This is a genomic window from Paludibaculum fermentans (assembly GCF_051172195.1).
GTDB classification, from domain to species: Bacteria; Acidobacteriota; Terriglobia; order Bryobacterales; family Bryobacteraceae; genus Paludibaculum; species Paludibaculum fermentans_A.
The window spans coordinates 1036742-1093555 of the sequence record NZ_JBPJAQ010000002.1 but is presented as its reverse complement, the minus strand read 5'-3'; the positions used below and the strand labels follow the sequence as shown (position 1 = coordinate 1093555).

Annotated in this window: 52 protein-coding genes and 2 pseudogenes (2 of these 54 only partly in view); 20 read left to right on the top strand and 34 right to left on the bottom strand. The window is 62.5% G+C overall.

All coding sequences use genetic code 11. From position 1 onward, the window contains the following. The 5 genes in view from hisB to ACR9Y2_RS31065 are tightly spaced (at most 2 nt apart) and all read left to right on the top strand, a layout consistent with a single transcriptional unit that may run on beyond the window. Positions 1–177, top strand: the 3' end of a protein-coding gene (gene hisB, locus ACR9Y2_RS31085; protein ID WP_435045770.1) for an imidazoleglycerol-phosphate dehydratase HisB. The gene continues 414 nt to the left of window position 1, outside the view; the window shows 177 of its 591 coding nt (coding positions 415–591); the start codon falls outside the window, past its left edge; its stop codon occupies positions 175–177. Then, complete coding sequence (hisH, locus tag ACR9Y2_RS31080) at positions 174–767, top strand: imidazole glycerol phosphate synthase subunit HisH (protein ID WP_435045769.1); 594 nt, start codon at positions 174–176, stop codon at positions 765–767. The genes hisB and hisH overlap by 4 nt, the downstream gene beginning before the upstream one ends. A gap of 2 nt (positions 768–769) precedes the next feature. Then, positions 770–1534, top strand: coding sequence for an imidazole glycerol phosphate synthase subunit HisF (gene hisF / locus ACR9Y2_RS31075; RefSeq protein WP_435045768.1), 765 nt, complete (start codon positions 770–772; stop codon positions 1532–1534). Then, positions 1531–2232 carry a HisA/HisF-related TIM barrel protein gene (locus tag ACR9Y2_RS31070; protein WP_435045767.1) on the top strand — a complete coding sequence of 234 codons (702 nt, stop codon included), beginning with the start codon at positions 1531–1533 and terminating at the stop codon, positions 2230–2232. The genes hisF and ACR9Y2_RS31070 overlap by 4 nt, the downstream gene beginning before the upstream one ends. After that, complete coding sequence (locus tag ACR9Y2_RS31065; RefSeq protein ID WP_435045766.1) at positions 2229–2774, top strand: exonuclease domain-containing protein; 546 nt, start codon at positions 2229–2231, stop codon at positions 2772–2774. Before ACR9Y2_RS31070 ends, ACR9Y2_RS31065 begins: the two co-directional genes overlap by 4 nt. A gap of 438 nt (positions 2775–3212) precedes the next feature. Here ACR9Y2_RS31065 and ACR9Y2_RS31060 read toward each other — a convergent pair. The 8 genes and pseudogenes from ACR9Y2_RS31060 to ACR9Y2_RS31025 form a co-directional block, all read right to left on the bottom strand. Then, positions 3213–5780 (bottom strand): annotated as a pseudogene (locus ACR9Y2_RS31060) (lamin tail domain-containing protein); the annotation flags it as partial. 96 nt (positions 5781–5876) lie between these two features. Next, complete coding sequence (locus ACR9Y2_RS31055; protein ID WP_435045765.1) at positions 5877–6752, bottom strand: sugar phosphate isomerase/epimerase family protein; 876 nt, start codon at positions 6750–6752, stop codon at positions 5877–5879. 18 nt (positions 6753–6770) lie between these two features. Then, a complete protein-coding gene (locus ACR9Y2_RS31050; RefSeq protein ID WP_435045764.1) occupies positions 6771–7403 on the bottom strand; it encodes an HAD family hydrolase in 633 nt (210 codons plus the stop codon). Continuing rightward, on the bottom strand, positions 7400–9298 hold the full coding sequence (gene ftsH / locus ACR9Y2_RS31045) for an ATP-dependent zinc metalloprotease FtsH (RefSeq protein WP_435045763.1): 1899 nt from the start codon (positions 9296–9298) through the stop codon (positions 7400–7402). Before ftsH ends, ACR9Y2_RS31050 begins: the two co-directional genes overlap by 4 nt. Before the next feature lie 115 nt (positions 9299–9413). Next, on the bottom strand, positions 9414–10826 hold the full coding sequence (gene tilS / locus ACR9Y2_RS31040) for a tRNA lysidine(34) synthetase TilS (RefSeq protein WP_435045762.1): 1413 nt from the start codon (positions 10824–10826) through the stop codon (positions 9414–9416). 10 nt (positions 10827–10836) lie between these two features. Then, entirely contained in the window at positions 10837–11751 is a 915-nt protein-coding gene (locus tag ACR9Y2_RS31035; RefSeq protein ID WP_435045761.1) for an MBL fold metallo-hydrolase, read from the bottom strand. A gap of 73 nt (positions 11752–11824) precedes the next feature. Next, positions 11825–12595, bottom strand: coding sequence for an SRPBCC family protein (locus tag ACR9Y2_RS31030; protein ID WP_435045760.1), 771 nt, complete (start codon positions 12593–12595; stop codon positions 11825–11827). Between the two features lie 11 nt (positions 12596–12606). Further along, positions 12607–13254: a helix-turn-helix domain-containing protein gene (locus ACR9Y2_RS31025; protein ID WP_435045759.1), complete on the bottom strand. Its 648-nt coding sequence runs from the start codon at positions 13252–13254 to the stop codon at positions 12607–12609. A gap of 838 nt (positions 13255–14092) precedes the next feature. Between ACR9Y2_RS31025 and ACR9Y2_RS31020 the strand changes: the two genes are divergently transcribed. Further along, entirely contained in the window at positions 14093–14395 is a 303-nt protein-coding gene (locus tag ACR9Y2_RS31020) for a hypothetical protein (protein WP_435045758.1), read from the top strand. Positions 14396–14570: 175 nt separating this feature from the next. Here the strand turns inward: ACR9Y2_RS31020 and ACR9Y2_RS31015 are convergent, their stop codons facing one another. The 3 genes from ACR9Y2_RS31015 to ACR9Y2_RS31005 all read right to left on the bottom strand — a co-directional run bounded on the left by ACR9Y2_RS31015 (position 14571) and on the right by ACR9Y2_RS31005 (position 17230). Then, entirely contained in the window at positions 14571–15062 is a 492-nt protein-coding gene (locus ACR9Y2_RS31015) for a hypothetical protein (RefSeq protein ID WP_435045757.1), read from the bottom strand. 519 nt (positions 15063–15581) lie between these two features. After that, on the bottom strand, positions 15582–15938 hold the full coding sequence (locus ACR9Y2_RS31010) for a hypothetical protein (protein WP_435045756.1): 357 nt from the start codon (positions 15936–15938) through the stop codon (positions 15582–15584). 11 nt (positions 15939–15949) lie between these two features. Further along, entirely contained in the window at positions 15950–17230 is a 1281-nt protein-coding gene (locus tag ACR9Y2_RS31005) for an RHS repeat-associated core domain-containing protein (protein WP_435045755.1), read from the bottom strand. Positions 17231–18040: 810 nt separating this feature from the next. On the opposite strand from ACR9Y2_RS31005, the gene ACR9Y2_RS31000 reads away from it, so the two are divergent. Further along, positions 18041–19183, top strand: coding sequence for a PP2C family protein-serine/threonine phosphatase (locus ACR9Y2_RS31000; RefSeq protein WP_435045754.1), 1143 nt, complete (start codon positions 18041–18043; stop codon positions 19181–19183). A gap of 356 nt (positions 19184–19539) precedes the next feature. Here ACR9Y2_RS31000 and ACR9Y2_RS30995 read toward each other — a convergent pair whose 3' ends face one another. Both ACR9Y2_RS30995 and ACR9Y2_RS30990 read right to left on the bottom strand, forming a co-directional pair. After that, on the bottom strand, positions 19540–19854 hold the full coding sequence (locus ACR9Y2_RS30995) for a helix-turn-helix domain-containing protein (RefSeq protein ID WP_435045753.1): 315 nt from the start codon (positions 19852–19854) through the stop codon (positions 19540–19542). After that, positions 19851–19970 carry a hypothetical protein gene (locus ACR9Y2_RS30990; protein WP_435045752.1) on the bottom strand — a complete coding sequence of 40 codons (120 nt, stop codon included), beginning with the start codon at positions 19968–19970 and terminating at the stop codon, positions 19851–19853. The genes ACR9Y2_RS30995 and ACR9Y2_RS30990 overlap by 4 nt, the downstream gene beginning before the upstream one ends. 974 nt (positions 19971–20944) lie before the next feature. Here ACR9Y2_RS30990 and ACR9Y2_RS30985 point away from each other — a divergent pair. The 8 genes from ACR9Y2_RS30985 (at position 20945) to ACR9Y2_RS30950 (ending at position 29447) form a co-directional block, all read left to right on the top strand. After that, positions 20945–21847, top strand: a complete 903-nt coding sequence (locus tag ACR9Y2_RS30985) for a PmoA family protein (protein ID WP_435045751.1) — start codon at positions 20945–20947, stop codon at positions 21845–21847. A gap of 17 nt (positions 21848–21864) precedes the next feature. Next, positions 21865–24579: a TonB-dependent receptor gene (locus ACR9Y2_RS30980; RefSeq protein ID WP_435045750.1), complete on the top strand. Its 2715-nt coding sequence runs from the start codon at positions 21865–21867 to the stop codon at positions 24577–24579. Between the two features lie 936 nt (positions 24580–25515). After that, positions 25516–25848, top strand: coding sequence for a DUF3175 domain-containing protein (locus ACR9Y2_RS30975; RefSeq protein WP_435045749.1), 333 nt, complete (start codon positions 25516–25518; stop codon positions 25846–25848). Then, complete coding sequence (locus ACR9Y2_RS30970) at positions 25845–25994, top strand: hypothetical protein (protein WP_435045748.1); 150 nt, start codon at positions 25845–25847, stop codon at positions 25992–25994. Before ACR9Y2_RS30975 ends, ACR9Y2_RS30970 begins: the two co-directional genes overlap by 4 nt. 131 nt (positions 25995–26125) lie before the next feature. Further along, complete coding sequence (locus ACR9Y2_RS30965; RefSeq protein WP_435045747.1) at positions 26126–26953, top strand: phytanoyl-CoA dioxygenase; 828 nt, start codon at positions 26126–26128, stop codon at positions 26951–26953. A gap of 162 nt (positions 26954–27115) precedes the next feature. Beyond that, on the top strand, positions 27116–28039 hold the full coding sequence (locus ACR9Y2_RS30960) for a LysR family transcriptional regulator (protein WP_435045746.1): 924 nt from the start codon (positions 27116–27118) through the stop codon (positions 28037–28039). A 168-nt stretch (positions 28040–28207) separates the two neighbouring features. Continuing rightward, positions 28208–29074: an SDR family oxidoreductase gene (locus ACR9Y2_RS30955; RefSeq protein WP_435045745.1), complete on the top strand. Its 867-nt coding sequence runs from the start codon at positions 28208–28210 to the stop codon at positions 29072–29074. A 118-nt stretch (positions 29075–29192) separates the two neighbouring features. Next, the gene (locus tag ACR9Y2_RS30950; RefSeq protein ID WP_435045744.1) at positions 29193–29447 is read left to right on the top strand and encodes a hypothetical protein; all 255 of its coding nucleotides are present in this window, start codon (positions 29193–29195) and stop codon (positions 29445–29447) included. Positions 29448–29513: 66 nt separating this feature from the next. On the opposite strand, the gene ACR9Y2_RS30945 is transcribed toward ACR9Y2_RS30950, so the two are convergent. The 4 genes from ACR9Y2_RS30945 to gndA form a co-directional block, all read right to left on the bottom strand. Then, the gene (locus ACR9Y2_RS30945) at positions 29514–31325 is read right to left on the bottom strand and encodes a S8 family peptidase (RefSeq protein WP_435045743.1); all 1812 of its coding nucleotides are present in this window, start codon (positions 31323–31325) and stop codon (positions 29514–29516) included. Positions 31326–31626: 301 nt separating this feature from the next. After that, on the bottom strand, positions 31627–34077 hold the full coding sequence (locus tag ACR9Y2_RS30940) for a bifunctional diguanylate cyclase/phosphohydrolase (RefSeq protein ID WP_435045742.1): 2451 nt from the start codon (positions 34075–34077) through the stop codon (positions 31627–31629). Between the two features lie 188 nt (positions 34078–34265). After that, a complete protein-coding gene (locus ACR9Y2_RS30935; RefSeq protein ID WP_435045741.1) occupies positions 34266–36011 on the bottom strand; it encodes a S8 family peptidase in 1746 nt (581 codons plus the stop codon). A 436-nt stretch (positions 36012–36447) separates the two neighbouring features. Then, complete coding sequence (gene gndA, locus ACR9Y2_RS30930; RefSeq protein ID WP_435045740.1) at positions 36448–37881, bottom strand: NADP-dependent phosphogluconate dehydrogenase; 1434 nt, start codon at positions 37879–37881, stop codon at positions 36448–36450. A gap of 706 nt (positions 37882–38587) precedes the next feature. Between gndA and ACR9Y2_RS30925 the strand changes: the two genes are divergently transcribed. After that, complete coding sequence (locus ACR9Y2_RS30925) at positions 38588–39205, top strand: hypothetical protein (protein WP_435045739.1); 618 nt, start codon at positions 38588–38590, stop codon at positions 39203–39205. Between the two features lie 70 nt (positions 39206–39275). Here the strand turns inward: ACR9Y2_RS30925 and ACR9Y2_RS30920 are convergent, their stop codons facing one another. After that, positions 39276–40019, bottom strand: coding sequence for a hypothetical protein (locus ACR9Y2_RS30920; protein ID WP_435045738.1), 744 nt, complete (start codon positions 40017–40019; stop codon positions 39276–39278). A 328-nt stretch (positions 40020–40347) separates the two neighbouring features. Between ACR9Y2_RS30920 and ACR9Y2_RS30915 the strand changes: the two genes are divergently transcribed. Together ACR9Y2_RS30915 and ACR9Y2_RS30910 are read left to right on the top strand one after the other, a co-directional pair. Continuing rightward, complete coding sequence (locus ACR9Y2_RS30915) at positions 40348–40749, top strand: BlaI/MecI/CopY family transcriptional regulator (RefSeq protein ID WP_435045737.1); 402 nt, start codon at positions 40348–40350, stop codon at positions 40747–40749. Then, positions 40746–42533 carry a M56 family metallopeptidase gene (locus tag ACR9Y2_RS30910; RefSeq protein WP_435045736.1) on the top strand — a complete coding sequence of 596 codons (1788 nt, stop codon included), beginning with the start codon at positions 40746–40748 and terminating at the stop codon, positions 42531–42533. Before ACR9Y2_RS30915 ends, ACR9Y2_RS30910 begins: the two co-directional genes overlap by 4 nt. Before the next feature lie 192 nt (positions 42534–42725). Here the strand turns inward: ACR9Y2_RS30910 and ACR9Y2_RS30905 are convergent, their stop codons facing one another. Both ACR9Y2_RS30905 and ACR9Y2_RS30900 read right to left on the bottom strand, forming a co-directional pair. After that, entirely contained in the window at positions 42726–43031 is a 306-nt protein-coding gene (locus tag ACR9Y2_RS30905; protein WP_435045735.1) for a hypothetical protein, read from the bottom strand. Positions 43032–43109: 78 nt separating this feature from the next. After that, positions 43110–43472, bottom strand: coding sequence for a DUF2934 domain-containing protein (locus ACR9Y2_RS30900; protein WP_435045734.1), 363 nt, complete (start codon positions 43470–43472; stop codon positions 43110–43112). A gap of 518 nt (positions 43473–43990) precedes the next feature. Here ACR9Y2_RS30900 and ACR9Y2_RS30895 point away from each other — a divergent pair. Beyond that, positions 43991–44131: pseudogene (locus ACR9Y2_RS30895) on the top strand (oleate hydratase); the annotation flags it as partial. A 161-nt stretch (positions 44132–44292) separates the two neighbouring features. Here ACR9Y2_RS30895 and ACR9Y2_RS30890 read toward each other — a convergent pair. The 8 genes from ACR9Y2_RS30890 to ACR9Y2_RS30855 all read right to left on the bottom strand — a co-directional run bounded on the left by ACR9Y2_RS30890 (position 44293) and on the right by ACR9Y2_RS30855 (position 50669). After that, complete coding sequence (locus ACR9Y2_RS30890) at positions 44293–45558, bottom strand: hypothetical protein (RefSeq protein ID WP_435045733.1); 1266 nt, start codon at positions 45556–45558, stop codon at positions 44293–44295. A 66-nt stretch (positions 45559–45624) separates the two neighbouring features. Next, complete coding sequence (locus ACR9Y2_RS30885; protein WP_435045732.1) at positions 45625–46122, bottom strand: nitrous oxide reductase accessory protein NosL; 498 nt, start codon at positions 46120–46122, stop codon at positions 45625–45627. Further along, positions 46122–46730, bottom strand: a complete 609-nt coding sequence (locus tag ACR9Y2_RS30880; protein ID WP_435045731.1) for a nitrous oxide reductase accessory protein NosL — start codon at positions 46728–46730, stop codon at positions 46122–46124. Before ACR9Y2_RS30880 ends, ACR9Y2_RS30885 begins: the two co-directional genes overlap by 1 nt. Then, positions 46727–47797, bottom strand: a complete 1071-nt coding sequence (locus tag ACR9Y2_RS30875; protein ID WP_435045730.1) for a hypothetical protein — start codon at positions 47795–47797, stop codon at positions 46727–46729. Before ACR9Y2_RS30875 ends, ACR9Y2_RS30880 begins: the two co-directional genes overlap by 4 nt. Then, entirely contained in the window at positions 47798–48475 is a 678-nt protein-coding gene (locus ACR9Y2_RS30870) for an ABC transporter ATP-binding protein (RefSeq protein ID WP_435045729.1), read from the bottom strand. Positions 48476–48477: 2 nt separating this feature from the next. Then, complete coding sequence (locus tag ACR9Y2_RS30865) at positions 48478–49623, bottom strand: ABC transporter permease (protein ID WP_435045728.1); 1146 nt, start codon at positions 49621–49623, stop codon at positions 48478–48480. Then, the gene (locus ACR9Y2_RS30860; protein WP_435045727.1) at positions 49607–49936 is read right to left on the bottom strand and encodes a hypothetical protein; all 330 of its coding nucleotides are present in this window, start codon (positions 49934–49936) and stop codon (positions 49607–49609) included. Before ACR9Y2_RS30860 ends, ACR9Y2_RS30865 begins: the two co-directional genes overlap by 17 nt. Before the next feature lie 40 nt (positions 49937–49976). After that, positions 49977–50669 carry a superoxide dismutase gene (locus ACR9Y2_RS30855; protein WP_435045726.1) on the bottom strand — a complete coding sequence of 231 codons (693 nt, stop codon included), beginning with the start codon at positions 50667–50669 and terminating at the stop codon, positions 49977–49979. 1033 nt (positions 50670–51702) lie between these two features. On the opposite strand from ACR9Y2_RS30855, the gene ACR9Y2_RS30850 reads away from it, so the two are divergent. Continuing rightward, on the top strand, positions 51703–51864 hold the full coding sequence (locus tag ACR9Y2_RS30850; RefSeq protein ID WP_435045725.1) for a hypothetical protein: 162 nt from the start codon (positions 51703–51705) through the stop codon (positions 51862–51864). Positions 51865–51927: 63 nt separating this feature from the next. Here ACR9Y2_RS30850 and ACR9Y2_RS30845 read toward each other — a convergent pair whose 3' ends face one another. The 6 genes from ACR9Y2_RS30845 to ACR9Y2_RS30820 all read right to left on the bottom strand — a co-directional run. Continuing rightward, positions 51928–52398, bottom strand: coding sequence for a DUF4232 domain-containing protein (locus ACR9Y2_RS30845; RefSeq protein WP_435045724.1), 471 nt, complete (start codon positions 52396–52398; stop codon positions 51928–51930). Between the two features lie 50 nt (positions 52399–52448). Further along, positions 52449–53492: a hypothetical protein gene (locus ACR9Y2_RS30840; protein WP_435045723.1), complete on the bottom strand. Its 1044-nt coding sequence runs from the start codon at positions 53490–53492 to the stop codon at positions 52449–52451. Between the two features lie 271 nt (positions 53493–53763). Further along, on the bottom strand, positions 53764–55164 hold the full coding sequence (locus tag ACR9Y2_RS30835) for a dipeptidase (protein ID WP_435045722.1): 1401 nt from the start codon (positions 55162–55164) through the stop codon (positions 53764–53766). Between the two features lie 221 nt (positions 55165–55385). Beyond that, on the bottom strand, positions 55386–55883 hold the full coding sequence (locus tag ACR9Y2_RS30830) for a L,D-transpeptidase family protein (RefSeq protein ID WP_435045721.1): 498 nt from the start codon (positions 55881–55883) through the stop codon (positions 55386–55388). A 146-nt stretch (positions 55884–56029) separates the two neighbouring features. Beyond that, positions 56030–56260 (bottom strand): type II toxin-antitoxin system HicB family antitoxin, encoded by a 231-nt coding sequence (locus tag ACR9Y2_RS30825; RefSeq protein ID WP_435045720.1) that lies wholly within the window; start codon positions 56258–56260, stop codon positions 56030–56032. A 49-nt stretch (positions 56261–56309) separates the two neighbouring features. Continuing rightward, positions 56310–56814, bottom strand: partial view of an MSCRAMM family protein gene (locus ACR9Y2_RS30820; protein ID WP_435045719.1) — the 3' end only. The gene runs 1079 nt beyond the window's last position; the window shows 505 of its 1584 coding nt (coding positions 1080–1584); the start codon falls outside the window, past its right edge; it ends in the stop codon at positions 56310–56312.

Below are 56814 nucleotides of genomic sequence, written 5' to 3'. Positions count from 1 at the left end.
TTCCACGGCTTCACCACCCATGCCGGCGCCAACCTGCACGCCAAGATCATGCACGGACGTTCAAACCATCACAAGGTGGAAGCGATCTTCAAATGCTTCGCGCGAGCCATGAAGTTCGCCTGCTCGAAGGACGCGCGGCTCAAGGACGAACTGCCCTCCACGAAAGGACTGCTGTGATCACGGTCGTCAATTACGGTGCGGGCAATTTGCGGTCGGTGGAGAACACGCTCGGCGAGATCGGGGCGACCTATCACCTGACGCAGAGCGCGGCCGAGATCGAATCGGCGGAGAAGGTGATTCTGCCGGGTGTCGGCCATCTGGGGCAGATGATGCGGGCCCTGGATGAACTGGGCCTGCGGGACGCGCTGGTGCGAAAGGCAAAGTCGGGCGCACCGTTCCTGGGCATCTGCCTGGGCCTGCAGGCAATGTTCGAGGGCGGTGAGGAGGCTCCGGAACAGAAAGGCCTCGGCTTGTTTCCGGGCCAGGTGGGCCGGTTTCCCATGGACGCCCGCGTGCCGCACATGGGCTGGAACGAGATCGTGCCGCTGGGTTCGCCGCGCCTGCTGCGCAACATCGGCCCCAAGCCGTACGTCTACTTCGCGCATAGCTACTACTGCCCGCTGAGCGAGGCCACCGCCGCCACCTGCCACTACACCCGCGACTACACGGCGGTGCTGGAAAGCGGCAATGTCTTCGGCGTGCAGTTCCATCCGGAGAAGTCCGGACCGCTGGGGCTGAAGATCGTCAGGAATTTCGTGGAGCTCTGAACATGCTGGCCAAACGCATTATTCCGTGCCTGGACGTGACCGGCGGCCGCGTCGTCAAGGGCGTCAATTTCGTGGGGCTGCGCGACGCCGGCGATCCGGTGGAGCTGGCCGATCGCTATAACGAGCAGGGTGCCGACGAACTCGTCTTCCTCGACATCACGGCCTCTTCGGATGGCCGCGACACGATGGTCGACGTCGTCGCTCGCACGGCGCGCAAAGTCTTCATCCCGCTCACAGTAGGCGGCGGCATCCGCGAGGTGGAAGACGCCCGGCTCATCATCCACTCAGGCGCGGACAAAGTCAGCGTCAATACAGCAGCCGTGCGGCGGCCTGGGCTCATCACTGAGGTCAGTAACGAGTTCGGCGCACAGGCCTGCGTCCTGGCCATCGACGCCAAGCGCAACAGCAAGGGCGGCTGGAACGTGTACACCAAAGGCGGCCGAGTGGACGAAGGCATCGACGCCGTGGAATGGGCGGCGCGCGGCGAAGCTCTCGGCGCCGGCGAGATCCTGCTGACGTCGATGGACACAGACGGCGTGCAGGACGGCTTCGATTGCGCCTTGACCCGCGCAGTGTCACGGGCCACACACATCCCGGTCATCGCCTCCGGCGGTGCCGGTACGCCGGAGCACTTCATTCGCGTGCTGACCGACGGCGAGGCCGATGCCGCGCTGGCCGCGTCCATTTTTCACTACGGCACATACACCGTGGATCAATTGAAAGCCGAGCTCGAGAAGGCCGGCATTCCTGTGAGGAGAACCGCTTGATTATTCCGTGTATCGACCTGCAGGACGGCAAGGTCGTTCAATTGGTACAGGGTCGCGAAAAGGCGCTGGAAGGCGCCGCGCCGCTGGAGATGCTGGAGCGCTTCCGCGACTTCCCCGAGATCCAGGTGATCGACCTGGACGCCGCCATGGGCCGCGGTGAGAATAACGCGATCGTCGAGATGCTGGCCGGCAAGGCGCGCTGCCGCGTGGGCGGCGGGGTCAGGACTCCGCAGCGGGCACGCACGCTGGTGGACTGCGGCGCGGACACGGTCATCGTCGGAACGTCAGCGTTCACACAGACCGGCGTGAATCACGAACTGCTCTCGGCCATTGCCCAGGAGGTCACGCCGCAGCGCGTGATGATCGCCATCGACACCAAGGGCGGCCGCATCACCGTGAAGGGTTGGACGGCCAGCCTCGACCTCACGGCCGAGCAGGTGATCGAGCAATTGGAACCTTACTGCGGCGCCTACCTCGCCACCTATGTCGATAAGGAAGGCATGCTGCAGGGCACCGACATCGAGTGGTTCCGCGGCCTGCGTGCCGTCACGCAAAAGAACATCACGGCGGCGGGCGGCATCACCACGCTCGACGACATCCGGCAGTTGACCGCGCTGGGCATCGACTGCGCCCTGGGCATGGCTATTTACACCGGACGCCTGGATCTGAAAGAATTGGCGGCGTTGAACGCCCAATGAAATTGAAGGCCTGCATTGCCGATGTCGAGACAACAGGTCTCAGCAACACCACCGACGAAGTAGTCGAACTGGGACTCGTCCTGTTTGAATTCGATCACCTGAGCGGAGAAGTCCACGGGGTGATCGACGAGTACACCGGCCTGCGCGATCCGGGCCGCCCCATCCCGGCCGGAGCCACCGAGGCGCACGGTCTCACCTGGGACGACGTGCGCGGCAAAGCCCTGGACGACGTGCTTGTGCGCGGCATCTTCGCGCGCAGCACAATGATGATCGCCCACAACGCACGGTTTGATCGCGGCTTCATTGAACGGCTCTATCCCGAGGCGCGCCGCCTGCCCTGGATCTGCTCGATGGACGGCGTGGCTTGGCGCAATAAGGGGTTCCGCTCCAGAGGCCTGCAGGAACTGCTTCGTCATCACAACATCGTGGCCGAGGCGGCGCACCGTGCCCTGGATGACGCTCGCAACACGCTGCTGCTGCTGTCGCAGAAGCAGGGTGACGGGCGAACCTATCTGTCCGATCTGCTCGCCCGCGTGAAGTAGACTACACTCGAAACCCCGCGGCTGCTACCACGATCCGGTCACCACCTTGGGTGTGTAGCTGATCGCATAGGGGCCCACGTTGCCGAACCGCACGCGAACACTCACCGCCGCTCCGGCGGCCAGCGCATCGCGCGCCACCACCAGGTAAGGGCTGCCGGCAATCTGGCCGTCCGCATTCAGCAGCGTCACGCCCGGCGGCAGGTTCGTGAACTGCAGGTAGACCGGACCGGCAATCGCCGCACTGGAAATGTTCAGGACGCGTACGGCGCCCGTGGCGGCACGGTCCACTGTGCCGAAGTTCAGCCGCGTGGCGGCGAGACGGCATTGGGCCGTGACATCGACGGTGTCGGGCAACCGCAGGTAGGCCACTGCCCCATCGTGGTCGGAAAGGCGTTCTGGCCGGTTCGCATCGTTCCGATAGCTCTCCGGGAAATCGGCATCGACGTGCGCGATCGCGAAGCGCGTCAGGCGCTGCATCAGGTGGCCGTTGGCCAGCATGTGGTCGAGCGATTGGGCATTGCCGTCGAAGCTGTAGCTGTAGCGGCCCTCGGCCGGCAGTGTGTCTTCCAGCTCGATCAGATCGGGGTTGAGGAGATCGGGGCTGGCCAGCACCACTTGCGAGACCGGTGAGGGCGTCCCCTTGATCGTGCCGATGACATCGACATAGCCGTCGCTGGCGCTGAAGGCGTTGAAGTCGCCCAGCAGCAGAATCAGCTCACTGGGATTCGCCTGCTGCCGCGACTGCACGAGCCCCGCCAGGTATTCGGCCTGCGCCCGGCGCTTGGCGCGGATGCGGCCGCCGTCGGCCGGATCGTCCACTCCGGTCAGCGAGCGCAGGTGATTGGCGATGATCGTCACGGGCAGCGCCGTCGAGGAACCGGTCTTGGTCACGCGAACCCGCAGCACCAGCGGCGGACGGTCGTTCAGCAACGCGGGCGTGCTGCTGCCCGGATCCGCATAGGTGGTGTCCTTGCCGTACTGGACCACGTCCACCACGGAGACCTTGGCGGACTTCACCAGGAAGCCGACATCGATCCCGCCCACATCGTTCCCTTCCACCAGGTGCGCCTGATACCCGGGATTCGGCTGGCCTTGCGCCACCGCATCCGCGTTCAGCTTGGCCGCCACGCTTTGCAGTGTGGAGAGGTTCTCCATCTCGGCCACGCCCAGGACATCCGGCGACTTCAGCACATTGCGCACCAGCAGCGACAGCTTGTTGAGACGGTTATTGAAGGCGGCCTGCGTCAGCGCGACATCGCTCACAGACGGGTCGTTTACCGTATCGAAGAAGCGTTCCACGTTGAGGCCGCCCACCGTGAACTCATCGGCGGCGGGATCGGGCAGTGCAACGGCTGCGGCCACACCGGAAACCGTGGGGCTCACGCCGGCTTCGGGCAGCAGTGTATAAGTCCGCAGCCCATAGTCCAGCACGCCCACCAGGCCGGTGATGGTGGTCCCGGAGGTTACCTCCAGCAGGGCGGCGCCCGGCTGTGCTCCGCTATCGATCCGGATGCGCTCGGGGTTGCCGTCGAAGCGCGGTACGCAGCACGGCGATCCGGCTGGAAGGGCGTCGGGCACCTGGACGCCGGCCTCGCGGAAGGGCCGTTTCACACCGGCCAGCACGCCATAGAAGACGCCGTTGGAAGTGGAAGTCGCAGTCGCTTCGTTGACGCTGCCCTGGGTCGGGGACACAACGGTGAGCGAGTCGATGCGTACGCGCATGCCCTCGTACTTCTCGAGGTTGTCGAGGCTGTTCACCAGCGTGTCGGCGGTCGTGATCGTCACAGCAGGCGGCACGGAACCCGCGCCCATCAGCGTCACCTTCGGCGAGCCCGCGAGCTCGGTCATCGACGGGCTGGCAGGATCGCTGGAGGGAATGTACTCCTGCACCTGTCCGCTCACGCACACGTCGTTGCCGAGGGCCGCAGCGCTGGGCGGAGCGCTGGAGGTGAAGACGAAAACGCCATCGGAGGTCGCCGGATCGTTGTCGCCGGGCGCCGGCGACTGGACGAAGAACCCATTGGAACGCAGGCCGGTGACGGTGCCGCGTGTCGTGACGGTGCGTCCGGCCACGGGCGAGGTGGCCGTGCTGCCCTGGATCTGCCAGATCTGGTGGGTCAGGTTACACGTGGGCACCGATGAGTCGATGAACAGCGTGAACGTGCGTTCGGCCAAGTTCGTAGAGTCGGCCGTGTCGGTGGCACGCACGTTTACGGTGAGCGTGGTGATCGCCGTGGGCGTGCCGGAGATCAATCCGCTGGGCGACAAGGCCAGGCCGGCCGAGGGCAGGCCGCTGAGCGCGCTCCAGGTGTAGGCGCCGGATCCGCCCGCCGCGCTGAGCTGTTGGCTGTACGCCGTGCCCATCGTAGCAGCGGGCAACTGCGCCTCCGTCAGGATCCTGACCGGCGTGCTGACCCCGCACAGTTGCGTGGGCGAAGCCGCATTGCGCGGCGCTGGAGCCCCCGCGCTGAAGTCGGCGGCATTGTTGTTGGTATCGACACAACCCGCACCCGCCCGGAACAGGGCGGTGGTGTTGCTGGCCGCCGGAGCGGGTCCCGCGCCCTCGAAGTAGTTCGCCGTGCCAAACCCGACGAGATCGAGAATCCGCGCCGCCGATGCCGCACTGCACGGCGTGCTGCCGCCATTGCAGTCGAGCGCGGTGGTGCCCGAAACCAGCGCGACCTTGCCGCCGGTCGCGGAGAGGTTGATCGTGCCCGTCAGATCCGGCGCCGGCAAATCGGCCCCCGTGGTGCCCGCGATCATCTTCACCAGGAAATACTGGCCCGCGCTGAGGTTGCCGGAGAGTAGCGTGATCTGGCTGCTGCTGGCTCCGAAGTTCCCGGTGCCTGTCGCGCTGGTGTATTGCAGCGACAAACCATCCAGGGGCACGGCGGACGACCCGGGATTGAACAGCTCCACGTAGTCGCTGTTGAGCGGGGCGCCGCTGTTCCCGCCGCCGCCGTACACCTGGCTGATGACGACCTGGGCGTGGGCGGAAACGGTCATGAACGCGAGGAGGAGGACAGAGGATACAACTTTGAACGGTGACATATGGATGAGTCGGACCAACGTAGCGGCCGCGGAGAGAGTGATCAGATGCGGCTAGACGCCGTAGTCGAGCAGCGCCTTGCGGCCCAGCTTGATGCCTTCGAGTTCGTCCAGCTTGCTGCCTTCGAACTCGATACCGATGTAGCCGGAGTACTTCGAAGCTTCCACGATCTTCAACATCTTCGGGATGTCGTAGAGCTCCTCGGTCCCGTTGGCCCCGTCGAAGTGGCACTTGAAGCTGGCGCCCTTGGCATAGGTCATCAGCTTGGTGACGGCGTCATAGCGGTCGATCTCTTTGGGGAAGTTGCCGAAGTCGGGCAGGGTGCCGAAGTTGGGCAGCGACACCTTCTTCATCAGGGACAGCACGACGTCGGGATTGGAGGAGATGCCGCCGTGGTTCTCGATGATGATATTGATGCCGGCGGGCTTGGCATAGCCGCAGAGGGCCGTGAAGCTCTCGGCGCAGTAGCCGAGGAAGGCTTCGATTTCGGCCGGCGTCGTGGGCTGTTTCTCCGGGTACATGTTGGTGCGGATGGAGTGGCACCCGACCTCGGCTGCGGCATCCACCCACTTGTGGTGGTTCTTCACAGCCTTCATGCGCTGGGCCTTGTCGGAGTGGCCCATCATGCCTTCGTCATCCACCATGATCAGCACCGGCTTGGTGCCCGTGTCCGCCATGCGGCGCTTCAGCCTGGCGATGTAGCCGGCGGTGGGCGAACCCCAGAGGGTGTTGACGAACTCCAGGCCTTCGCAGTTGTTTTCCTTGGCGATGCGAGGGAAGTCGAGGTTGGTGAGCTTGCCCTGCTGGATGGCCTTGTGGATGGACCATTCGGCCAGGGAGACCTTGAAGCGGCCAGGGGCGGGGGCGGCTAAACCGGCCAGCGGAGCGGCCAGAAGGGAGGAGAGGAGATGACGGCGGGAGAGGGTCATAATCGTTCGCAAGAACGATTATGACACCAACTCTTTTGGATGAGAGACCCAGTAGTCCGGGGTGTGCGAACGCATGGCGGCCTGGTCGCCATAGCCCCAGGTGACGCCGCAGGTCCTGACCCCGGCGCGCCGGCCGGCTTCCATATCAGGCGAGGCGTCCCCGATGAGCAGGCACTCTTCCGGCTCGACCCCGAAGAGCTCCAGCGACTTGAAGATGACGTTCGGCTCGGGTTTGGACGGGAAGCCGTCGGTACCCTGTACGTGGTTGAAGTGCGAGACCAGGCCGAACTGGGTGAGGATGGCGCGGGCCGTATCGCTGCTCTTGGTGGTGGCCGTCGCCTTGAGGCCGCCCAGCGAGGAGAGCATCTCCGGCACGCCGTCGTAGATGCGGGTCGTGCGATGCTTCCGTTCCAGGTAGATCTTGCGGTAGCGGGCCAGCAGGGCTTCGTTCTGCTCGCGGGTGTTGGCGGGCAGGACTTGCTCAAAGAGATCGAAGAGGTGGAAGCCGACGAAGCTGCGAAGGTAGGCTTCGTCGAGATCCGTAACGCCTTCGGCACCCAGTGCCTCGCGCACCGCGCCGCAAATATCGGACGCGGAGTCGAGCAGGGTGCCGTCGACGTCAAACAGGTATACGCGGAATGGAGGAATCACGCCGTTTGCGGTCCATCAATCAGCGGCGGATTCGCGCGCCGGACTTCGGGCCGCAGGACTTCCTGGTGGCCTTCATCCTGCGACTCGCCCGCGACGGCCGTCTTACCCGGCTTGCCGGCGAGAATCGCCTTTACTTCTTCGCCATCGATGGACTCACGCTCTAGCAGCGCGATCACGATCTGCTCCAGCGCCCAGTTGTACTCTTCAATGATCGCGTGGGCGCGCTTGTCGGCGTCCTCGACCATCTCCTGGACGGCTTCGTCGATCTTGATCGCCGTGGCTTCGCTGAAGTCGCGGTGCTGGGCGATTTCACGGCCCAGGAAGATCTGCTCGTCCTTCTTGCCGAAGCTGATCGGACCCAGGCGGCTCATGCCGTAGTCGCAGACCATCGCGCGGGCCAGTTCCGTGGCCTGTTCGATGTCGTTGCGGGCTCCGGTGGAGAGCTGATGCGTGTAGCGCCATTCACCCAGGCGGCCAGCCATGCAGACCGTCAGCCGGGATTCCATCTGAGCCTTGCTGCGGTTCAGAACGTCACCCGTCGGCAGTTGCATGGTGATGCCCAGCGCGCGGCCGCGCGGAACAATCGAAACCTTGTGCAGAGGGTCAGCTTCCTTGATCAGGGCAGCCACCAGGGCGTGGCCGGCCTCGTGGTAAGCGGTGACCTTCTTGTCTTCCTCGGTGAGGATCATGGAACGCCGCTCGGCGCCCATCATGACCTTGTCCTTGGCCAGTTCGAAGTCGGCCATGGTGACGACCTTGCGGTTCTGGCGGGCCGCCAGCAGCGCGGCTTCGTTCACCAGGTTGGCGAGGTCGGCGCCGGCGAAACCGGGGGTGCCACGGCCGATCACCGAGAGATCGACGTCGTCCGATAGCGGAGTCTTCTTGGTGTGGACCTTCAGGATCATTTCCCGGCCCTTCACATCGGGCAGGCTGACGACGACACGGCGGTCGAAGCGGCCCGGCCGGAGCAGGGCGGGATCCAGCACGTCGGGACGGTTGGTGGCGGCGACGAGGATGACACCCTCGTTCGACTCGAAACCATCCATCTCCACCAGCAATTGGTTGAGGGTCTGTTCGCGTTCATCGTGTCCGCCGCCGAGGCCCGCACCGCGGTGCCGGCCGACAGCGTCGATTTCGTCGATGAAGATGATGCAGGGTGCGTTCTTCTTGCCTTGCTCGAAAAGGTCGCGGACTCGGCTGGCGCCGACGCCGACGAACATTTCGACGAAGTCGGAGCCGGAGATCGAGAAGAACGGCACGTTGCCTTCACCCGCGATGGCGCGGGCCAGCAAGGTCTTGCCGGTGCCGGGGGGTCCGATGAGCAGGACGCCCTTCGGGATGCGGCCGCCTAGCTTCTGGAATTTTTGCGGTTCGCGCAGGAATTCGATAATTTCCTGCAGCTCTTCTTTCGCTTCTTCCACGCCAGCGACGTCTTTGAAGGTCACTTTCTTTTGCTGCGAGCTGTGCATGCGGGCGCGGCTCTTGCCGAAGCTCAACGCCTTATTACCGCCGCTCTGCATCTGCCGCATCATGAAGACCCAGAAGGCCAGCAGGAGGACGAAGGGGATCGCATTGATCACTACGGTGATCCAGGTGCCGGAGCTGCTTTCCTTGATCCGCACCACGACGTTCTTTTCGCGCAGCAGGTCATACAATTTGTCGTAGCTCAAGGGCACGACAGTGTGTAGAGGGGTCTTGTCATCCATCTGCCCGCGGACTTCCGTGCCTGCGATCTCCACTTCCTTCACGCGGCCAGCCTCCACCTGTTTCAGAAAATCAGTGAAGGCCAAGTCCTGTACGGTCCGGGCGGTGTTCTGCTTGACGACTGTCCATAGAAGGATGGCCACGCAGACCAACACGACCCAGAAGATTGCTGTTTTGACGTTCGAGTTCATTCCCTCTCCAACGCGCTTAGAACCGGTTCAACCGATTGTAACGCTATTACTTCAGACGCATTCCGCGGCCGTTTTGATTCACTGGCCGTCCGTAACTTCTACTTTGGAGCCCACTTTACCCGCGAAATCCCTCAACCTCGCCCACTCGCAATACACGCCGAGTGCCTGGACCTGCTGCCGCCCAGGCGGCTGCTCCAAACCTCCGAGCCCAAACGATGCGGCCCTTCGATACGATCATCGGCCAATTGGCCCGGTTCCATGAGGGCACCCGCTCCGACTGCATCAGGTGCTTCAGCTTCACCGGTCTGTCCCGCCCTACTGGTTGATACGTATCACCAGCGTGCAAGTTCCTAAGGATCAGAGGAAAAGACAGACGATCGTAATCCAACCAATCTCTGCCTACATTATATAGGCAATCCGTGCCGTCCGCCGGGGCCGGACAAACGGTTGCTTCCTCAAGCACTTCCAGCAGGATGGGACCAGCCGGCGCGCGGCCCGGGGCCGGCAACTCCACCATCCAATCCGCGGCAGCGTCCGGGACGGCCGGCGCCAGCCTCAACCATTCAAACGATCGCTGCGCGGTGACCCCGGGCAGGACGGCCTGCCCTTCGCCATCGCTCTTCAGGGCCAGGCGCAGCAACCGCTCGACATGTTCCAAAGTGAAGCGCCGGAGAGAGCCGGAAGCGCGCTCCAGCCCCAGGCGCAGCACTCGGCGGAGCAGGGCCGGATGCAGTTGGCGCAGCGCCATCGTATTGAAAATCAAAGGATTCTCTCCTACGATGGAGCGTTCGAAGGTCTCTGCCACCACCGCCCGCCAGTAATCTTCCTCGGACGCGGCGAGCGAAGCCAGCCGGGCCAGGGCCTTCCCGGACCCGGCACGGACATGCTCTTCGAGATCTGGCAGGATCCGCTGCCGCAGGACATTGCGACGGAAACGAGGGTCCAGATTCGACGAATCTTCCCTCCACCAGAGCCCTTCCGAGCCGAGCCATTGCCTGACCTCGACCCGGTCCACCTCTATTAAAGGACGGATGACGCCCTCGGCGGTCACGGGCAGAATCCCGCTCAACCCGCCTGGTCCACTGCCCCGCACCAATCGAAAGAGCACCGTTTCCGCCTGGTCGGAGAGGGTGTGTCCGGTGGCCACGCGGGCCAAGCCGGCCGAGCGGATCGCTTCGGCGAAGAACCGTTGGCGGGCGCGGCGGGCTTCCTGCTCGAGATTGCCGTGATTGGGATCCAGCCGGGCGTGCTCGATGGTGCAGGGCAGGCCCCACTCTTCGGCCAGGGAGGTGACAAAGGCGGCATCCCCGTCGGATTCCGCACCTCGCAATCCATGATCCAGATGAAGGATATGGAGCCGGATGCCGAGCTGCGGGGCCAAGGCGCGCAGGACCGCGGCCAGGCACACCGAATCGGCGCCGCCGGACACGGCGACCCCGACCAGGTCGCCCTGCCGCAGCATCCGGTATTTCCCGATGGTCCTTGCGACACGTTGCAGCAGCACCGTGCCTCCATTGTAGAGGGGCACCCGGCTCCGCTTAATTGTGCTTCGTGAAGCCGACGTTCTTCTGCCCGCTGAGGCTGTTGAAGAGGGTGTCGATCCAGCCGTCCGTAGTGATGAACGAGCCGGACCACTTCTGCCAGGCGGCCAGCGCCTTGGCCTTCTTCAGGTCATCGGCGGTTTTGCCATTCGCCATGCCCTGCCTGACGATGTCGCGGGTGCCTTTGAGCATGGCCACAAACTCGCGCACATCGGTGAGGGACGCAATGGCGCCGTGCCCGGGGATCACCTTCACATCGGCCGGGAGCATGCCGATCGCCTTATCCATGGCATCGATCATGCCGTCGATGCTGCCGCCGCTGTCGACATCAATATAGGGGAAGCCGTAGCGGACGAAGTCGTCGCCCATGTGGACGACGTTCGAGTTCGGGAAGAAGATGATGGAGTCCCCGTCGGTATGGCCGGAGGGGAAATGCAGGGCGCGGATGTCCTCGCCGTTCATGTGAACCGTCACATCGTGTTCGAACGTGACCACCGGCAGGGCGCCCTTGGGCTGGGCCGGATTGGCCGGCTTGCCGGGGGGCGTGGTGCCCTGCCCCATGAGCCGTTTGCGGACATTGTCCTGGGCAATGATGGTGGAGGTTCCGCCGAACTCCAGATTGCTGCCGGTGTGGTCGCCGTGATAGTGCGTATTGATGACGAAGCGCACGGGCTTGTCGACGATCCCCCTGAGAGCCTCGCGAATCTTGCCGGCCAGCGGAGCGAACTGATCGTCGACAATGACGATGCCGTCCTCGCCGGCCGAGACGCCGATGTTGCCTCCGGAGCCTTCCAGCATGTAGACATTGCCGGCCACCTTGGTGACCTTCATCTGGACCTTGCTGAAATCCTGCTGTTGGGCAAACAGTGGAGCGACAGCGAGGAACGCTCCCACCAGACTCGTGAATCGCATGGGAGAAATGATCGCGCGTACGGGCGAGATTCACAAGGGGCCCGACGGCACGGGCCTGGCCGGCCCCCCGTGGTTATTCGGCTGGCGAAAGCCCGGCGGTCAACTCGTCCCAGCCCTGCAGCAGCGTCTCCGCCTGGGCGGCGGCTTCGCCTTTCAGGTACCAGGTAGTTGTGAGGGCCGTGGTGTCGCCCCATTTTTCGGCGAACAACCCGACCGCCCCGCCTTGTATCGAATCCAAGCCGAGGATGAGGTAGCCCGGATCCTTCCGATAGACGATGGCGCCGGAGACGCTGGTGCCGCCCGGGAGCGTGGCCTTATAGTGACCGGCCGCGGTTTCTTCGAAGGCGATGCCGGCTTTCAGACCAGCCATCAACTCGGCCGGGGGACGCTTGATCATGGCCATTTTGTTGACGGTTTTCGCCGCAAGTGCCCGCGTGTTCTCCAGATCGTGCCGCAGCAGTTGGAGGAACGAGGACCAGCCTCCGGAAGTGGATTCGTACTCGCCGTCGAACGACGCGTCGGCGCCAAAGCCCGAGTGGACCAGCCGCAGCCGGGTCTTGCCTGCCTCGCCTTCGACGATGAATTCGACGACGCGGGGTCCCTTGGCGCCGTGGTCCTCCGTCCAGGCCAGGCGCTTGCCGGGCTCCCAGGCGGTGATGGGCGCGGTGCCCTCCATGCCCGGTCCCCAGGAGATGGTCACCTTGCCGCCCTCCCCCGGTTCCACCGTGGCGATGGGGGCGAACCAGCGAGTGATCTGGTCGCCCTCGCTGACTGCTTTCCAAACCTGTTCCGGTGTGGCCTCGATCTCCACGCTGAGATCGAGATGCCGTTTGCCTTCGCTCATGTCTTCCTCCCTTAGTCGAGTTGTGCCCCGCCGGGGCCGTCGTCCTGCTGTTTCGTGATGGCTGAGTAAGCGCCGACGACAAACCGGAACGTCCGGCCTTCGGGCGACGCCGAGTCGTGATAGCGAGTGGTGAGGCTGGCCAGTGCCGTGGTCAGTTCCTCAGTGAAGGCGTGGCGGTCGGCGGCCGTGCGGAAGCGGACCTCCGTCTCCACGGTGAGGGTCGACAACCGCTTGCCTGCCCTGCGCGCCCGCAGCCCCAAGACGGCCAGATCGCGGATGATGCGCGCGGCGGCCGATACCAGATAGGCGGCCGAGAAGCGGTCGCGCTGGATCTCGGGTGACGGACCCAACTGGCCGAGGGCTTCGGGACTGATCAGGTAAGACTGGGCGGTCGCCTGCACGATGCGCTCCAGGCAGTTTCCTTTGCGGCGCTCCTCGACGAACGAGAGGAAGCCCTCCTTCTCGAGTTCGCGGAGGTGGTAGTTCACCTGCTGACGCGGCAGGTCCATGTCCCGGCCGATGGACGAGGCGGAGCGCGGCTCGCGCAGTTCGTGCAGGATTCGCAAGCGCACGGGCTGCATCATGGCTGCGGCGCGGGCCGGATCGCGCACTATCTCGAGTTGGGGCAGCGCCGCCATGGGACCGTTATAGTTGACCACCGAATAATTTTCCTGTCAAGACTATTTCTGAGTTCGGTTTGTCTGGTACTTCCGGCCGCAGGCAGAGGGAGGTCCAGCGTGGGCGGGAAAGTGGGTTTGTTCGCTCAAAATCGGCGGTGGGTTGACCTGGGGGCTGCGCCGGGCAGGCGCTGAGGTGCAGCCTGGGCCGCGGAGCATGGGCGGGCTGGACTGAGGCAGTGTGAATTGGGGCACGGCCGTTTTTGATGGTTGGCTGGAGGTTTGGCGTGGCTCCCCCGCTCCTTTTAGTTGCGGCTCTGAGCGGGGCTTTTCTGGTTTTGGCGGACCTGAGGGGCTTGGGGGACTGCGTTGAAGACGCGGTGGTAGCCATGGCCCGCTTCTTGCCAGTCGCGGTTCGCTGCGCGGTGGGGACCCCTCCCTGGCGGTCGGGGTGGGCTGGCGGGGTTGAGGGCTTGGGCGACCCGCCGGCATTGGGTCCCGGTGGTGGGTGAGTTGGGGCATTTCGGGGGGTTATCCGCTCCCTCACGGTCGCGGCTCTATTTGTTTCGTTCGCTTTGGCAGCCTGGAGGGGCTTGGGGGACTGCGGTGTAGATGCTTCCGCAGCTGTGGGCCGCTGCTTGCCAGTTGGGGTTCGTTGCGCGATGGAGACCCCTCCCTGACGGTCGGGGTTCGCAGGGGCTTTGTTTGCTTCGGCGACCTGGTGGGGGTTGGGGGACTCCGTTCTAGACGCGGTGGTAGCCCGTCGCTGACACTCCGGGACTGGGGCAGGTGGGTTTGTTCCCTCAAAATCCTGGGTGGGTTGGGTGGTTTCGGGCTCGGCGGGGCCGGTTGGCTGACTGGGGGTCAGGAGTTGGGTTAGGTGGTCCAGGCCGTTTGGGATAGAGAGGATGGCGCTTTCGGTGCCGCGGAGGCGCATCTGGATCCAGCCGGCGTAGCGATTGAGGGCCTGGATGTAGCCGTGCTGGCAGAGGACCCATTCCTGCGCGGCGTCTTCGTTGCCTCGGCCGTATTCCAGACCGGCGTTGAAGAGGGCTCGTTCGCGGCTCTCGTGGATGACGAGGTGGCCCTGGAGCATGTGCCACTCGAAGCTGAGGGCATGGAGGGTCGGATCGGCCAGGTGCTCGGTGCGGGCGTCGGCGAGGGCTCGGAAGTGAGCTTCTAGGCGGGGCGACATGCGGTGGTCTTCGCTGTAGGCTCCGGTGCGGCGGGCGTTTTCGGCGACTTTGGCTTTGCCGGCGGCGGTACGAGGGCCGGTGGATTTTTGGGCGTTGGCCCGGTTGGCAGCGAGGCGCTTTTCGGAGATTTGAATGTCGGGCATGGGTGGGGGTCCTTGCTCTTCACTGCACCTGTTGAATGGGGTAGAGGCGCTGAATGAGGCGGAGTTCGGCGGAGAGCGCGCGGTGGCGGCGCCAGTAGCGCTCCTCCAGTTTCAGGGCTTCCAGGAGGGATTTGCGTTGAGCGGGGTCCATAGTGTGGAAGGCCTGCCAGGCGTGGACTCCGGGGCTGGCTTTGGGGACCAGTTCGTTGGTGTTGTCCCACTGGCGCTGGATCTGGAGGGTGAGTGCATTGGCTTCGAAGGAGGCGTAGCGTTCGGCGCGCCAGATGCATTCGGCCATACGGTCGGCCAGGATGTGCTGATAGGTGGTGGCCGGTTTGAACTGTTCGTGGACGGCGGCACGAATCTTTTTGTAGTAATCCTTGCGTTCGACGAAGGTGGTGACGCTGGCGGCTTTGGCGCCGGTGAGGATGCCATCCTCGGCGACCTGGGCGTGGCGGCTGAGGAGGTCGATGTCCGGGAAGGCGCAATCGACTGGTTCGGAAGTAATCATATGAAATGTCCTCTATAACCAGTTTGGTTGGGGTGGACCTAGGATTTAGGAGATGGAGGTCTGCAATCTGTTGATTGCAGAGGAGAAGATTTTTGTTGAACTGGTGTCATCAAAGAAGCTTAATGTGCGGAAACGGGGGGATGTTGCGGGGGTGGCGGAGTCTCGGGCGAAGGGGGCGGGGTGGGCGGCGGCCTTGTGACGTGAGATGTGCTGTCCGGATTCGCATCCCTGCGAGATGGCGACCCGTCCCAGTGGCCATTTTGATGGATTGAATGCGTACCTCGGAGTACGTCGCGGCCGAAGGGCGGGTGTGATGGGGTCCTGTATGTTATTGCATCCAAGCCAGTTGTTGGGCAAGCAGAAAACTGGCGGACTACGGGACTCAGGGCGGTCAAACTTCAGATGGTGAGCGGAACGGGACGATAAGTCTATCGTTTTCTGTGGCTTGCAGAAAGGTGCACGCCAGGCTGTCCCCGTTGCCCCCGTTGCCCAAATATAGCAATCAAATCCAGCATTGGCTCAACGAACAGCTCTTCGCCTCAATTTGAGCAATCGTCGTACTGCGGCAATGCTCACAGAAATCAGCGCGCCTCCAATGCAGAGATTAATCAGAAGCCAAGGAAACTCCACTTTTATTAGCGATACTGCAATGAGGCCGCCACCAAAACCGAATCCGCAGACGCAAAACAATACCACCGCCCAGTTGCGCTGGAGCAGAAGCCCGATTCCGACGATCAGGAAAAATATCCCTGGGATCAAGGCTGGCCGCAATTCCTCGGCCCGGATGCGTGCGCCCTGCATGCTAAGGGCAACCATTCCGAAGAATACGGCAGAATACAACACAGTACCGATACCCAAAATGCGAAAAAGTGTCATTGTTCGGACTCTCACGGGCACGCGCTAGCCATATACTCAGGTGTAAATACGTCTTTATAGCCACCGCCAAGCCAACTCGCGAAGATCGCCGTTTTTTCTCCACGATCCGTGAACGGAGCGATGTTTCCAATAGGCAGGCCTCGCACCAAACGAGTAACTGACCATGCCGACTTCGCAAATGCGTACACGACTGGTTGAAATCCATAGCCTCGCGCCTGCAGGTCCGTATACCAAATTACATCAAGCTCACCTACAGGCGTCTGGATGTTGGGGACATAAGAGCTATTGAATGGCTCCAGGAGGCCGTCGCCACCTGGATTCGTGGACATCTGCGCCGCTTTACGAGTCCCGTATTGCGCCTCTCGTTCAAGGACCGTCCGAAGAACATCGCACTGTTCCTTCGTAAGCTTGGGGTACTCCTTCTCCGGTGCAGATTCCGCCTTCGCTTGCGCCGTACGGTAATTGTTCTCGCCATCTCCCCCCGCTCCACCCGACCAACCTGCCATCTCGACCCCGCCAACGCCGTAGCCTCCACCTCCACTAAAAGTTTGAATCCAGTATGTTGTTGTCACCAGTGAACACGAGTCATACTCCCCATTTACGTAGAAACAGGTTGTGTTCACGACATCCAGCGCCATCATCTGGAGCCCGGCTGGATCCATGAAGCCTACTGGTTCATTCCCCACATACGTATAGCGATTCCAGCTCTGAGGATCCGTCGGTCCCCCGCTAGCCCGGTACGGATCCGCCGTGGTAAACCTCCCCCACGAACTCGCGTAATACCGGTTCTGCGCATAGTCCAACCCGGTATAAATATCCCGCTTATACGTCGTGAACGTCTCGTCCTGATCCACCGACACCGACCCCGAAACCTCCCCGTACGGATAAACCCGGCCATGCGTCCCATCCGGGCTCCCTAGCCGGTCCGGCTTCGCACCCGTCCACCCATTCAGCACCAACCGACCGCCGAAGTAGACCCGTAGCTTCGCCTGGCACAGGAACGTTGCCCCGGACACCGTGCACACTGAATAAGTCCCCAACACTTCGCCACCCTGGCCGTACACCGTGTACGTCCAGTTTCCGCCCTGCAACTTCTTCACCCGGAGGTTCCCCGGACCATACTTGTACGTCTCTGTCACGCTCGGAGTCACAATCTGCGTCATCCGGTTCTCGATGTCATACGAGGCCGTCACCGACCCCGAGGGCGTCGACCACCCCGTCATATTCCCATTCGAGTCGTAGCCGAACCCCGCTCCATTCAGCCGGTTCGTTGCTGAAGCTGTTGTCTGCACCGTCACGGCCTTGTGGCGTTTGAAGGTCCGGCACCGATCGCTGCGCCCCAATGGCCTCTGCGATCCTTTGGTTTCCTACTTCATTATCCATTGGGGGGGTCGACGCAATCGATGACCCCGGGGCTGTGCGGCAGCCCGTTTCTCGGAAGTTTGGTGGGTGGCGTGTGGTTGGTGGTGCGGATTCTATCTGGGATGGGGCGGGCCCCCGGCTGACGCCGGGGGTAATGCTGGGGGGGACGGCGTTGGGATTGGGATGGGCCCTGGGCAATGCCCAGGGGAATGCTGGGGGGAGGTTGCTGGGGTGGGGCCGGCGGCGTTGGTTGAGGGCTGGGGACGGCGTTGGGATGGGGCGGGCCCCCGGCCGACGCCGGGGGTAATGCTGGGGGGGACGGCGTTGGAATTGGGATGGGCCCTGGGCAATGCCCAGGGGAATGCTGGGGGGAGGTTGCTGGGGTGGGGCCGGCGGCGTTGGTTGAGGGCTGGGGACGGCGTTGGAATGGGGCGGGCCCCCGGCTAACGCCGGGGGTAATGCTGGGGGGGACGGCGTTGGGATTGGGATGGGCCCTGGGCAATGCCTAGGGGAATGCTGAGGGGGAGATTGCTGGGGTGGGGCCGGCGGCGTTGGTTGAGGGCTGGGGACGGCGTTGGGATGGGGCGGGCCCCCGGCTGACGCCGGGGTAATGCTGGGGACGGCGTTGGGATTGGGATCAGCCCTGACTGCCCAGGGGAATGCTGGGGGGCGGTTGGATTGCTTCGGGAAGACCGATGGAGGGGGATAGTGCAATCCTGAGTGACCACCGCCGATCGCGAATGCCTCCACTATACTTGCTGGTTATGGCCTATTCCCCGCTTACTGTTTGGCAGCGTATTAGCGACGGGATCGAAGTAAAGGCACTCTGGGCGCAGTTCAGCCGCGAGGCCCGGGCCAGCTATACCTTCTATACAAAGGAAGCCGATTCGAAGCTACCCGCAGGACACTCCCGCCGGGCACGATTCCTGGAGGTTGTGCGCATTCTTTTCTGGGCCATGATTTTGACACTTTCCCCGGCCCGCCGTGTGTTGCTTCTCCTGTCGCTCCTGGTCCTGGCGGTGCCGCTGTTCACTTTCCGATATCAGGGTCTGACCTTCTGGGGCGGGGGCGGCCTGCTGATCCTGCTTGCGATGGAACTCGCTGACCGCGTCATGATGAAGCGCGATCTTGAGATCGCTCGCGAGATTCAGAATTGGATGATGCCGGCAACACCGCCCGCAGTGCCAGGCGTGGACATCGCCTTTGAATATCGCGCCGCTAACATAGTCGGCGGCGATTATTACGACGTTGTTTTTCGTTCACCGGGTTCGGCGGGCGGTTCGACTCGGCCCGAACGGCTGCTGTTCGTGGTAGCGGACGTCGCCGGAAAGAGCGTGCCTGCGGCCCTGCTGATGGCGACCCTGCAGGCAAGCCTCCGGGCTTTGGCCGGGCTCCCGATTTCGCTGCTCGAGTTGGTCGAACGCCTCAATCAGTCCTTCTGTACACAAAACGTCAGCGGAAGCCGCTTCAGCACCGCGTTCCTCGCTGAACTCGAGCCCGATGACGGACGTCTCACTTATGTAAACGCCGGGCACAATTGGCCTGTCCTGCGTCGTGCGGGCGGCGCGCTCGAACGCCTGGAGATCGGGGGCCTTCCGCTGGGCATCATGCCTTTGGCCCGGTATCAGTGTGGGAGCGCGACGCTCGCCGAGGGCGACGTGCTCATGATCTTCAGCGATGGCCTCATAGAAGCGGAGGACAACAACCAGCAGGAATTCGGCGACCCTGGAATGCTCGCCCTGACGGACGGTTTCGGCGGCAAGAGCGCCGCCGATGTTCTTGCTCAATTGCTGCGATCAGTCGACTCGTTCGTAGGCGGTGCGGCTCAGCATGACGACATCACGTGCATGGTTGTCCGGATGTTCGACTCGCGTTTGAAGTAGATTTGGCGACTGAATTTGCAGTTCATACCGGAGGAACTTGTGACGGTACGAGGACCGCGGCGCCCGCGGCACGCCTTTTACGGAAAGCATCCGCGAAGGCAACAGGTCGCCCTCCTTCTTCGGTGGAATAGAACTTTACGGAAGCGCTGATATCTGGACCTCTTGCCATCTGAATGGCCTCCACGGCATGTAGGACAGAAGTTGATGGATGAGCAGAAGAGGAGCGGGGTCCGATCCTCCTGCAGGGCATGCGACAGATGGTGAGGAGATGGGAATGGTAAGTCTCTATTTCCCTGTGGCTTGCAAAACGATGCATACCAGGAAATCCCCTTCTCGTGCTGGAACTATAACGGGAATCAGGCCACAGGTCTCGATGGCGGCTTGATCCGTAGATCGACCTCCAGGCCGGCGTCGCCGAGCATGTTGACCAACGTGTCGAGCGAGAACCGGCTGATCTTGCCGCGCGTCAGGTCCGAGATGCGCGGCTGACTGACCTTTAGGCGCTTGGCCGCCTCCGCTTGCGTCAGTCCCTCCTTCTCGATGAACTTCCTCAGGGCCGTCATCATCTGCGCCCGCAGCCGCAAGTTGCGGGACTCCGCGGGCGAGAAACCGAGGTCGGTGAAAACGTCGCCGCTGCCCATGGTGATCGCTGTGTCGATCGTGGTCTTCATGGCTCTCTCCTTCCTCTCGACCGCCGCGCCTCTATCAACGCGGCGTAGCGCTTCCGGCCCAATTCGAGATCGGCCTTCCGCGTCCCCTGTGTCTTTTTGACGAAGCGGTGGAGCACGTAGACGGCTTCCTCTTATCGAGCAATATAGAACACTCGGTATTCGTTCTCGCCGTGAGCGCGGATTCCCATGACGCCGGAGCCGACATCCGGCATCGGCCTATAATCCTCAGGCGCTTCGCCAAGTTGCACCAGATCCCGGTGTAGCCCGCATCCGAACGAATGTCGGCCGGGGCCGCCCGCAAACGGATCTGGCTGTCACCCATCCACGCGATTGGCTTCCGATTCGACACCTCCCGATTATACAAGAGTGGATATATCAGTCGACAGGGCACGGGGATGGTAGGAGCGGTGGCGAGCGATTTGTGCGTTTGGTGATCCGTCCCAGCGGCGGTCTTGCTTCAAGGACTGCGTACTCGCAGGCAAGGTATGGCCGTTGTTCTGGACACCGGCGGCGCCGGCAAGAGGCCGGTATTGTGGTGGTTACGAAGGAAGAGGGCAACGAAGGGAAGCATCGGCGCAAGTGGTGAGGCATGGACGGTGGAGAAGGGGTCGCCCCATAAGGTACGTATTTACCGCAACTTACGAAAGTTGCACGTCAGGCCGTCCCGCTCCCCCGGCGGTGCGTGTTATGGGGTGGGCGGGTTGGAGGAAGCCCGGCGCGGAGGGAGAACTGGGTTCCCTACGCGCATCTGCTGCTTGCTCTCTCAGGACTTGCCTGCCTGTGGGAGGGCGACCTGTCCAAGTGGCAGTTTCGATGGATATGAGCCGTACCGCGGAGAACGTTGGGTGCGGAGGGCAGGCGTGATTCGGCCCAGTATGTTGTTGAACTCAAGAACCTGGTGGATGAGCAGAAGAGTGGAGGGGCCCGGTCCTTCTTGAAGGCAAGGGACAGATGGTGAGGAGATTGAAAAGGCAAGCCTTTATTCTTCTGTGGTTTGCAGAAATGTGCAGACCAAGAGGCCCTCTTCTCCTCTATTCGCCTGCGGACTGTTACACTGAAGTTGTGTATTAAATTCCTGATAATCGAATTGTTGATTGCAGGGTCCTGCCTGGCCGAGGTCAACCTGCTGCAACGGTCCGACCGGGTTGTCGTGCTGGTGGACGGCAAGGCGTTCGGCTCTCTCTATTTCGGCGCCGATGCCAACAAGCCGTTCTTTCACCCGCTTACTACCCCGAAGGGCATCCGCGTTACCCGTTCATTTCCGCTCGAAAAGGTGGAGGGCGAACCCACAGATCATCCTCATCAGAAAGGACTGTGGGTGGGAACGGAGCGGCTCAGCGGCATGGACCTGTGGGAAAACGACTCCAGCTACACGCGTCCGCGCATGGGGCGGATCCTGTTTCAGGACGTGACCCGGTCAATTTCGGTAAAAGAGCGCGGTGAACTAGCCTTTAGAGCGGACTGGATCAGCCCGGAAGGCAAACTGCTGGTGGTGGAGCAACGCGCCATGACTTTCCACGCTGGAGTGCCTGGGGCGCACGTGATGGATGTCGATCTGACGCTGACCGCCCGCGAGGCAGTGACGTTTGAAGACCACCAGGATGCAATCATCGGCGTGCGACTCGCTCCCGGCTTCGATGAGAAGAATGGCGGGATGGCGATCAATGCCGAGGGATTTCGGGGCGAGGCGGGCATCCGCGGCCGGGCGTCGCGCTATGTGGACTGGCGCGCAACGCTGCAAGGCAATCCGGTGGGAGTGGCGATTCTGGACCACCCCGACAACCTGAACGCACCAGCCCGCTGGCACATCCGGAGCTTCGGCTTCTTCACCGCCAATCCATTTGCCCGGCGCGCCTTCGATCCCGCAGCGCCGCCGGCGAGCAAGACAGTGCGGTCCGGGGAAACCCTGCGGCTTCGTTACCGCGTGGTCGTCTATGACGGCAAAATCGACATCGAATCATGCTGGCAGGAGTTTGCCGGGCGTAGCGAGTAAGTAAGGGGTATTAAATTGTGATTAACTTTGAAGGCTTGGCGCGTTACGCCTTGCTGGCATCGTTCGCAGGGTCGCTGTCCGCTGCCGACAGCAGTCTCAACGGGAGAGTCACATCCTCCGGCATCGCTTTGCCCGGAACGCGAATCGAAGTGCAATCGACACAGGGCTCGACCGTGGAATGGACCGGGCGCGACGGCGCATGGAGCATCGGCGGCCTAATGGCCGGGCAGTCCGTGGTCGTGAGCGCCGAAAGCAGCGGCTTCGTTACCAGCCGCAGGACCGTGACGCTTGAGCCGGGCGGCAACACGACCGACTTTCAACTGGCGTTGAAAGACCTGCACGAAACCGTGGTCGTCACCGGCGGCATTCTTAGCGTGCGCAGCGACGCGCCGGAAAAGAGCCAGGCGCTTTCTTCCGAGCAACTGAGCGAACTGCCCTCCAACGGACGAAGGCTGATGCGCTTCGCGCTCCTCAGCCCTCACGTGCGGCAAGGCATTGGACTCGGCGGCGACGGCAACGACAGCAATCGCCTGTCCATCAATGCCAGTTCATACCGGCATACCGCCTACATGCTGGACGGTATTGTGAACTACGACTGGATTTACGCCAACGGACCCCAACAGACGGTTTCGGTGAGCGCAGTGGAGCAGTTCAAGATTGTTTCGGGCCAGTATGCGGCGGAGTTCGGCACCTCCACCGCCGGAGTGCTGATGGTAGCTACCAAGTCCGGCTCCAACAACCTGCATGGCGAGGCGTTTGCGCTTTTGCGTCCAAGCGGCATACAGGCGCAGGCGCCCCTAGCCTCGGCTAGCCTTGCCCGCGTGCCGAATGAACGCGAGCAGTGGGGCGCATCGCTGGCAGGCGCTCTGCGACGCGACCGTACCTTTTACTTTCTGAATTACGAGGGTTCCTCGCAGGCGCGCGGGGCGTTCATCCAGTCTCCGTCGCCCTCTTTCTTCGTAGGAAAGCAGCACGAACAATACGCCCTGGCGAAGGCAGATCACCGCTGGAATGAGCGCAACTGGCTCACCTGGCGCGGCAACGGCTATCTTTACAGCGGAGACAACCTCAACGACCGGATCGGCGGCTTCAACCAGCCGAGCTACGGCCGTGAAGCACGCACGCAATCCTGGGGCTCGCAGCTGAACCTCTACTCGGTGCGAGGACCCCTGCTGAACGAGTTGCACCTTGCGTTTGTTTCGTACTTCCCGGACAGCGCCTTTCCACTCCAATCGAGCGTCCAGATCAGCCGGCCGAGCTACAGTACGGCAGGATTTTCGACAAATAACTGGGTTCACGCCCGCTCCTACGACATCGGCGACGTGGTTGCTTTGCGCCGCGGCGCCCACCAGATTAAGTTCGGTCTGAATTACATCAGGCAGGTGGTGAAGGACTACTCGTTCACTCCCTTTGGAACCTATACATTCGCCGCGGGGCCACCCACCTCCGGACAACAGCCCCTTCGCTACTCCCAGACGTTCGGCAGCGCGAGTTTCCGTTACGGCCAGACCGTTACCGCCGGCTTCGCGCAGGACGACATCCAGCTTCGCCCGCGGCTCACGCTGAATCTGGGACTCCGCTACGAGAACCAGTCGATCACGGCAGACCGTAACAACTTCGCGCCCCGGCTAGGTCTCGCTTGGGATGTCAGAGGCGACGGGCGTACCGTAGTGCGCGGCGGAGCCGCAATGTTTTACGACCAGTTCTACCTGTACATCTACCGGCGTTTCTATTCGCTCAGTCCGTTCGCGCCTACCGCCGCTTACACCCTTTCCTACGGCGACCCCGCGTTTCCCTCATTTCCGGCCTCCCTGGCGGCTCCACCCGCGTCCGGAGCCACAGCGGGGCGCAGAGATCTGTACATTCCCGCTGACCGGCTCATCAATCCCTACAGTCTCCAATACTCACTGGCCGTCGAACGGCAATTGGGCCAGGGTTACGTGCTGAGCATCGACGGCTTGCATAGCCACGTGCTGAAGCAGATGCGGGTCAACGATATCAACCATCCCACTCCATTGCTCCGCACAGCTCCAGGCCAGACTAGATCGGCAGCCGTAGCGGACCTGACGCGGCCGTATTCCACCTGGCTGGGTGTGCCGGCGCGGCTGATCGCCGTCATCGAAAATAGCAGCTCGAGCATCTACGACGCGCTCTCAATCGGACTCTCGCGGCGATTGAAGGAGAAGTTCCTGATCGATTTTCACTACACGGCGGCATCTTCGGCAACTTACTCGGGTTTCTACGCGGACGCCAACAGCGGCATTCCGAACGAGTGGAACAACTGGGGGCAAGCCGAACGCGCGCCCAGCGACTTCTATCAGCGCCACCGCTTTGCAGGGAACGGCCTGGCCCATCTACCGCTCGGCATCCAATTCTCCGGCACGCTCATAGTGGGCAGTGGACTGCCGGTGAATCCGCTGACCGGAACCGACAATAACGGCGACACGTATTCCTCGGACCGGCCGCTCGGCTTCGGACGCAATTCATTTCGCACCCCGATCCAAACCCAGTTCGATTCCGCAGTATCGAGACGAGTTCGCATCCGGGAGCGTCTCACAGCCGAATTTCGAGTTGAAGTCTTCAATCTGCTCAATCGCAATAACTACATCGAAGTGAACAACATCTACGGCGAGGGTTCGACGCCTCGTACAACCTTTCTTCAGCCGATCGCCGGCGTTGCGCGCACGGACCCCTCAAGGCAGATTCACTTAGGAGTCCGGCTGCTCTTCTAATCAAGCTGATGGAAGCGGTCACTTTGACGCCATTCAGGCATCGGGCTATCTCACATGGCTCGATGCCCGCGGTGCGGCAGCGGATGCCCCCTGGCTCGCCGCCCTCGTCCCAAAGGCTGACGCCGAGCTTCGGCTGCGTTGGCGTTAGCGGGTTTAGCCGCCGTATTAGGTTCAGGATGCCCTTCAGCCTGGCCTGCCCCATCGCGAATCACCACAACCTGGCATTCAATTGGGGCTAATCACCCAGAAACTCAGCCGCTGCAGCCCTCTTCTTCTCTGCGGTGCCGCCGTTCGGACATTCACTGAACCCGGAACGGCAGCCCCAGTCCGCCAAGAAGACCCAGGTCAGCGCCGAATCTTACGACTAGTACAAAGCAGTCTGCAATCAGGAAGGGCAAAACCCCATTGGAGCGGGTGCACCTGTCCCCAACATTCTCGCCCCCGCTCCAGCCGCGCACACACCGGAAGGCCCGATCTTCGCCTGGTACACGCCGAAGTACGCGGGCGAGCCGGGCTTCTATGGCAGCCTGACTTCGACGGGCGCCACATACCAGGCCACGGGCTGGAAGTACACGAATCTCCGCCATCCGGAGCCATGTGCTCGACCGCTGTTATCCTGGCCAATTACCTCCTCTTCGCCGCGATAGTTTTACCTAACCACGTAAAAAGCGACCGGACGAAATGAGCGCGGTGGCTGCTCCTGCTGTTGGGCACGAGCTAACCAGTTGGACCCGCTGGAATGGCAGGGGGGCAGCAAATCACAGCCGTGCGGCATGCAGCGTGCTGGAAACTGCCTGAGGGTTTAATGCCGCAATGCCTGGCGGGAACTGATTCCGGGCAAGACTGGGAAGACTTAGGAAGAAAGGCGGCACGTCGGAGGCCCGAGATCCAGCAAGTTTCGCCTCGGGCAAGGTCAGGTTCAAGGAGACGGGCAATATGGCGTCCCGTAAAAGGCTGGAGGGTGTCGAAGCCGCGACTCGGACACGAGCGAAGCCGAGACGGGGGGTTGCCAGCGTCAAGACTGACTCGACACATCCTCCGGAGTGTCTGTTCACGAAGAAGGCTTCGACGATTGCCAAGGCGCTCGCGTCGAAGAGCGTTTCGCCGAAGGGGCCGGCTTCCGGCCTGCGAATGCTGACGTACTTCATCAACCGCGCTGGCAAGGGCCTGAGCGCTGCCCGCCGCGCCGAACTCAACAAGGCGAAAGATCTTCTTTCCAGGCGTGTGCACGAAGACAAACACAGGGAAGAGAGAAAGGAAGAGAGATGATTCGCAAATTGAAATCCGGTGAGTACCGGCTTTACTCCAGGAAGCTAGATGCCCAAACCGGCAAACGCCGCAATCTGGGCACGTTCAAAACGCGGGCAGCGGCCGAACGGCACGAGCGCGACGTACAGTTCTTCAAACACCATTGAGAACGTTCCCGGAGAATCGACCGTCTACTAGGTCCCGGAGCGACAGGAGGACCGCAAGGAACGCGGACTTGCCCGTCAGGCACTGACGTTGCGCTCCGGCACGGGCTCCAGGGAAACTAGCCTGTATGGGCATGGATCGGTCATCGGCACTTCCCCTGACTGCGGCCGAGATCAGGTCGTTTATTGACGACGGCTTTGTTCGCATCGACGGGGCGTTTTCCCCGCAATGCGCCGGCGAAGCGAGAGCGATTCTGTGGCGCGACACCGGGTGCGCTCCCGATGATCCATCAACTTGGACTCGTCCCGTGATCCGGCTGGGTCAGTACGGGCAGGCACCCTTTCGCGAAGCGGCGAACACCGCTGTGCTTCACAGGGCCTTCGACCAGCTCGCCGGCGAAGGGCGCTGGCTGCCATGTGCGACTCTCGGCACCTTTCCCGTGCGCTTCCCTTCGCCCGTTGATCCTGGGGATGCGGGCTGGCACATCGACGCCGGCTTTGACTATGAGAACCCGGACTTCCTGGAGTGGCGTTCGAACATCACGAGCCAAGGCCGCGCTCTGCTGATGCTCTTTCTGTTCTCGGACGTTGGGGCAGAGGACGCGCCCACGAGGATTCGCATCGGATCTCATCTGGAGATTGCGCGGCAACTGGCACCGGCTGGATCCCGCGGGATGACCTTGAGGGCATTGGCGGCGGATGGGTTCGCAGGTTCCAGCCACTGCCCGGAAACGGTGGCGACGGGAAGGGCCGGCACGGTTTACTTGTGTCATCCATTCCTGGTTCACGCTGCCCAGTGCCATCGCGGCACGAAGCCTCGTTTCCTGGCGCAGCCGCCGCTTCTGCCTCGCGGGCCGCTCCTCCTGGAGCGAGAGGATGCCGCGTACTCTCCCGTCGAGCTCGCCATTCGTCAGGCTTTGTTTGGTTCAGACGAACCTGGGCAACCTGCTGTGGAGGGATAGCGGGAACTGCTTTCGATTACACCCGCTCCCGTGGCATTTGGATGCTTTGGTGCCCGAGGAGCGAGGTATGCGATTCTGGCCTCAAGGGAGCGGCCGCCCGGCCGGAGTGCGCCGTGGTTGGTGGATAGGGGCACACTTCGGCGGACGTTCAGGAGCAACTGTATGCGTTTTCTTGCTGACTTAGCGCTGTTCGTTGAGGTTGCCAACACGCACAACTTCAGCCGGGCAGCGGCCGCGCTGGGGATGCCCGCCTCCACGCTTTCACGACGCATCAGCGCGTTGGAGCGAGAGTTAGGATTCCCTCTGATTCATCGCTCAACCAGGATCTTCAAGCTGACCGACGCCGGGCAGGCGTGCTACGAGCAATCAAAATCACTCGTTGCGGAAGCGATGCGCATCCAGGAGGAGGTAGCAGGAATTGGCACCAGGGCAGCGGGGCATGTTCGTGTGGGCGTCCCGTTTGACCTGGCGCAAACCATTTTCCTGCCTCTATTGGCCCGTTACCAGCAGCAACATGCGGAGGTCTCGGTCGAGGTTCTCTCCATCAGCGGCCACCCAAATCTCCTGACCGAAAGCCTCGACCTGGCTATCATGGTTGGTCACCAGTTGCGTCTGCCCGATTCCACTTTCTGGGCTCGACGTGTGGGCACTTTTCCACGCCGTTTGTTCGCTTCACAGGCATACCTGGCCAAGCACCAGACGATCCAGGACCCCGCGGAACTGACGAAGCATCTGTGCATACGTTTTGTCCAGGGTGAAACCATGAGCCAGTGGGAATTGCATCGTCAGCGCGAGCGTACGTCTGTGAGGGTTTCCGGTACATCCAGCGCAAACTCGGTGGGCATGGTGGCGAGGCTCGCGAAAGAAGGCATGGGGATCGCGGTTCTTCCCGACTTCCTGGCATTTCATCCGGGCTTTGGAGACGGACTGGAGAGAGTGCTCGACGACTGGGAAGCGACGCCTGCACACCTGTTTGCGGTGACGCCTTCAGAGATGCAATCTACGCGGGTCCGCAAACTTGTCAGCTTCATGAAAGAGCACTTTGACGAGGCGCTGAACGATCTGATCTCGCGCTGGCCCGCCTAGGCTAAATGCGCGCCGCCGGGTCCTGGCCGGGGCCCTGACATTGGCAAAGCGTGCCGGCTTTATTCCATAAGTGCAATTCTGTTTTCCAGCACGTGATGACTCGCGTGCTAACGGCAAAGAATCTCTCATAGCGTACCGCCACTTCATGGCGGGGCAAGGAGAGATTCGATGAAGATTCTTGTTACAGGGGCAACCGGCAATATCGGTAGGGAGGTTGTGCAGAACCTGCATAACCGTGGCGTTGCAGTGCGGGCCCTGGCGCGCAAACCGGAGACTGCCAACTTGCCCGCGGGCGTTGAGGTAGTCGCCGGCGACCTGACCGATCCGGAGTCTGTTCGAGAGGCAGTAAAAGGGACGGAAAAGCTATTCCTTCTGAACGCCGTTGTGGCGGACGAACTGACGCAGGCCTTGATGACCTATGGAATTGCGAAGCGGGCCGGCATCCAGCACGTGACGTATCTCTCGGTCTTCCGGGCGGACCAGTTCCGGGACGTGCCACACTTCGCAGCGAAGGCCGCAGTAGAAGTCGCACTGCAGGAGTTCGGAGTGCCGTACACGATCCTGCGGCCGGGCTATTTTTTCCAGAACGATCTGGCGCTGAGGCCGGTGCTGCAGCAAATGGGCCTATACGCGATGCCGATTGGTACGGCGGGCATATCCGCGGTCGATGTGAGCGACATCGCTGAAGCGGCAGCGATTTCACTCACAGAAGAGGGTCACGAGGGCCAGACCTATGATCTCGTCAGTTCCTCACAGATCAAGGGTCCTGACAACGCCGCACTGTGGGGCAAGGCGCTGGGCAGGCAGGTGGTATACACGGGACACGACTTTGACGCCTGGGAGAAACAGATGAGCGAGCGGCTGCCGGGCTGGATGGCGTTTGACCTGCGAGCCATGCTGCAGGGCTATTTCGAGCGGGGATTTGCTGCCACAGAAGTCGAGATCAGCCGCGTGGTGAAACTGCTTGGCCGTGCACCGCGAACATATGAAGAATTCGTTCAGCGGGCGGCTGCCGAATGGTCAGCCAGCGAATAGCGGTGACGATTCAGTGAAGCCAGGGAAGGAGGAGGCAATGAGAGCACTACGGATTGACCACTATGGAGCACCTCTCCACATGGACGAGGTGCCTATTCGGTAGGCTGGTCCTGGACAGATGCTGGTGGAGAACCGCTACACGAGTATGAACGGTGTGGATCCGGGACGCGGCCTGGGCTTCCTGAGGCAGGTCTTCCCGCTGCAATTCCCATGGACGCCTGGAGGCGCTGTGGATGGCCGGGTGGCCGCCGTTGGTGAAGGGGTCACCGCATTCCGGGCAGGTCATGCCGGAGGATTGGATAGAGACCAGGAATGCCTTCCGAGCCGTGTTGGATGTGGCTCGGAAGGCATTCCCGCTGTAGCTGCAAATTAGCTGTATTGCGCAATGGGTGAGCGCAAGTGGAAGAGTGGAGTCTGACCTGTTGTCAGCTCCTCCGCTTTAATTATCGCCGGCAGCCGCGACCGAGGAAGCGAAGGGAGCGGCGGTGCCCCATACCACGCCCGTGCCCCACACGACTCCGGTGCCGGTGACCGTCCCGGTGCCCCACACTACGCCGGTGCCCCAGACCACGCCGGTGCTATTCACGGCCGTGCCCCAAACGACGCCAGTGCCCCAGACTACGCCTGTACCCCAGACCACGCCCAGGCCGGACGTGTCCGAGGAATCATAGCTGAACACGATATTGCCGTTCTGCCGGATGGCTGTTGGTGATTTGGCGCATTGGGTCGTGGCGATCCTGTCGTTGCTGTTCAAGGCCGCCATCACGTCCAGATACCCCGCGCCCACTGTGAAGGCGTCGGCACGGGACGTGTAGTATGCACCCGTCTTCGGATCCGTCCAGGTGCTCACCGCGGGCAGGGTCTTGCTCGCTGTCTTCATTAGCCGAGCTTTGACTTGATCCGGCGTCAGAGTCGGATCCTTCTGCAGGAGAAGTGCGACCGTCCCGCTCACCATGGGCGCAGCCATGCTGGTGCCGCTCAGATAGTAATAGGACTTATAGGGAATGGCCGAGGTGACGCGGCCAGGCACCTCATTGGCGGGATAGGTCTGGAGCAGGTAGCTGGCTAGCGGGTCGATGGACGCCACGCGATTTCCGGGGGCCACCAGGTCCGGCTTCACCACATGATCCAGCAGGGACGGTCCTTTGGAACTGTAAGACGCCATCTGGTCGTCATGCCGGGAGGCCGTCGCCATGTCGTTCATGGCGCCAACGGTAATGACGAACGGGTCGTTCCCGGGCGAAGTGATGGTGGAGTAGCCCGCGGTCTGCATCGAATTGTCCCGGCCGTTGTTGCCCGCGGCGACCACCACCACGATGCCGGCACGCCATGCCCGCTCGACAGCCTGGCAAAGCGGGTCCCGCTTGTAGGATTCCATGACCACGCGGCCGATCGAGAGATTGATGATCCGGATGTTGAACATGCTCTTGATGGAGATGGCATGGTCAATGGCGGCAATCACCGAACTGTCCTTGCCGACACCCTTGCTGTCGAGTGCCCTGAGCGAAACGATCTTCACGGCGGGCGCTACGCCCGGGTTCCCCTTGAAGAGGCTACCCTGCGCCCTGGCGGCACAAACGCCGTTGCCCCCGAGAATGCCCGCCACATGAGTGCCGTGACCATACGGGTCAGACGCCGCGCGTTCCCAGGTAACGAAGTCTCTGTTGTACACAACGCGAGACGACCAACAGGAATCATTCAGCAGGTCCTGCCGCTCACTGGAGACGCCGCTGTCGATGACTGCGATGACGATACCCCGGCCGTCGTATCCATGGGTTTGGGCCGTCAGGGCTCCGATGGTACCGACTGAGTAGTCGAGCGCTCCGGAGGCCCGCACTTCGCGTTCCTTTGAGATGTACATGACGTTTGAACTGGTGGCCAGCGACAGCGCCTGGCTGCGGTTCATGCTCATCTTGGCGATGCGACCGGAGTCCGTCACGACGCTGATGGTGGCACCGGCCAACGCGGCGGCATCGAGGTCCGACTGCTTCATCGTGGCGGCATACTGGACCAGCATTTCCTGTGCCGGTGCGTCGGCGCCGCTATCCACCGTAATCGAATTACTGGCCGCTCCGCCTGATCCGGCCCCACCCAGATCCGGCGAGAGCTTAGCCGTGGCGTCCGAGATTGCGGCAACGTCGAGTAGCTTCTGCCCCCCTGCCTGCTGCACGGCGCCAACGGCGAGAACCAGCACTGCGCCTAGCAGCGGCCAGCACCGATTCACACTCGAACGCACTGCGGTATCCGTCATGAGTACTCCTGAAATGTTTCTGGACAAAGGGAACTAGGCAATTCGCCTGCCATCCCTCCAGGGGGTATAAATCATTGAGAATCAAAAGGATTCACAGGTCCCTATATCATTTTCCGGTCATTCTGTCCGTCAACCGCGGAGGCCGGGACGACAGTGTGTCCGGATTTGTCGCGCCGCCGCCGAGGCGAAGGGTACGCCTTCCTTCGTCAACTAGATTTTGGGGTTTGCAGCGGCAGTCAACGAATCCCCCAGCGGGCAGGCACATTGTGTCGGAGTAGAGTGGAGGCGGGCAGGTGGGCGTTCAATTCACGGTGGGCGCAGGCTGGGCGGCTTCGAGACGGGCTGAGCCGGGGATGGGGAGGTCTGGCAGAGTCCTTTTTCGGGCTTGCTTGGCGCGGTACATGCGGCGATCGGCTTCGGCCAGAAGTTCTTCCGCGGTGCGGCCGTCGGCAGGATAGAAGGCGGTGCCGACACTGAGGGAAATCACTTTTTTACCGCAAAACTGTTGGCCCGCGGCCTCGGTGGCGAGGGTGAGTGATTCTATCTTCCGGATGGCGGCCTCCGGGGAAAGGCCGGGAACGATGACCACGAATTCGTCACCACCCATGCGGGCGACGTAGTCGGACTCCCGGCAAAGTGCCCGGAAGCGAGACGCCACCTCACTCAGAACCTCATTGCCGGACAGGTGGCCGAAGCGGTCGTTGACCTGCTTGAACCCGTCGATGTCGCAGACGAGGACGGCGATTTGCGATCCCTCGCGGGCGGATCGAGTGAGTTCCTCATCGAGGTGGACGAAGAGCGACCGGGCGTTGGGTAGGGTGGTGAGATAGTCGGTGGTGGCCGATGACTCGGCTTCCTTGAACCGGATGGCGTTCTCGACGGCGACGGCGATTTTTGACGTAACGGCGAGCAGAACCCGGAGGTGATCCTTTGAGAATGCATCCCTTGGCGCCTGATAGAGTGCGAGAACACCCATCACGCCTTCGGCTGTTTCCAAGGGGACGGCGAGGGCGGAGTTCAGGACGCTGAACACAGTGGGGTCGTTGAGATAGCCCGGTTCGACTGACGGATTGCCATTGATGATGGGCTTGCGATTTTCGGCCACCCAACCGGCCAACCCCTGACCGAAGGGTATTTCGAGAGAGCCGAATAACTTTGAGTCTTCCCCGATGACGTATTCCGGTTTCAGGACATCGCCGCGGAGGACGTAGACGGCCATGCTGTCGTAGGGGACCATGTGTTTCAGGCGGCCGGCCATGACAGCCATGGTTTCCTTCAGGCTCAGCGAATTGCCGAGGTTTTGAGCCAATTCGTAGAGGGCCTGTGCTTCCTGCCGGGCAGCGGCAATGGACGCCAGGAAGTCCTGGGGCCGACCTGCACCCGGCACAGGAATGGCGGTCTTTTGCAGACCGGCGGCGGGGGCATTGCCGCGATCGACGACTTGGCCTTTAGACAGGAGTTTGCCATCGAGCGGGGCGGGCGTATGGCGGACTTTGGATTCGAGAGCCGCGATATTGCGGACCAGGGCGTCGACCACCCGAGGGTCGTAACTTCTGCCTGATTCGGAGACGACCACCGCCAATGCATCATTCAACGGGAGAGCGCGGCGATACTGGCGTTCGCTGGCGAGGGCGTCGAGACAGTCGACCGCGGCCAGGATGCGTGCCGCCAGAGGAATCTCCTCGCCCTTGAGACCGTAGGGGTAGCCGCTGCCGTCCCACTTTTCGTGGTGAGCGCGGACGATGGGCACGACAGGATAGGGGAACTGAACACGTTCCAGGATTTCGGCGCCTACCACCGGGTGGACCTTCATCTTCTCGAATTCTTCCGCTGTCAGTTTGCCGGGTTTGGAAATAATGTGTTCGGGGACAGCGAGTTTGCCGATGTCGTGGAGGAGAGAGGCGGCCTGGAGGGCCTCCAGATCAGGCCCGGTGATGCCGAGTTCGCGGCCGAGTTCCGTGGCATAGACCTGCACGCGTTCCAAGTGGTCGTGGGTGTTGTGGTCCTTGGCGTCGATGGCGAGGGCCAGTGCTTCGATTGTGCGCAAGTGGAGGGATGCCATCGTTTTGGCATGGTCTTTTTCGGTTTCCAGTTTCTCGAGGTAGATGCCGTAGGAGCGGAAGACGATGTAGACCACGGGCAGGCCCATGAGGGTGGCGGCTTCGCCGAATGTCTTACTGAGAAAGCCGAAGGCGGAGGCCAGGGAGGCTCCCACTAAGTAGTAGGGGAAGCACCAGAAATAGCACTCTTTCCAGATGGAGGCCGGCGACCGGCCCTCCGTGAGGCCGATGATGATCGCCACTGGCGCCGTATTGCCGAAGAAGAAGACGATGGCCGTGGCGCCCAGCCGGAAGGCCCACAGAGTGGGGTCCTGAAAGATCCACAGATTGTAGACGGTATAGGTGGCGCCGACGGCGATGGCTGTGGCGCCGACGTTGAAGGCTACCTGAATAACGCTGGGCCTGCGCAGGGTGTTCCAATAACACTGCACCAGCGTGGCTCCGGTGCCAGCGATGAGAACTTCGGGCAAGGTCCGGCTGACCACACCGACCAGGAGGAACAGGAAGTGCACCGACATGGTGCCGGTGACACCAGGGAGGCGGACCTTCATGCACGAGGCTACCAGGGTCATCAGGAGGTAGATCGACAGGCGGAGGAGGTTTTCCGGTTGCCACCGGAAGAACGACATGCCCATGACAATCATTCCGCCCGCCATGACGGCGCCGAGATAGAACCGAGCTGTTCGCGTCACTGCGGTTCCTTAGCCGATATGCATCTGAAAGGCATCAGCGGAGATTCGCCTATACCTTATAGCTCGACAGATCGGCCGTCGTTGAATATAGGTAGAAGCACTAATCGCCAACTGGTACCCAAGGGCTGCAAGGAAGGGGCCGAAGCTGAGTTCCGGCCCATGGAATCCATGCGTTGCGGGAGGCTGATCTACTTGTCGCCATAGATTGCGATGGAGATCTGCTCACCGGAGGTGACTGTGGCCAGCGAGGTGAGACTGGACTTGGAGGAAGTACCCCAAACGGCCCCTGTGCCCCAAACGGCCCCAGTACCCCAGACTGCTCCAAATCCCTGGAGGGTCTGTGTGCCCCAGACCGCGCCGGTGCCCCAGACCGCGCCCGTACCCCAGACTGCGCCCGTGCCCCAGACTGCGCCGGTGCCCCAGACGGCTCCGGTTCCCCAGACTGCGCCGGAGTCAGCGACAAAGAAGACGTTTCCGGAGGCGGCATCGTAGCGGACTGCCGGCGAGGTGGCATTCCTGGTTGCCGTGTCGGTGCTGTTGAGTGCCGCCATGACGTCGAGGTAACCCGCGCCGACGGTGAAGATGTCACTTTGGCTGGTGAATACCTGGCCGGTGATGGGATCGGTCGCCGTGGTGTAAGCGGGGAAGGTCTTGGAGGCGGTCTTCATGAGGCGCGCCTTGATTTGGTCCGGGGTGAGCTTCGGCGACTTCTCCAGGAGCAGTGCGGCTGCACCGCTGACTACGCCGGTCGCCATGCTGGTTCCGCTGAGGGAGTAGTAGGAGAGAGAGGGAAAGGCTGACTTAAAGGTCGTGTATTCGCTGAGTTGGATGAGGTTCGCGGGGTAGTTCGCAGAGAAGTAGACGCCCAGGGTCATGAGGGAGGCCTGTCGATTGCCGGGGGCGACCAGATCAGGTTTGACCAGATGATCGATGGCGGTGGGGCCTTTGGAACTATAGCTGGTGATGGCGTCGTCCATGCGGCTGGGCGTGCCCAGGGTCCGGGTGGCGCCGACGGTGAGGACATACGGGTCGTTGCCAGGCGAGCTGATCATCCCGTAGCCATTGGTGGCAAAGAGGTTGTTGCGGCCATCATTGCCAGCGGCAACGACAACCAGGATTCCTGCTTTCCAGGCCCGCTCCACGGCTTGGCATAACGGGTCTGTCTTGTAGCTCTCGTAGACGGGCCGGCCCAAAGACAGATTGAGGATGCGGATGTCGAACTTCTTTTTGAGGCTGATGGCCCGGTCGATGGCCAGAATGACATTGCTGTCACTGCCATTGCCGGCCGCGTCGAGGACCTTCAGGCTCACCAACTGGACCTTGGGCGCGATGCCGGCGATGGTGGTGATCGCGTATCCGCCGGTGGAGGATGCGCCGTTGCCAGCGATGAGCCCTGCGACGTGAGTGCCATGTCCGAATTGATCGCTGGTGGTGGTGGTGCCGGGGACGAAATTCTCGCTGTAGATGACGCGACTATTACCTTGACTGTCCTTCAGATCCGGATGAGAGCCATAGATGCCGCTATCGATGACCGCGACGACAATACTCTGGCCGTCCCAACCGCTGTTCTGGGCGATGTCGGCCAGGACGGTGGCACGGGCGGTTTCGAAGGAACTGGGTCGCACCAGGCGGTCGGGGCTGATGTAGGCGACTTCGGGGTCGGCCGCGATCGCGGCCAGTGACTGAACCGGAACGGAATAGACGATGGCGTTGCCAGCCGTGAGGACCTTCCGCTTTTCGGCTCCGCAGTCCTTCGCCTTCTTAATATGCGCTTCCTTGGGCTCGACCGTATATTGGACCACGACTTCAGCGACGCCATTGGCCGGCAAGGACTCGAGGTCCCTGGCGATCTTCCTGTCACCCGCGAGGCAAAGACCTGCCGTCAAACACAGGACGGCAATCATCCTGAACTCGCGTGAATACTGCTGCCTCATGATCTTTCGTTTCGCTTTCCCGGCAGAGTGATGGCTGCCGCTTCACGAGGTAAGCGGTTGCACGGCAAAGGCCGATCCATCGTGGTTCGGTTTGTGTTGAAAGTAAACGACTTATTTTGACAGCGGTAGATTCTGGCCGGACAGATTGTCCGGTTCCAATGCCGAAATGGGAGGTCCGGACAAGTTGTCATATTCCGGATCTTAAGGTACTGAATAAGGAAGACTGGGAGCCCAGGCGTTGTGCGAATGGCTGGGGTGACACAGAATCTGTAGCCGAGGTTGAAGCGGCGGGTGCTGCTCGAGCGGGGACAAAGGGCGTGACTGCGGGGCGTCGTGGCGCCCGGCGATCCTGACTCAAAACCCAGATGAGCCAGAGATGCCGTGCCGGGGCGAGATGATGGGCGATCCGCCCCGGCTTTGCGGAGGTATTGAGGATCTAGCGGGCGACGTCCCTTTGCCAGTCGCGGTGGAAGGTGCCGGGGCGGTCCAGGCGCTGGAAGGTGTGGGCTCCGAAGAGGTCGCGCAACAGGGCGATGACACTGGCCGAGATGAGGCCCGGGCTGCGCATGCTGTCGAAGTTGGACAGGGCGCTGTTCATGGCCGGCACCGGGAGTCCCGCCATGACGCAGGCCGAGACGACTTCCCGTAGGGCCGGCACTCCGCGGCCGATGCATTCGACAAATGCCGGGGCCAACAGCAGGGTGTCCAGCTTGGGATCGGCGGTAAAGGCCGCGGCGATTTCGTTGAGGATCTGGGCGCGGATAATGCAGCCGCCGCCCCAGATGGAGGCGATCTGCGGGAGGTTGAGGTTCCAGCCGTATTGGATGGACGCCTCTTCGAGTGTCGTGAAGCCCTGTGCGTAGGCGAGGGCGAAAGCGGCTTCCAGCGCGAGGCCCAGCTTCTCTTTCCACTCCTCGGGCGGGCCGGTGAGCACAGGCTCCGGCACCTTGTAGGCGTCGCGGATCTCGAGGCGCCGCGGCCGGTTGGTGGACATGAGGCGCGCCGCCACGCCGGCGGCCAGGATATTGACGGCCTGTCCGAGGTCCAGCGCGCTGACCACGGTGCCCGCACCCGTGCCTTTGGCTCCGGCGACGTCGAGTACGTGATCGAGCAAGGGCGAGCCATCGTCGTCGCGGGCGCGGAGCACCTGCGCCGTGATCTCCAGCAGGAACGCCTTCATGTGGCGGTTCCAGCCGTCCATCGTATCGGCCATCTCGCTATTCGAGAGGCCGAGGGCGCGCATGACCCAACACACCTCGCCGATCACCTGCATCACGCCATATTCGATTCCGTTGTGATGCGTTTTCACGAAGTGACCCGCGCCCTCCGGCCCGATCCATTCGCAGCAGGGCTGGCCCTGCGGATTGCGCGCGGCGATGGACTGCAGCAGTTCCCTGACCAGCGGCCACGCCTCGCGGTTGCCGCCGGGCATCAGGGAGGGTCCACGCCGAGCGCCCTCTTCGCCGCCGGAGACGCCGGCGCCGATATACATGACGCCCTTCTCGTTGACGGCCCGCAGGCGGCGGGCGGTGTCGCGGAAGTCGGAGTTGCCGCCTTCGATGATGATGTCGCCCGGATCGAGCAGCGGCAGCAGGCGCGCGATGACCTGATCGACAGGAGAGCCGGACTTGACCATGATCATTACGGTGCGCGGCTGTTTCAGCCCGGCGATGAAGTCGTGCTCGTTGAAGAAGGGCGTCACCAGGCCAGGCAGTTCTGGTACCTTCATCAACTGCCAGGTGAGGTCCGCCGTGATGTTGTAGGCGGCGGTGGCGTAGCCGTGATCGGCCAGGTTCAACACCAGGCTGCGGCCCATTGGCCCCAGCCCATACATTCCAATCTGGCAGGCGGCTTTGGTTCTACTGGTCATTGCAGGTTCTCTCCCTTGAGTATCAGGCAGCGGACGGTGTTTGGGTTTCTGAAGGCGGAGTCGAGTGGGTCAGTCGATGTGAGCGACTCGTGGGCTGTGGCCGCGGTTTGGGGCAGGGGTGGCTGTGTGGAAGGCGATCCTTCGAGCGTGGCCCGCTCCGTTGAAGACGCGATGGTGCGGGGGCCGGCTTTCTGCCGTGCTCGGTTCGTAGCGCGGTGGGGACCCCTCCCTGACGGTCGGGGTTCGCAGCGGCTTCCTTCGCTTTGGCGGCCCGGAGGGGCATGGGGGACTCCTTGCCAGTCGCGGTTCGCAGCGTGGGGGGGACCCCTCCCTGACGGTCGGGGTTCGCATCGGGGTCCTGCGCTTGGACGGCGATTGGGACTATCGTCAAAACCTTTGATAACACGCTGGTAGCCCTTTGCTTGCGCCTCGGGACTGGGGTTTGTCGGGTGGCTTCCTCGGCTTTGGCGGCCACGCGGGCCATGGTTGACTCCTACCGCACTCGGCGCGGGCCGTTACTTCCAATTGTAGATCTGATTCTTCAGGACCGAGTTTGCGGGCGTCTTTGGGCCGGAAAGAGGGATGGGCGGAATGGCCATTTGGGTGTGCATTAATTTGGATACACTTCACCTGATCTGCGGTTAGGCTGAACTTGTCGCAGTACGGCAGGCAGTTTCAAAGGACTGCGTCCCTGGAGGCTGATTCCATGCAAACGCTCAGAGGGAATTGGGGGCTGTTGGCGCTGTGCGGGCTACTGAATGCGGTGCTTTGCGCCGGGTGGTCGTTCATGCTGGCGCCTGATGGTTCCTTGACCTGGCGGCATGCCGCGGTGCGCGGAACAACTGAGATTCTGGGCTGGTTGGCACTGGCGGCCGGCTTGTGCAGCGTGGCGGCGGGCGTCTGGCGGCTTCGCCGCAACCTGTGCTGGCCTTTGGTGGTCAATGGGGTGGCGCTGGGCGCACTGGGTGTGTTGTTGCTGGGCCTGTTCGGCGCCGGGGTCGCATTCCGGACGATTGCGGGGCTGCTGGTGGTGATGGCGGGGAGCCTTGGCGCACTGATGCTGGCGGCGGCCAGGGGTTTGCCGCGGAGTGCGGCGGAGGTGTGGATACTGGGGCTGGCGTGTGCCGGATCGCTGGCGTATGCACTGGCCTTTATATTGATGAAGCCGGCGCCAGCGACGCATTCGGAGATTCTGTGGGTGGGGTCGTTCTTCGGATTCCAGGCAGTGTGCCTGCTGGGACTGGCCTGGCGGCTGCAGGCGAGCGGCACGCCGCGGGCTAGCCGCTGGGTGGAGGGGCCGCTGGGGGCGTCAGGGCAGGCCTAGTCCGGGGTGAACCGGCGAGCTTGTAGAGCCGGGCGCGCCCGGCAGTGACAGGACAAAGATCGAACGAAGTCTACCTTTCCGGCAGGTGGAGGTGGATCAGATTGGAGGTCCGGTCCGGGCCGCACTTGGACCTGACGACTTCACGCGGAATAGCGTTGGCCAGTTGCATCAGGCCGTTGAAGCGTGTACGAAGGGTGCGGTGGTGGGGGCGAGCCTGGAGTTTGCGCCCTTGCGCGTAGGATTCCTGGAATTCGGTGAAGAGGCGGCACTCGGCTCCAGCCCCGAAGAGGGTTTCGAAGCAACCGACGGTTTCCTTGTCTGTCATTGCGCCGCAGAGAGAGGCGACCTGCTTGGCGACGGCGCGCACCCGGCCGGTGAGAGGGGCCTGGGGGTCAAAGAGTCCGGAGAGGACTTCCTTGGGGCAGACACCGCGGTCGCAGCCGACGGTGCGCGGGGGTGGCTCCGCAGAGGGCATGCCGAGGATGGTGCTGGCTCGAACCATGTGGTTCGGTTTGAAGAGTTCGGGCGACCAGGTGGTGCCAGGGTTGAACTCCACTTCGATGTAGCAGCCGGCCGCGGGATCGCTGAAGGATCCGGTCACCACCCCGTCGAAGCGGTGCTTTCCCTTGTTGTCAGTACAGATGATGCGCAGAGCGAGCGGGGGCTGAAGAGGCTCCTCCACATTCAGATAGGCTCGTGAGGCACTGATTTCTTCCAGGTTCGCATCCAGTTTCCGTTCCCGTCTGCCGGTGGCCGGCAAATGAATTGAGACGAGACTGGAACAAAGGTATCGATCGGCGGGCTCGGAGTTCATGGCAGCTTTGGCTCCCCAATTACATAGGTCGAAGACACGCTGGCGGCTGGTCCAAACGGACTGCCGCTGAAGCATTGATCGGCGGATCCGGGAAAAACCTTATGGCACCTAGGGGTTTTATCCCCCATTTCACACCGCAAGGGTGGGGGCGGGGTCCTCAGATGGGGGTAATTGTCGGCCATGAGCAGCTCCCCCCTAAGGGGTGGTGTCACTTCGTAGCTGCGGGTGGGTGCCCTCTCCGAAGGCACAGAGGGCAAGGGCTGACAAATTCTATTGACCGATCTACTACAACATAGTAGCATCAGACACGATGTAGTTGGGCGAGCCTATGAAACACGCGAAACTGACCAAGTTGGAGTTGCAGATTCTCGAGGCTTTGTGGTCCCACGGGAAGGCTTCGATCCGTGAGATTCAGGAAGACTTCCCTGCCCCGCGGCCGGCTTATACGACGATCCAGACTACGGTTTACCGGCTGGAGGGCAAGAAGGCGGTGCGCCGTGTCAGGAAGATTGGGAACGCCGATATCTTTGAACCGACCGTGGCGCGGGATGTGACGCGGCACCGGTTGCTGGACGAGATTCTGAGCTTTTTCGGAGGAAAGGCGCAGCCGATGATGGCGCAACTGGCGGAGGCCGGGAAGCTGACACTGGATGACGTTCACGAACTGGAAAAGACGATTCAGGCGTTGGACGAGCAGCGGAAATCCGGGCCAGGGCCGGCGAAGGGATGACGGGCGCCGTGGTGAGTCACCTGTTGCAGTCGACGCTGTTCGCCGGCGCGGTCGCGCTGGTGACGCTGGGGTTTCGCAGGAACGGGGCCAAGGTCCGTTTTTGGTTATGGTTCTGCGCGTCGGTCAAGTTCTGTGTGCCGTTCTCGCTGTTGATGATGCTGGGCAATGAGGTGGTTTGGGCTCCGGCGCGCGGGTCGATTGCAGTGCGGATGGGGGCTCCCGTGATGAGGCTGGTGGCGTCACCGATGGGCCTGCCGGCGGACACGGTAGTAGGGGCAACGACGGCTAGGCCAGAGACTCGCGGGCTGGCGGCGTTCGCGTGGCTGGGCGTGTGGGGGCTGGGCCTGGCGGGCGTGGCCTGGGTCCGGTTTCGGGACTGGGGCAGGATCCGTGCGGCGTTGCGGGCGAGCAGGCCAGTGGACGTGGCGGCCGCGGTGGAGGTGCGGTGTGCGCCGGGCCTGCTGGAGCCGGGTGTAGTGGGGCTGGTGCGGCCCGTGTTACTGCTACCGCAGGGGATCGCGGAGCATTTGACGCCGGCGCAACTGCGGGCAGTGGTCGCGCACGAGGTGTGTCATGTGCGGCGCCGGGACAACCTGTATGCGGCGATCCACATGGTGGTGGAGGCGGCGTTCTGGTTCCATCCGCTGGTGTGGTGGCTGGGTGCCCGATTGGTGGAGGAGCGCGAGCGGGCGTGCGACGAGGAAGTGCTGAGCCTGGGTGGTGATCCGCGCGAGTACGCCGAAGGAATTGTGAGTATCTGCAAGCTGTACGTGGAATCGCCCCTGGCGTGCGTGTCAGGGGTAACCGGGGCCAACCTCAGAAAGAGAATCGAGGCGATTATGGCGAATCACCGTACACGGGCACTGACCTTCACACAGAAGGCGGTGCTCACTTTCGCGGGACTGCTGGTTGTTGCGGCTCCGCTGGTGCTGGGTGTGATGAACGCTCCGCTGGCTCGGGCGCAGACGGCCGCTCCGCGATTCGAAGCAGCGGCTATCAGGAGTTGCAGCGGCATGCCTGGGTTGAAGGGCGGCGCTGGCTATTCGGTTTCCGACGGCCGGCTGAACACGGGCTGCATGTCCCTGGCGGAGGCGGACCACACGGGCCTGATCCAGCGGGCGTATGTGCGGTTCGCCGGCGGGCAGCAGCATCGGACGGGACTGCTGCCGATTACGGGCGGCCCGGAGTGGATCCGCTCCGAACGGTTCGATATTGAAGCCAGGGCGGACGGGCAGCCGAGCGAGGACCTGATGCAGGGGCCGATGCTGCAGGCGCTGCTGGAGGAACAGTTCCGGCTGAAGATTCGCAGAGAGAGCCGGGCTGTCGCGGTGTATGCGCTGACGGTGGAGGCAGGCCCATCGCGGCTGAAGGCGTTCGCGGCCGGGAGCTGCGTGCCGATGCCGTTGAAGATGCCGCTGCCGGAACTTCCGGCGGGCCAGGAATACTGCAAGACGCGGGTGGGTGTTCAACCGCCGACAGTGGACGCGCAGGGGTCGACACTGGCGGAGTTCGCGCAAATGCTGGACCTGGTGCTGGACCGTCCGGTGGTCGACAGGACAGGCCTTGGGGGCCAGTACGATATCCACATCAGGTTTGGGGTGAGCGAGGCGACGCCCCGCTATTTGCCGGGGGGTGACCTGGCGCGGTTTGTTGATGCGGCACAGAGCCGGAATGCTCCGTCGATTTTCGCTGCCTTGCAGGAGTTGGGGTTGAAGCTGGAGCCGGCGCAGGGGAGCCGGGAATTCCTGGTGGTGGAGCATGTGGAGCGGCCCACGGCGCGTTGAGTGCGCTGCCGCACAAATCGGTCGAATGGACGGGCGTGCGTCCATTCGGCTGATTTGGGAAAGCTTCGGGGCTGGATTCCATCGACGGAGGGTTGTCAGGCCGCCGGCGTGTGCTGCAGCGGTTCCGGTCTACCCGCCAGGGTGACCGGTAGGGGCCGAGGGAACCTAGGGTGTTGCCGCTGATCAGGTTCCCTAGCCTTGCGTCTCCTCCCGTTTCGCGATTTTGTCGCGTTGCTCCGGCGAAAGCTCCTCATCGGGGACTTCGCTGGACGTTACCTCCGCGGTATCGCGATCCGCGGCCGCTTCCACGCCCAGGAGCACTTCGGCCTCGAAATACTGTCCTTCTTCGAGGAGTTCCTTCACGCTTTCGGATCCGGCTTCGGCCACGTCCGATAACCCCTGCGTGTCCCCCGACTGGCCGGCAGAACCGGGACCACCCTGGTCCTCGTGAATGGGAGCCGTGGGGTAGGTTCTCGCAACTTCATTTTGCTTGCTCATGGGTTTGTGACTGCACGTGACTGGCCTGACCCGGCATCAGGGGCGCAGCCTGCGTGGCGGCTGGGCAGGAGCATGCGATTACGTTGCGCGGATCCCGGCGCGATCGTGCAGTTGTTGTGCGGCGCGAAACCAATCGTCGTCAGGCGATCCATAGGGACAGCCCCTGGCCTCCCACAACGAATGAGCAAGGATGGCTACTTGTTGATGGTTGAAGCCGCCCGGCCCATCCCCGGGCACACCGTCCAGATGCAAACGGCCGGTGCGATTGTAGGCCTGTTGAGAGTGCTCCAGCGCTTGACTGGAACGCTTCTGACCGGTTTGCGGAGCCTGATTTTCGCGGGAGTCGGCCGCAGCCAGATGAGCTTGCGCAGCGCGGGTATGGATTTCGGCGGCCTGTTGATGTTGTTGACGAACGGATGCGTTGAGCTGGTTAGTAGACATTGTTCAAAGGCTCCCTATCCGGCCGGATTTTTCGTGTGCTTCCCTGGCGAGAGTGTAAGCGCGGTCGGCGTACTGAAGGGCCCGTTGGGCGTGCCAGTTGCCAGCCTCGTTATCGCCTCTTTCGTTGTGCTCAGAGGCGGTGCGATGCGAATGAGCCGCGAGCTCATGTTGCCGGGCGGCTTCCCGGTGTAGCAGTTGAACGGCGGTTTCGTGATTCATTTGCGTTTCCGTCTCTCGTAGAAGCACGATGCAGGCCAAAAGCAAATGAGCGCAGCACTGCTGCCCGGCAGCGGCGTTGCAGGTGACTGGCCTAAGCACAAGGAGGCGGGCGATGCGTCCCGCACCGGCTGAATGCTGTCACTTGACCTCATAAGGTCAGCCGGGGTGGCGGCCCCAAACCAGGCGGCAATGTCAGCAGCCCCACACTCCAGTGGAAATCGTTGAAGTCGACATTGGTCCCAGGGATGCAGGGACCGGGGCATGCAACTGTTGGCGTTCATTTGCGAAAGGCCGTCATTATGAAGTCAAAAGCTTATCTGGTGGGTGGGGGGATTGGTTCCCTCGCGGCAGCCGCGTTCATGATCCGGGACGGCGATGTCCCTGGAGGGAACATCTCGATCCTGGAGGCGGGGCCGCTGCTGGGTGGAAGCCTGGACGGGCCGGCGATGACGCCCACGCCAAATCGCACCATGCGGAGTTTGATGCGATGCTCAACGCTTTCCGGTAACCGGGATAACCAATGCAGCCTGAGAGCTTGGGTGCACCTGCCCCATTGAGCGCGTTCCGAGCGCCGGCGAGGAAGGAGCGGAAGCGGAGGTGGTCAGGTGCACTGTGAGTGGACCGCGCTGATTTTGCAGCGGTCGCACCAACTCACATAGCCGCACCCGCCGCTGCCCCACAGCCATTCGCCGCCATCGTGCAGCGGCAGATCCGAGTCGAGTTGGAGGAGATGGATCATCGCCTGGCGGCACTGGGGGCAGGCAGGGTAATCCGCGCCCTGTACCCAGGCGGGATGGCCGCCGAGGCGGTTCAGATTCTCGCGCGAGTTGGACACGCCCCAGTCCTGCCACCTCCACCGTGCGGGGGTGCGGATGAGATGCACCGTTGCCGGGCGGAGGGGGCCGCAATCCTCCATCCGTCCGGCCGCCTCGCGTTTGGACTGGGAAGCTTCGCAGGTATTCCCCAGGTGGTCGTGTTCATAGAAGAGCATGCCCAGATCCAGGCAGGAAAAGCACACCTGGAGCGACAACCGGCGGAGCCCGGTGACGCCCAGGCCGGGGGGGATGGAATTGAGCGTGAGAAGATTGACAAGCCGCTGGTGACAGCCGAGGCACTCGCCGGTACCTTCTCCCCCAAAGGTGTGCTGCTGGGGGAGGTGGAGATCCTGTACTTCCAGGCCGGGCATGGGCAGCGAGCCGGACGGGAACGGGATTCCGTCAAAGTAGCCGGCCGGGAAAGAAATGTGGAAGGGCTGTTCGCTGTAGAGGCGGGTATAGCCCGCAGCTGAGCTCTCCATCCCAATATCCCGCGCACGGTGTTGGAAGTCTTCCGGATTGAGGCGGCCTTCCAGGAATTGGAGAATTTCGAATGCCCGCGTTTCGAAGAGGGCTTCCAAGGCGGCGCGCTGCGTCGTCCTGCTGGGGCCGCCTTCCCAGAACGTGGTACCGGACCCGGCGTGCCTTTGGAGGAATGCGAACTCGGAGGCGCCGGTCTCCCGCCAGGGCCACATGGCGTAATAGGTGGTCCAATTCGGCTGCAGGTAGAACAACTCCTGCAGGTGGGTGTGGAGCGCAGGCAGCGCCTGCAAACTGGTATGGGAGACGAAGTCCTGCGCGGCGTCATGGCAAGGGTCGCGGCGCAGAGTGGTGACGGCTTTGAGGGCGAGCGGCGCAAACTCTTCCGGAGCCAGACCCAGCAGCGCTGTTTCAAGCAGGGAGGAGTGGTTTGGAAGGTCGAGGAAGAGGCGTTCGACGAGCACAGCGGCCTGGCCGGGTTTGGCGTCGAGTGCGGCCAGCAATTGGGGATCGCGATCACGACTGGTGTTCGCCCTGTAATCCGCGTAGAGCTGGTCGATGCTGTCACTCATGCGCCTTCAGTGTAACGGGCGTTGGGTGGGAGCAACCACCATTTCCGGCCGGCTGATGCAATATGTTTAGAACTTGCCAGCCTCCAACCTGGTGAGAAGCTCGGGTGTGACCTCGCGGAACCGAAGGATTCGCCGGGCGCGATGGTCCTTGAGGAAATCTTCGGCGTCGGCCTTGGTTGAGAAGGGGACCAATTCGTGGCCCATCGGCCCCATGACATCGGAGCCGATGACATAGTACGCCTCCTCCGCGCTGATCTGCTTGAGATCGTAAAACTCAGTGACCGCGATCAGGCGGATGTCGCTGCGTTTGCGATTAGGAGCATATTTGGGCAGCGCCTGAAGGAACCGGAAGAGGTCCCTGGCCCCGTCGAAGTGATGGGCATGGCCGTCTTTCCAGGCTACGGTTGCGACCCAGTTTGGGTACTTGGCGACGATCATGCCGCAGACCGGGCATAAGTCGCGGAGACCGGGCCTGGCCACTGTGACCGGAGGGGCTCCGCCGGCAGGACCGGTTTGGGGCGAGGCGCAGAGCGCCCCTAGCAGGACAGCGCAGAGGGCGCGCACTACTGCTCCAATTTCTTCTGCATGCGTTTGATGCGCTCTTCGCGGGTCTTGCGGCTCATGGCGACGGCCTCGGCGATGTCGGTATAAGCGGCCAGCAGGGTCTTGTCGAAATCGGCCAACTCTCCCCCGTTGGCCGCCTTGGAGGCTTCGGCCGCGGCGGCGGTACTGTAAGCGACCTTACTGCGGCGGGTCATGACGCCACGCAGGGAACTGCCGACAAGGTAAGTGGCAGTTTCGGCGTCGGTGAGTGGTTTGATTTCGGCGGAAGCGGCATTGTCGCCGACCCAGAGGGCTTTGGTCCCGCGGCCCAGGTTGAGAGAGAGGCTGGTGGCGGCGCAACGGATGGAGCAGACGCCTTCGGCCGTGCCGTCGAGATAGTGGAGCAGCATGCGGGAATGGTGGAACCTCTTCCGGTCCATTCCGCAGTAGTTGCATTTCGGGAATTTCCCGATGTCATCGACGTGAGGTTCGGGATCGGCCGCCGGTTTCGTTTCGGCCTGCGCGGGCATCGTGTTGGCGGGGCCGGTGTGCTGGGCATCGAGGACCGAGGCTAGACCGGCAGCGCCGGCAATTGTGAGCGAACGATTCAGCAGATTTCGACGATTCATGGTTTTACTCCTTGCAAGGTGATGAGGTTGACAGGCGGGTTGCCCAGGAATGAGAAGGGCATCCCGTTGTTTTCGATGAGGATGAGATGGGATCGCAGAATGATGACTGTGGAGATCACCAGGAAGAGCGCGAAGCCCGCGGCGGCGACACGAGCCAGGCGACTGGAGACGAGGGGCGCGACTTTGCGGAGGCTGGCGACTTGTGCGAAAGCCTCCACAGCGCCGGCCGCAAGTCCGCAGGCCGTGGCGGTGAACAGCGGAAGGTAGAGCAGGTAGCCCTGGTAGCCGTATTCGGCTTTGAGCAGGCAGAAGGGGCAGTGGTGGTGAGGATGCTCGTAGACGTAGAGGGAGAGGAAGGAGACGATCGCCGCGAGGGCTGCAAAGAAGGCCGCCAGACTGGCGATGGCCAGGGCGAAGCCGCCGCGTTTGCGCACGGCAGTGTAGACAGCGGCAGCCAGGGCGGTGAGCATTGCGATGTAGAAACCGATCATTGCCGGCTGGGGCGGCAAGGCTGTGAGATCGGCCGAAACGCCCTTGGCGCTTCCGGAAAAGAGCCGGGAGCAGCAGGAGGTGAGGACATCCGCCTTCAAGGCCAGGAAGTAGCGAAGTTGAAGGACGAACGCTGCCACCAGGGCCGGAGCGATGCCCAGCAACAGCAGGTATTTGATACGGACCAGCGGGTAGTCCGGCGCCTGGATGTCGACATGGTGAATGGCCAGCCACAGGGCGGCGAGGAAAAAGACGGTCATTTGAGCGAAGAGAGCCGGAAAGCCGAATTCATTGACGTTCAGGGTGCCGACGGCGCACATGGCGGCCACGAACAGGGGCGCCATGCGGTCCGCATTGAAGACGAAGAGCAGCAGGGCAAGCAACTGGGTAGCCAGGACGCAGGTGAGCAGGGTAGAGACCAGGTAAGTGCGGCGTTCCAAGAGCAGTTGCCGCTCGCTGCCGCTGGAGGTATCCCAATGGCAAAGGATGGAGATGGCGAACGGGGCGATGGCGCAGATCACGACCACGTTGGCGGCTGATGCCAGCAGCAGCGCGAGAATGGCGGGCTGGAAGAGCATTCAGCGCTCCTCCACGATGCGGCCATCGCGCAGGGTTACGATACGGCGGACGATCGATGCTTCAACGACCAGCGGATCGTGGCTGGTGAGGAGGATGGTGCGTCCGTGGCCCAGCAGCGATTCGAGGATGTCGAGGAACTCTCCCGATAGTGCTGTGTCGAGATTGGCGGTCGGTTCGTCGGCGATGATCACTTCGGGGTCGTTGATGAGAGCGCGTGCGATGGCGACGCGCTGCTGTTCGCCGCCAGAGAGCCATTCGACGCGGGAAGAACGGCGATGGCCCAATCGGAGAGAGTCCAGCAGGGCCTCGGCGCGATGCCGCAGGGCGCGCCAATCGCCACCCAGGGGATAAGCCGGGAGCATGATATTCTCCAGCGCTGTCAGTCCCTTGATCAGGTTGAATTGCTGAAATATGAAGCCGAAAGTGCTGCGCCGGATTCCGGTGAGGAAGCGTTCGGGGAGGCCGGAGATGTCGCGGCCATTGAGCCGCACCCGGCCGCTGGTGGGCCGCGAGAGGCACCCCAACACGGTGAGGAGCGTTGTCTTGCCTGAGCCGCTGGGACCGAAGAGGACGGTGACCTGTCCGGCGTCGACGCGCAGGTCGATACCGTTCAAGGCCCAGATTTCGTTCTCGCGTCCCTGGTTATAGGCTTTTCGAATGTCCGAGAGTTCGATCATGGTTACCCGCGCATCACGGAATCGGGGTCAGTCACAGCGGCGCGCCAGATGGGCACGATGGTGGCCAGCGCATAGGGGAATACGGTGAAGTAGAACAAGGTGGCCACCTGGAAGGCGTCCAGGGCCGGGCTGAGTGCCATCCGCGGGTAGAGCGTGGACCACCCTTTCAGGACAGGCGCGAACAAGCCCGAGGAGAAACGGAAGACGTGCAAATAGGCGGCGGTGTAGCCGAGCAGGAAAGCGGTGAACGAGACGAGAGCCCCTTCCCAGAACTTCATGCGGATGACGTCGCCGGTCTCCCAGCCGATGGCCTTGAGAATGCCAATCTCCCGTTTCTCTTCGGCGGAGAGTCCGGTGGCCTTTTCCATGGCGAAGATGGCGAAGGCGAGGACGGCGCCCGAAAGCAGGACGAGGACGATGCCTTCGCGCCAACTGAAGATGGACTCGTAGGTGCGGAGGATCTCGTCGCGCAGAATCGCGCGGGTGTCCGGCAGGCGGCGGGCGAGCTTGGCGGCGACGTTGCGCAACTCCTGGGGATTGGCGACGGTGAGGGCGATATCGGTGTAGTGATTGGGCGGGTAGTTGAAAAAGGAGCGGAAGTCGTCTTCGCTGACCAGGATGAGGTCCGCGGTGACGAGGTCCGACTCGACTGGCAGGATACCGGCCACGGCGAAGGTGAACACGTCGCCTGCGTATGACTGGAGTACGAGCGTATCTCGTAAGCCAGTGCCAAAGGAGCGTGCCATGGAAGCGCCCAGCACCACGCGGCCATGGGCAACCTCAGGGACCGTGCCGGCCGACGGCACCATGACCGTCGAATTTGCCCGCGACACCGGATCGAAGTAATAGCCCCACAGGCGGGCCTCCTTCTTCCGCACGCCGCGCAGATCGCCAATGCGGTCGAGGTAAGAGGAGGCGATGAGGTCGTGGCGGCCGGCGACCATGCGTTGAACGACCACGTCGGGCGCATGGGCCAGGGCGAGTGCGGCGTGCCGGCGCAGCGCGTGTGTAAACAGCATGACGGAGGCCAGCAGGAACACGATGAGGGTGTAGATGAGCAGCAGGCTCAGGCACTTTGACTTACGGCGCGCCAGTGAGGAGAGCGTGAAGTCGATCAGGTATTTTTGCTGTTCAATCCAGGTTCGCATGGGTTTTAGTGACTGAGGGCGGCGGCGGAACAAGGGAACCACTGGGGAAGTGTTCCAGTGCGGCGGGATGGTCCTGAAACGCGCTGTGGAGGTCGGCCTGCGAGAGGTGACGGGTGTAGCGCGCCTCGGGCAGCAGGCACAGATCGGTGAGTTTCAAGCGTCCGGTCCAGGCGGCTTCGGAGGCGAGGACCGGAGAGCGCCGGCTGCGCAGAAAGGCGGCATCGGCGAAGGTCCACAAGAACAGGCCCCCCAGGACGGAGAGGAGGACCAGCGCGCGATTCGCAGATCTGTCGGTGAAATGAGGTTTAGTCATTGTGGAGCGAGAGGGGGCAGGCGGCGGCGCCCGGCCCGCCCTATTTCGTGATCTCGATATAGCGGTCTGTGAGGAACTCCCAGTTCACGACCTGAAGGAGCGCCGCCAGGTAGTCGGCGCGCCGGTTCTGGTATTTGAGGTAGTAGGCATGCTCCCAGACGTCCAGGCCGAACAGCGGGGTGGCGCCGGCGAGCCAGGGGCCGTCCTGGTTGGGCGAGGTCTCCACCTGGAGAGTGTCCCTGCCTTTGGCCGTGACCCACACCCAGCCACTGCCGAAGACCGAAAGGCCAGCCGCGCGCAACTTCTCCTCGAAGGCGGAACGGCCGCCGAACGATTTGTCGATTGCAGAGGAGAGACGGCCTTTCGGCGCGGTCTTCGCCGGGCCAAGTGTTTGCCAGAACAGCGAATGGTTGAGGTGTCCGCCGCCGTTGTTACGAACAGCCTGGCGGATGGACTCCGGGACAGCGGCAAGATTGCCCAGAACGGACTGCACGCCTGATTGCGCCAGTTCCGGATGGGCGGAGAGCGCCTTGTTCAGATTGTCGACGTAGGCCTGATGGTGCTTGCCGTGGTGGATTTCCATCGTCCGGGCGTCGATGTATGGCTCAAGCGCGTCGACTGGATATGGAAGCCTTGGCAGGGTGAAGGCAGAGGGCTTCACCTGCGCGGAGGAGATCGCCGGCAGCGCAGCAATCAGCGTAGTGGATAGGAGTTCACGTCGTGTTGTGGTCATTTGATCCTCGCAATGTGATTTCGGCCGTGGCCGTCAGCAGGGTTTGGCCAAAATCCGGTTGAGCAAGCGGCCCCTCATAGTGCAGGGAACGCAGATCTTGAAAAGGGTGAGGTAACTCGCCTGGCCTGAAGAGTGATCCACCGATCCGGAAGACTTTCGGGGCGTCCCCTCCAGCTCTTTTTCGGCAAAGGCCGAGCACAGGCCGGATTCCCAAAGTTCGCGGAACCGGAGTTGCTCCGATGGCGACCTTGGGCCCAGCGCGAGGGCCTGCGGCTCATCTGCATTTGAAGGGCAGATGCGCTACGCGCCAGCGACCCTATTCAGGCCGAATGGAACCTGAGCGAGGATTCGGCGCGCGCGGACAATCGGGAGGCGACTCCGGTTAGGAATGGTAGAGAGGATAGAGCTGAGGTGGGGGTCGTTCGAAGAGCGCGAAAGCCGCGGACCTGGACCCGTTCACTGGCAAGGCGGAAGGGCGAACGTGTTGGACGGGCGCGACCGGGCAGATGTCGACGCGGCACGGGACAAGGCTGGCGGTGGAGGTTCCAGGCACGGCAGCGACGCGGCCACAGCCTGGGGGGCAGTTCGACAGAGCGGCCCAACCCGCACCATGTTGGCTCTCGGTGTTCCGGCGGCAACAACAGACCTTGGAGCGCTTGCAGCACTGCATGCCGCAATCGGATTTCGCAGGGCCCTGCAGTAGGAGCAGGCTGGAAGCGTAGGGAGCCAGGAGGAGAAGCAGCAGTAGCAGCGCACGCAGGGCGTGCCACGGGTGGTATTTCGAATGCTGGAAAACTGTCAGGCAAACCCCGATGCGGGTCAGCCGACTTTCCTGCTGCATCAGGCGGCTTGTCCTCTCGCAGGAGTTTAGCACAGGACGTGCAAGCCGGACCGTTGCGGCAAGCGTTTTGGGCGGGCCCGGCGCGGGGCTGGGGGCGCCGGCGCATTGAAGGCCCTGCCGCAGAACGGCCGGCAAGGCAAGCGGCGGAGCCTGAAGAGTCAGTCCGGGAAGCGCTGTTTCGAGAATCGAGGAGTGAGGTGGAGGGTCCAGGAAGAGACGCTGGACGAGTACGGCGGCCTGGCCGGGTTTGGCGTCGAGTGCGGCCAGAAACTGCAGATCCCGATCACGGCTGGTGTTCGTTGTGTAATCCGCGTAGAGCCGGTCGAGGCTGTCATAGATGCGGCTTCAGTGTAGTGAGCGTCGGGCAGGCACAGATGGGTATCCTCCCCGTGCTGTTTGAGGAGTGGGCCATGCCGGCTACGGGCCGGGCAAATACCCGGAGATCCGGACGGGGCCGCACGATTCAACTGGGAAGGTGATCACGCTCTTGCGGGACTGCGGTAGGAGGATCGCCAGGCGGACTCCGCAGTTTCGGCCGGGGTCGTAGCCGGTGCTGCTCAAGGTGTGAATCTCAAAAACGGCCCAGCGGGCGGGCGCGAGCGCGAGGGAGCGGGCTCCTTCTCCGGCCGCTAGGCTGTTTGCCGGCCATTCAGGGGCGGTTTTGGTGCGCCGGCCATGCTTGTCGTATTGCTCCACGCGCGGTGGTCCTGCGAGGCGGCACTCGATACTGGAGACATTCGTGAGAGTTACACGCCTGTAGGTGTTGCCCATGGCGGAGCCTCCGCTGGACGTGGCGGACAGTTGATTGTCGGTGCAACCAGGGATGAATGGCGGGCCGTTCGCGAAAGTCAGGGAAGCGCAAATGAGGTGGGCGACGCAGATGCGCATCTGCCTGCATTCGAGCAGGAGGAAGAATTGGAGTCAAGGGGAGGCGGTTCTCAGTCCACGCTGTCTGGATCCTGCCCCTGCCCTGCTGCTGTGGCTTCGGGTTCCGCCGGGCCGCCGAATGGAAGCTCGTGGGGTGTCTCGCCAGGGCCGCTGGATTGGGTTATGACCGGCACCGGCTGGAAGGCGGCGCGGCGGCGGATGAGGAAATAGACGGGCACAGCAGCCAACGCGATCATGATCAGGTAGAACGGCCAGTGGATCTGCGGTTGGTAGGATTGCTGACCGGGCTGGTTCATCCAGGGGTAAGTCACGGTCAACTGACGCATGAGCTCCTGCTGCCTGGACGGCACCATGGAAAGCAGCCCGCTGACCGCCATCACTACGAAATACCAAAGCCCCGTGACCCTGGCGGATTCGCGCAGGCGGAGCAAGCCGATCCCGACGTATCCATGGAGTGCCACAAGCAGGAGGTAGAGTGCAATCGCCGGCCAGCCCGTAAAAATCACGCCGAGGAACATATACGGGAAGCGGAATGCAGCCATCGGCAGCATGATCAATGCACCAAGCAGGAAATACCCGGCGATGACACTGATGCTGAGTGGGCGAGAATTCTCCCCCGCCAGTTCCGTCGTCGCAAAGTAGGCCTTGCTCCGCTTGAGATTGAACAGAACCAGCCACCAGATGCCGATCGCCCCCAGCCCGGCGTAGAATGCACCGACGAAGCCTCGAATGATGGGGATCATCGCGGGATCGGTGCCGGGTGTTTCCGGTATTGTGATGGCAAACATCATCAAGGGGGTAATTGCCCCGAAGAAAGCCAGGATGGTCGCGAAGACAAGAATGGAGATGCGCGACCACGGGCGCCGACGGAAGAGCCCAACAGCGGTGGCGATGCCCCAGGCTGTCAGGAGGAGGTTCACGTTCGCCGTCGCGATCGCAATCCATTTGACAGGGGCGGGCGGCGCGGGCGTTTCCGGCAGGGGCGGGCTGACTATCACGAAGAGCAGGATGAATACAGACACGAGCAAGGTGGCCAGACTGCCGAGAATGGTAATCACCGCGCTGGCGCGAATACCGATCCACCTGGGAGACATATTGCGGATAGTTTATCGAGCCGGAGAATGACAATCCACAATGTGAGGCTGATTATTTTGGAGTTATGCGGGTGAGGATGAGCGGCGAGTCCGGCGAATTCAATCCAGACAAGACGAGGATTGATTACGGGACACTACGATCGAAGAATCGCGAATACTGTAGACCGGAATGAGTGGATGGCGCGGACGGGGAGAGGGTGGTGGGTGGGAAGCGGAGCGACCGGACGGGGCAATGGATTTGGAATCAACCGCCCCGTCCGGACTGCCTCCGTTAGCTCTTGCGCAGTTTCTTGGAGACCTTCTCGACCTCACCCCAGACGCGCAGCAGATTGCCGCTCCAGAGTTTGCCGATCTGTTCTTCCGTGTAGCCGCGTTTGACCAGCTCCAGGGTCACGTTGAATGCCTCGGAGGCGCTATTCCAACCCTCAATGCCGCCGCCGCCATCGAAGTCGGAGGAGATGCCCACGTGGTCGATCCCGATGAGCTTCACAGCATAGTCGATGTGGTTCACCATGTCCTGGACGTTGGCCTTGGGTGCGGGCGGGAACTTGGCATCGATCTCGGCCATGCGCTTTTCGTACTCAGCGCGTTTGTCGGCTGGCAGCATGGCGAGGAAGCCGTTGCGTCCACCGCCTCGACGAGCCGCCGGAGCCGCCGAAGTGGTTTCGGTTTCCAGGGGGCAGGCCCTGGCCGGAGCCGCGCCACCTTCGCCGCCGGCCGCGCGACGGCCACCGCGGCCACCCATCATGGAGCCGAACAGCTCTTCGCGCAGCTTGTTGAGCGCCTCGGAGCGTTCCTTCGACTCCGCCTTGACGTAGGACGCGAAGCCGACGATCTGGATGACGCCGCCGTTCTTCTTGAGGGCGAGCAACTGCTCATCGTCCATGTTGCGGCTGACGTCGGCCAGCGCGCGCACGCCGGAGTGGGACGCGATGACGGGGGCCTTGGAGAGGCGGATCGCTTCGAGATTGGCGCCCTTGGCGGGGTGCGAGAGATCGACCATCATGCCGACGCGGTTCATTTCGGCGATGACCTCACGGCCTAATGGGGAGAGGCCGTTGTTGTAGTAGTAGCCCTGAGCCTCGCCGGTGTTGGAGTCTGCCAGTTGACTGTTGCCGTTGTGGGCGAGGGACATGTAGCGCGCTCCGCGCTCGTAGAACTCCTGGACGCGCTTGATGTCGGTGCCGACCGGATAGCCGTTCTCGACGGCGATGACAGCGATGCGCTTGTTCTGCTTGTGGAGCGCAAGGACATCAGCCGGGGTCAGGGCCAGTCCGATCTTGTCGGGCGCGATTTTCTCAGTGAGCCGGTGGACTGCGTCGAACTTCTCGACTGCCTGCGCGTAGGCGCTGTCGTAGCCTTCCTTGGTGAGTGGCCCCTGTCCGACGTAGACAATCATGAACGAGACGTCCATGTCGCCTTCGATCATTTTGGGCAGGTTCACCTGCGTCGTGAGGCGCATGGTGTAGTTGCACTCGGGCGTGAAGTTCGAGGCGTCGATATCGTTATGGGTATCGAGTTTGATGACGTGGTCGTGGATCTTTTTGGCTTTAGCGACGAGGGCCGCGTCGTTCGACTGTGCCGGACTGTTCCAGGCTGTGACGTGAAACAGGAGGCCGAGAGTGGAGGCCGTCAGTCCCGCAAGAATGAGCTTTCGCTGTGTATGTTTCAATGATCCTCCCAGGGACCGTGGCGGAAGGACCACCGCACGGCACCGCATGACTGATAGAGACTTTGGAGTTCGGAGACCGACGGAGGTCTCGGACAGGACGTGTATAGAGTATGGTAGCAGCCGGTGGGGGGAGCGGGCGGAGGAAAGCTGTCGGCTTTCGGCTCTCAGCTTCCCAGTTGAGCCGCAGGACTTCCGGCCGAGCAGTAGCAGGCTTTGCTCGATCAAGGGTTGATCTGAATGGGCGTCCCGATGGCGACCAACCGCCAGATCTCTTCGATCTCTTTGTCGGTGACTGCCACGCAACCCTGGGTCCAGTCCGTCCATCGATGCGCGGCGCCGAGCCAGCCTCGGCCGTTGGGCAGTCCGTGAATCAGGATGTCGCCGCCAGGCGGGACTCCCTGACGACGTGCCCGCTCTCGGTCTGCGGCATTCGGGTAAGAGATTTGCAGTGCCATGTGGTAAGCACTTTTAGCGTACTTGGCGTTGATCGTGTACATGCCCTCGGGCGTCCTATTGTCGCCTTCGCGACGTTTCGGCCCAACGGGTTCATGGCCCAGGGCGACGAGGTAGGTTCGGATGACATTCGGCCCCCTGTAGAGAAGGAGCTCGCGCTTCGATTTATTGACAACGAGTCTGTCCGCGAGAGTGATATTCGCCGCCGGAACTCCCCAGCTCGATAGCGCAATCAAAGTTCCCGCAAGTAGCAGGCGGATAGGCATAACTTCTGGAAGAAACTATATCGTAGATCGATGATCATGCCGAAAATGTCAGTATCAGGACTGGAGGAAACCCTCCACATCGATTCCGGCCTGCTTCAGGATTGCGCGGAGAGTTCCTTCCGGCATATCTCCAACGCGGCGCCCCACTACGCCGCGACGACGATCGTGCAGTCGCGCCGTTTACAGGTGGGAGGCAGGTTGGGCGTTCCACCGCGTTCACTGCGGGCCTCGATGAGCTTTCGCGCGACGTCCCGCGCGATCTCCAGTGTTTCGGCGACAGTTCTGCCTTGTGCGACCAGGCCCGGCAGTTCGTCCGAAGTAGCAAGGAATAGGCCCTCGGGCAGTTCCTCGATTTGAACTCGAATCGCCAGTTCCATATGAGACGATCCTACCAGCCCGGTACTCGCCGGCCGTCCCCCGCCTTGCTCACTGGATCGCCGCCACCGGAATCACCCGCAACTGCGCGCTCTGTGTTTCTCCCGGGCCTACGGTGACTTCCGCGGCTTTCGCAGCGTATGGCTTGCGGAATTCGGGGTCCTGCCAGAGGTCGTCTTCCATTTCCTCCCACGCGTACAACTTGTACTTGCCCGGACGCAGGTTGGTGAACTGAACCTGCCCGCCGTCATCCACGGCCCGTTTCTCCAGTTGCGCGCGTGCGTCCTCGGGGATCAGGGTGACGACACCCGCGGGGATCGGCTTGCCTTGCTCGTCAATGACCGAGGCCGTGATGGTTCCGGCTGTGCTGCTGAGGACGATCTCGAGCTGGGTTGAGGCGGTGATCTCGAAGCCGTTGAGTGCGACTTCTTCTCCACCCAACTTGACGGCGCGGACATAGTGGCCAGCAGGAAGTGGGCCCAACACCGTCATGTCGTAGTGGCCGGGCCGTGGCCGGTTCGGGAACACAAAGCGGCCCGCAGCATCGGATCGCACC

Bases quoted from the DNA above. Each gene is read 5' to 3' on its own strand.
- ACR9Y2_RS31065 (WP_435045766.1), top strand. From the start codon at position 2,229: ATGAAATTGAAGGCCTGCATTGCCGATGTCGAGACAACAGGTCTCAGC.
- hisF (WP_435045768.1), top strand. From the start codon at position 770: ATGCTGGCCAAACGCATTATTCCGTGCCTGGACGTGACCGGCGGCCGC.
- ACR9Y2_RS30955 (WP_435045745.1), top strand. From the start codon at position 28,208: ATGAAGATTCTTGTTACAGGGGCAACCGGCAATATCGGTAGGGAGGTT.
- ACR9Y2_RS30875 (WP_435045730.1), bottom strand. From the start codon at position 47,797: ATGCTCTTCCAGCCCGCCATTCTCGCGCTGCTGCTGGCATCAGCCGCC.
- ACR9Y2_RS30880 (WP_435045731.1), bottom strand. From the start codon at position 46,730: ATGAATCGTCGAAATCTGCTGAATCGTTCGCTCACAATTGCCGGCGCT.
- ACR9Y2_RS30935 (WP_435045741.1), bottom strand. From the start codon at position 36,011: ATGAGGCAGCAGTATTCACGCGAGTTCAGGATGATTGCCGTCCTGTGT.
- ACR9Y2_RS30945 (WP_435045743.1), bottom strand. From the start codon at position 31,325: ATGACGGATACCGCAGTGCGTTCGAGTGTGAATCGGTGCTGGCCGCTG.
- ACR9Y2_RS30905 (WP_435045735.1), bottom strand. From the start codon at position 43,031: ATGAGCAAGCAAAATGAAGTTGCGAGAACCTACCCCACGGCTCCCATT.
- ACR9Y2_RS31000 (WP_435045754.1), top strand. From the start codon at position 18,041: ATGCCTCCACTATACTTGCTGGTTATGGCCTATTCCCCGCTTACTGTT.
- ACR9Y2_RS30845 (WP_435045724.1), bottom strand. From the start codon at position 52,398: ATGCGCATCTGCGTCGCCCACCTCATTTGCGCTTCCCTGACTTTCGCG.
- ACR9Y2_RS31010 (WP_435045756.1), bottom strand. From the start codon at position 15,938: ATGACACTTTTTCGCATTTTGGGTATCGGTACTGTGTTGTATTCTGCC.
- ACR9Y2_RS31030 (WP_435045760.1), bottom strand. From the start codon at position 12,595: ATGAGCGAAGGCAAACGGCATCTCGATCTCAGCGTGGAGATCGAGGCC.
- gndA (WP_435045740.1), bottom strand. From the start codon at position 37,881: ATGACCAGTAGAACCAAAGCCGCCTGCCAGATTGGAATGTATGGGCTG.
- ACR9Y2_RS30870 (WP_435045729.1), bottom strand. From the start codon at position 48,475: ATGATCGAACTCTCGGACATTCGAAAAGCCTATAACCAGGGACGCGAG.
- ACR9Y2_RS30830 (WP_435045721.1), bottom strand. From the start codon at position 55,883: ATGCCTATCCGCCTGCTACTTGCGGGAACTTTGATTGCGCTATCGAGC.
- ACR9Y2_RS30960 (WP_435045746.1), top strand. From the start codon at position 27,116: ATGCGTTTTCTTGCTGACTTAGCGCTGTTCGTTGAGGTTGCCAACACG.
- ACR9Y2_RS30860 (WP_435045727.1), bottom strand. From the start codon at position 49,936: ATGACTAAACCTCATTTCACCGACAGATCTGCGAATCGCGCGCTGGTC.
- ftsH (WP_435045763.1), bottom strand. From the start codon at position 9,298: ATGAACTCGAACGTCAAAACAGCAATCTTCTGGGTCGTGTTGGTCTGC.
- ACR9Y2_RS30965 (WP_435045747.1), top strand. From the start codon at position 26,126: ATGGATCGGTCATCGGCACTTCCCCTGACTGCGGCCGAGATCAGGTCG.
- ACR9Y2_RS30840 (WP_435045723.1), bottom strand. From the start codon at position 53,492: ATGTCTCCCAGGTGGATCGGTATTCGCGCCAGCGCGGTGATTACCATT.
- ACR9Y2_RS30865 (WP_435045728.1), bottom strand. From the start codon at position 49,623: ATGCGAACCTGGATTGAACAGCAAAAATACCTGATCGACTTCACGCTC.
- ACR9Y2_RS31055 (WP_435045765.1), bottom strand. From the start codon at position 6,752: ATGACCCTCTCCCGCCGTCATCTCCTCTCCTCCCTTCTGGCCGCTCCG.
- ACR9Y2_RS30975 (WP_435045749.1), top strand. From the start codon at position 25,516: ATGGCGTCCCGTAAAAGGCTGGAGGGTGTCGAAGCCGCGACTCGGACA.
- ACR9Y2_RS31035 (WP_435045761.1), bottom strand. From the start codon at position 11,751: ATGCGATTCACGAGTCTGGTGGGAGCGTTCCTCGCTGTCGCTCCACTG.
- ACR9Y2_RS30920 (WP_435045738.1), bottom strand. From the start codon at position 40,019: ATGAACTCCGAGCCCGCCGATCGATACCTTTGTTCCAGTCTCGTCTCA.
- ACR9Y2_RS30925 (WP_435045739.1), top strand. From the start codon at position 38,588: ATGCAAACGCTCAGAGGGAATTGGGGGCTGTTGGCGCTGTGCGGGCTA.
- ACR9Y2_RS30970 (WP_435045748.1), top strand. From the start codon at position 25,845: ATGATTCGCAAATTGAAATCCGGTGAGTACCGGCTTTACTCCAGGAAG.
- ACR9Y2_RS30825 (WP_435045720.1), bottom strand. From the start codon at position 56,260: ATGGAACTGGCGATTCGAGTTCAAATCGAGGAACTGCCCGAGGGCCTA.
- ACR9Y2_RS30890 (WP_435045733.1), bottom strand. From the start codon at position 45,558: ATGAGTGACAGCATCGACCAGCTCTACGCGGATTACAGGGCGAACACC.
- ACR9Y2_RS30900 (WP_435045734.1), bottom strand. From the start codon at position 43,472: ATGTCTACTAACCAGCTCAACGCATCCGTTCGTCAACAACATCAACAG.
- ACR9Y2_RS30915 (WP_435045737.1), top strand. From the start codon at position 40,348: ATGAAACACGCGAAACTGACCAAGTTGGAGTTGCAGATTCTCGAGGCT.
- ACR9Y2_RS30910 (WP_435045736.1), top strand. From the start codon at position 40,746: ATGACGGGCGCCGTGGTGAGTCACCTGTTGCAGTCGACGCTGTTCGCC.
- ACR9Y2_RS30855 (WP_435045726.1), bottom strand. From the start codon at position 50,669: ATGACCACAACACGACGTGAACTCCTATCCACTACGCTGATTGCTGCG.
- ACR9Y2_RS30995 (WP_435045753.1), bottom strand. From the start codon at position 19,854: ATGAAGACCACGATCGACACAGCGATCACCATGGGCAGCGGCGACGTT.
- ACR9Y2_RS30950 (WP_435045744.1), top strand. From the start codon at position 29,193: ATGCTGGTGGAGAACCGCTACACGAGTATGAACGGTGTGGATCCGGGA.
- ACR9Y2_RS31015 (WP_435045757.1), bottom strand. From the start codon at position 15,062: ATGATTACTTCCGAACCAGTCGATTGCGCCTTCCCGGACATCGACCTC.